Source organism: Streptomyces sp. NPDC001137 (genome assembly GCF_040298885.1).
In the GTDB taxonomy this organism is placed as follows: Bacteria; Actinomycetota; Actinomycetes; order Streptomycetales; family Streptomycetaceae; genus Streptomyces.
In genome coordinates, this window is the sequence record NZ_JBEPBA010000002.1 from 115,101 (window position 1) to 170,339 (window position 55,239).

Genomic DNA, 55,239 nt, shown 5'->3' on the forward strand with positions numbered 1-55,239 from the left:
GAGCCCTGTCCAAGCTGCTGGCCGAACAGAAGCCGAAGGCACGGGTCTCGGACGAGGAGACGTCGGCCGAGCCGCGCCTCGTCGACGCCGCCAAGCTCACGCCGGGTGATGTGATCGAGCTCCGGGCCGACGACGTCGTACCCGCCGATGCGCGCCTCCTGTGGGCGGACGGCCTGGAGGTGGACGAGTCCGCGCTCACGGGAGAGTCACTGCCGGCCGACAAGGGCACCGACCCGACACCGCACGCCGCTGTGCCGGACCGGCACTGCATGGTGTTCGAGGGCACCACCCTGGTGGCCGGGCGGGCCCGTGCCGTCGTGGTGGACACCGGCGACCGTACCGAGGCCGCCCGGGCCGTCCACCTCGCCGCCCGCACGCCGCCGGCCGCCGGGATGCAGGCCAGGCTGCGGGAACTCACCAACAAGGAACTGCCGTTGACGCTGGCGGGCGGGGCCGCGGTGACCGCACTATCGCTGCTGCGCGGCACCCCCGTCCGGCGTGCGGTGAGCGGCGGCGTGGCGGTGGCCGTGGCCGCCGTCCCCGAAGGACTGCCGCTGGTCGCCACCGTGGCGCAGATGGCGGCCGCCCGGCGCCTCAGCAGCCGCGGCGTCCTCGTCCGCACCCCGCGCACCCTGGAGGCGCTGGGGCGGATGGACACCATCTGTTTCGACAAGACGGGCACCCTCACCGAGAACCGGCTGCGCCTGGTGCGGGTGAGCGACGCGGGCGGCACCGCCCACGCGCCGGACGACGAGGCGGTCGACACGACGCTGCGGACCGCGGCCCGCGCGTGCCCCCGGCTGAACGGCGGCACGGAACGGCCCGTGCACGCCACCGACGAGGCCGTCCTGGACGCGGCGCCCCCCGACGAGCAGTGGACCCAGACCGTGGGACTCCCCTTCGAGGCCGGCCGCGGATATGCCGCCGCCGTCGGCAGGGCGGAGGACGGCGCCCCCCAATTCGTCGTCAAGGGTGCCCCGGAGACCGTGCTCCTCGCCTGCCCTGGCCTGTCCCCGGAAGCCTCGGACGCGGCGCAGGCCCTCGCCCGCGACGGACTGCGCGTACTGGCCGTGGCCCGGCGCCGCCTCGACAGCGCGGACCAGGCGTCGGAGATCATCGAACAGCCCCTGGAGGACCTGGAGTTCACCGGGCTGCTCGCGTTCGCCGACGTACCGCGTGACACCTCCACCGCCCTGGTCCAGGGCTTGCGGGCAGCAGGCGTACGCCCCATCGTGCTGACCGGCGACCACCCGCAGACCGCCCGGGCCATCGCCGCCGACCTGGGCTGGCCGGAGGACACCGGCGTGGTCACGGGTGACGAACTGGCGTCCGCGGACCGGGAGGCGCGCGCCCGGATGCTGCGCGACATGGGCGTCGTGGCCCGGGTGGCGCCCGAGCAGAAGCTCCAGGTGGTCGAGGCGCTGCGGGACGCCGGCCGGGTGGTCGGGATGGTCGGCGACGGCGCCAACGACGCCGCGGCCATCCGCGCCGCCGACATCGGCGTGGGCATCAGCGCCCGCGGCTCGGCGGCCGCCCGCAACGCGGCCGACCTCGTCCTCACCGTCGACGACCTCACGGTCCTCATCGAGGCGGTCGCCGAGGGGCGGGCCCTGTGGCACAGCGTCGCCGACGCCACCACCATCCTGATCGGCGGCAACGCGGGCGAGGTGGGTTTCGGCATCCTGGGCACGCTGCTGGCGGGCGCGGCCCCCCTGTCCACCCGTCAGATGCTGCTGGTGAACCTGCTCACGGACCTGTTCCCGGCGATGGCGGTGTCGGTGACCCCGCAGGCGGCGGAGCGGCACCCCGACTCGCCGGACGGCGGGAACGGCGCCGAAGGGACCGAGCCACTGGGTACCTCACTCCTCGGCGCCCCCCTGATGCGCAAGATCCGCCACCGTGCCCTCACCACCACCCTGGGCGCGACCACGGCCTGGCTGTTCGGCCGCTTCACACCGGGCACCGGCCGCCGCTCCGCCACGATGGCGCTGTGTGCCCTCGTCGGCACTCAGCTCGCCCAGACACTGGCCGACCGCCGAGGCAGCCCGCTGGTGGCGGCCACCGCTCTCGGCTCGGCGGCCGCCCTGTTCGCCGTTGTGGAGACCCCGGGCGTCAGCCGGCTCTTCGGCTGCACCCCGCTCGGCCCGCTCGCCTGGACCGGCGTCGCCGCGGCGATCGCTGTCGCGGTGGCCGGCCAGCGAGCGGTGCCGCATGTGGAGCGGGCCGTGCTCCGCCATGTGCCGGCCGGGATGCGGTGAGGGTGGATCAGACGGACCGGTGGTACTGGTCGGGCACGTGCACATCCCCGCCGAGCTCCCGCGCGGCGTGCCGCGCCCACGACGGGTTGCGCAGCAGTTCCCGACCGAGCAGCACCGCGTCCGCCTCCCCGTTGGCGAGGATCTTCTCGGCCTGCTCGGCATCGGTGATGAGCCCCACCGCGGCGACCGGCATCGTCGTCTCGGCCTTCACCCGGGCGGCGAAGGGAACCTGGTAGCCGGGGCCGACGGGAATGCGGACGCCCGACGCGTTGCCGCCGGTGGACACGTCGACGAGGTCGATGCCGTGGGTCTTGAGGTCGGCGGCGAAGCGCACGGTGTCGTCGGCCGTCCAGCCTCCCTCCTCCAGCCAGTCGGTGGCCGAGATGCGGAAGAACAGCGGCTTGTCGTCGGGCCACACCTCCCGTACGGCGTCCACGACTTCAAGGGCGAAGCGGGTGCGGTTCTCGTACGAGCCGCCGTAGGCGTCGGTGCGGTGGTTGGAGTGCGGGGAGAGGAACTCGTTGATCAGATAGCCGTGGGCGCCGTGGATCTCGGCGACCTCGAAACCGGCGGCCAGGGCCCGACCGGCCGCGTCCGCGAACTGACCGACGACCTCCTGGATCTGTTCGGTCGTCAATTCGGTCGGCACGGCGTGACGTTCGTCGAACGCGACCGCGCTGGGCGCGAGCGCCTGCCACCCGTGTGCGTCCGCACCGACGGGCGCGCCGCCCTTCCACGGGCGGTCGGTCGAGGCCTTGCGGCCGGCGTGCGCGAGCTGGATTCCCGGCACCGTGCCCTGTGAGACGAGGAAACGCGTGATGCGGCGGAAGGCCTCGACCTGGGTGTCGTTCCAGATGCCGAGGTCGTAGGGCGAGATGCGGCCCTCGGGCGAGACGCCGGTGGCCTCGACGACGATCAGCCCGGTGCCGCCGGCCGCGCGCGCCGCGTAGTGCGCGAAGTGCCAGTCGTTCGGCGCGCCGGTCTCCGGGCCCTCGGGGGCGGCCGAGTACTGGCACATCGGGGGCATCCAGACCCGGTTCGGGATGGTCACGTCGCGCAGGGTGAAGGGCTGGAAAAGGGCGCTCATGGGGAGCTGCTCCGTTCTCGCGGGACCGAAGGACGGCTCGTACGATAGGCATCGTAGTACGGGAGATGTCAAACTACGATGCCTCTCGTACAATGGGCGGCGTGAGTACCCCTGCCCCCGCCCCCGCCGCCGGCCGTGATCTGCCGCACCCCGCGCGTGCCGAGATCCGGCTGGAGGCCGTGCTGCACGCGCTCTCCGACCCCATGCGGCTGCAGATCGTGCGGGAGCTCGCCGCCGAGCGCGACGAGCTCACGTGTTCGCACTTCGACCTGCCGGTCACCAAGTCCACGTCGACGCACCACTTCCGGGTGCTGCGCGAGGCGGGGGTGGTCCGGCAGTGCTACCGGGGCACGGCCAAGATGAACGGCCTGCGCCGGGAGGACCTAGACGATCTCTTCCCGGGGCTGCTCGACAGCCTGCTCGCCGCCGCCGCTCGGCAGGCCGTCCGCCTCGGCGGCTGAAGTCCCCTTCGAGGGAAGGTGGTTGAAGAGCAGGTTCAGCAGGATCGCCGTCAGGCAGCCCGCGCTGATCCCGCTGTTCATCACCGTCTGGAACCAGTCCGGGAACTTCGCGTAGGCCGTCGGGACGCCGACCGGCAGCATGCCCACGGCCACCGACACCGCCACGACCGTGAGGTTGTGGTTGTCCTTGAAGTCCACCCGGGCGAGGGTCCTGAGGCCGCTCGCGGCCACCGTCCCGAACATCACCAGACCCGCCCCGCCCAGCACCGGTGCGGGTATCGCGGCGACCACCGCGCCCAGCTTGGGCAGCAGGCCGAGCAGGACGAGGATGCCGCCCGCGGTGGCCACCACCCAGCGGCTGCGCACCCGGGTCATTCCGACGAGGCCCACGTTCTGCGCGTACGCCGTGTACGGGAAGGTGTTGAAGACGCCGCCCAGCACGGTCGACAGACCGTCGGCGCGCAGACCGTCCGCCAGTGAACGCGGCTCGACCCCGCGTCCGGTCATCTCCCCGACCGCGATCAGGTCGCCGGTCGTCTCGGTCATCGTCACCAGCGCCACGACCAGCATCGAAACGATGGCCGACGCGTGGAACGTGGGCGCCCCGAAGTGGAACGGCGTGCTGATGCCCAGCCAGTGGGCGTCGCCGACCCCGCTGAAGTCCGTGAACCCGAAGGGGACCGCCACCGCCAGGCCCACCGCGATGCCGATCAGCACCGCGATCCGGCTGAGAAAGGCCGGCGCGAACCTTTGCACACCCAGCACCACCAGCAGCACGAAGAGGGCGAGACCCAGGTTCTTCGGCTCCCCGAAGTCCTTGGCACCGACGCCGCCCGCGGCCCAGTTGCCCGCGACCGGCAGCAGCGACACCCCGATGATCAGGATGACGGTGCCGGTGACCAGCGGCGGGAAGAAGCGCAGCAGCCTGCCGAAGACCGGAGCGAGCAGCACGATCGCAAGCCCGGCGACGATCACCGACCCGTAGATCGCGGGCAGCCCGCCGCCCGTCGTCCCGATCAGCACCATCGGCGACACGGCGGCGAAGGTACAGCCCTGCATGATCGGCAGCCGCACCCCGAAGCGCCAGAAGCCCACGCACTGGATGAGCGTGGCGATGCCGCACACCAGCAGATCAGCCGTGATCAGGTACGCCAGGTCCGCGGGCGACAGCTTCATCGCACCGCCCACGATCAGCGGCACCGCCACCGCGCCCGCGTACATCGCGAGCACGTGCTGCAGACCGAAGGCGGCCAACTGCCGTACGGGTGGGACCTCGTCGACGGGATGGACGGGGGTGGGCGTGGCCATGGGCACTCCAGAGCGGCGGCGGGGGAGGGGGACATCCGAACAGCACGAGACCGTAAGGGGCTTGAACAGTTTGTTGATTTCCGGGTTGTTGCCGATCTGTGTCCTGCCCACTGGGCGCCGTACGACTCTGCTACGACGCCTGCTGCGAGCCCGCCGCCCGCGCCGCCGCCAGCAGCGACTCCCAGTCCGCCAGCTTGACGACACCGCGCCCGAGCGAGGCCCCGAGGCTCGCCTCGGCCCGCTCGATGGCCTGCCAGCCCGCCCACGAGACCGGATCGATCCCCTCGGCGCGCAGCGCCGCGAGCGGATCCTCCGGGAGCTCCTTGCGTACGAGGACGGGGGCGTCCTCGAGCAGCGACAGCACCGTCTCCTTGGCGCACGGACGGTTGGTGCCGATGACGCCCGTCGGGCCGCGCTTGATCCAGCCGGCCACGTACTCGCCCGGCGCGACCACGCCCGCGCGCAGGACGCGTCCGGCCAGATGCGGCACGGTGCCGCTCGCCGCGTCGAAGGGCAGTCCCTCCAGCGGCACCCCGCGATAGCCCACCGAACGCAGCACAAGCTGCGCCTCGATGTCCTCGTAGCGTCCCGTGCCCGTCACTCCGCCCTGCCCGTCGGGCTCCGTCCGCTCGAAACGCACGGCGCCCACCCGGCCGCCGTCGGCGAGCAGTTCGACGGGGCGCAGGAAGAACCGCAGCCGGATGCGGCGCGGGGTGTCCTGGGGCGGTACCTGGGCCCAGCCGCGCAGCACGTCCACGTTGCGGCGCTGGACCGCGGGCAGCGCGGCGGGGTCCACGTACCCCGGATCGAGCTCCAACTCCGCCGGATCCACGGCGAGTCCGGTCTCCGGGAGACCGCCCAGCTCGCGCAGTTCCTTGGTCGTGAAGCGGGCCTGGGAGGGGCCGCGGCGGCCCACCATGTGGATGTCGCGCACCCGGCTCGCGGCCAGCGCGCCGAGCGCCGCCTGCGGCATGTCGGTCGGGCTCAGCTCCGCCGGGCCGCGGGCCAGCATCCGCGTGACGTCCACCGCGACGTTCCCCACACCGATGACCACGGCGGACCGGGCGTCGCGTACGAAACCGTCGTCGGCGGAGTCCGGATGGGCGCTGTACCAGGACACGAACTGCGTCGCCGACCAGCTGCCCGGCAGGTCCTCGCCCGGGATCCCCAGGTGGCGGTCGGTGGCGGCACCCACGCAGTACACGACCGCGTGGTACAGCTCGCGCAGCCGGGCGGCCGGCAGCCCGCCGGGGCCGATCCGGACGCCGCCGAGGAACCGCACCCGCTCGTGCTCCAGCACCGTACGCAGGTTGTTCTGCAACGACTTGATCTTCTCGTGGTCCGGCGCGACGCCATAGCGCACCAGGCCGTAGGGGCACGGCAGCCGGTCCAGTACGTCGACGAGCACCCCGGGGTCCAGCTGGACGAGGTTCTGGGCGGTGTAGACCCCGCTCGGCCCGGAACCGACGACGGCGACACGCAGCACGGCGGAACTCCTTACGACAGGAGATCGCTGACGGCTCCAGCATCGCACCGCCGGTGCTGCGCTGACAGGGTGCAGGCGCGGTATCGGCGTGCGTGTCCACCCTTGCTGAATGTGATCAAGTGGTTACGTTCCGCGTGTGCTAGACGCATCCTTTCTTAATCTTTCTGATCGTTGTCCGACGGACGGCACGGTGTCCGTATGGCCCGCGTGGGAAGTGCGGGAGGACGAGCGCGCCACCTCGTGGTTCACCGTCCGGCTTGCGTTCACCGACGGTGCCCGGATCGACGCGCTCGCCGTGGTCTGTGAGGGCTGTGCCTCGCTGGAGGAGGTCCGCTCCCAGCCGGCCCTGTCCCTGCACGACCTCGCGGAACTCGCCGAGTGGATCGAGGAGCCGCTCTTCGAGGCGTGCGGCCCCGGGGCGGATCCGGCCGCGGGTGACGGATCCGCCGTGCCCCGGCGGGCCCGGCCCGCGTGGCCCGCGGGCGTCGAGGGCCGCTGGCTCGTCGCGCAGGAGTACCGCGCGGCGCAGGAAGGGGGTTTCGATCCCGTTCTCGCGGTGATGTGCGCGACCGGCCACAGTCGCCGCAAGTCACTCAGGCTGATCTCGCAGGCGCGTGACTCGGGGTTTCTGTCGCCTCGTCACGCGCGGCGCTGACCGGTCTTGGGCCCGGGCTCCTCGCCGGTCGCGAAGAACCGTGAGAGATCCGTCTCGCACGTCGCGCCGGAGACCGCCTCGGCGTCCGGCGGCATGCCCATCTCCCAGTCGAGCCGGTAGCGCTCGAACAGCTCGGCCCGCAGGGTCGTGATCGGCATCGGCACGTTCGGCAGCACCATCGCGTAGACGGCACCCATCAGCAGGGAACGCAGCAACGGGTAGTCCACGTCGACGTCCCGCGCCCCGTTGCGGGCGACGACGTCCCGCAGCACCTCGGCGAGCCGCTGCTGCTCCGGGCACTGCACGAAGCCCTCCGCCTGCAGCAGTCCCGCCATGTGCTGGCGCATCAGCACGGGCCGGTCCCGGGCCAGCCCCAGAATCGCGTCGATGGCCCGCGCCATCCGCTCCCGGCCGTCCTCGGTGCGCGGCTCGCGCTCCACCGCCTCCTCCAGCGTGCGGTGCATCAGCCGGTGCACCGCGGACTGCACGAGCTGGCGTTTTCCCGGGAAGTAGTACGACACGAGGCCGCGTGCCGAGCCCGCTCTGTCGGCGATGTCGCCGAGGGTCGTCGCCTCGTAGCCGCGCTCGCCCACGAGTTCGACGGCGGCCTGCAGGAGCCGCTCCCGGGAACGTCTCCGCAACTCTTCATTGACCGAGGCGCTGCGCGGGGACATGCTGTAACTCCTGCGTTGACTGGCTGCCAGCCAACTATACTCGGAACGTCCTGGTCGGAGCTCCGTAGGGGCTGGTCAGGGCTGCCGTCTGCTTCGGGCGACGCGGGGGATCGTCCGAGGCGGGCGGCCTCATCGCCCTGAAGGTGTCCTCAGGCTACTTTCCGGGCCGCTTTCGTGTGTGTCTGGAGGGCCGGAACATGGAACAGGACCAGCAGATCCTGGCCAGGATCACGGAGATGGTCGAGGACGAGCGCAAGCTGCGTGAGTCCCTCGCTTCCGGCGAGATCGACAGCGCGACGGAACACCGGCGACTCGGCGTGCTGGAACGCGAACTCGACCAGTGCTGGGACCTGTTGCGCCAGCGGCGCGCGAAGGCCGAGTTCGGGGAGAACCCGGACGACGCGCAGGTACGGCCCTCCTCGCAGGTCGAGGGCTATCGGGGCTGACCGGGCGGCCCGGCGGTCAGCCCGCCAGCTCCAGCACCGGACGCAGCCCGTCCGGCCGCTGAGCCGCCGGCAGATGGTCCACCAGGTGCACCCGGCACCCCAGGGCCGCCGCACCGCCGTCCGCCCGCCGGTCGTCGCCGACCATCACGGTCTCGCGCGGATCGGCCCCGAGCGCCTCGCAGGCCACCGCGAACAGCCGCGGGTCGGGCTTCTGGATGCCGTGCTCGTACGACAGGACGTAGGCGTCCACATACCGGTCGAGGCCGTGCTCGCGGAAGACCGGGCGCAGATCCCAGCCGATGTTGCTGACCACCCCGATACCGACCCCGCGCTCGCACAGCGCCTGGAGCACCTCGGCGGCGTCGGGGTACGGCGTCCATGCGGCCGGCGTCCTGTGCCGGTCGTACAGCGCGTCGTGCAATGCCGGGTCGGGGAGCGCCACTTGGCGGGACAGCCCCGTGTAGGCGGCCCGGTGCAGTTCGGCGCTCTGGTCCCGGATCCGCCACACCTCGGCGAGTTCCTCGGGCAGTTGCTCCGGATTCGCCCCGCCGGGCAGGGCTCCCGCCACCTGGAGTGCCTTCGCCGCCTGCGCCAACTCCGGCTCCGGCAGCGTGATGCCGGCGTCGTCCAGCACGGCACGCAGCCAGGACGCGGTGGACTCGATGCGGAAGAGGGTGCCGGAGAAGTCGAACAGGACGGCCGTCATGAGTGGATCTTACGTTGGTGGACCGCCACGGCCAGCGCCACCAGCATCGCTCCCAGCAGCCAGCCGCCCAGCACGTCGGAGGGCCAGTGCACGCCCAGCCAGACGCGGGTGAGGCCCACCCCGAGCACGGAGACGACCCCCACGGCCAGCGCTGTACGCCATACGGCGCGGTCGGGTCCGTAGCGGTGCAGGAGCCACAGCAGGAGGCCGCAGACGACCGTGGCGGTCATCGCGTGACCCGAGGGGAAGGCCGCGTAACTCGCCGAGTCGACGGGGTCGTGCCAGACGGGGCGCGGGCGGTCGACCGCGGCCTTGAGTGCCTGTTGCAGCAGACTGCCCAGGGCGCAGGTGGCCGCCAGCCACAGTGCCGTCCACCAGGCCGAGCGACGCCATGCCAGCCACACCGCGACGGCCGCGCACACCAGACGCATCGTCCAGGGGTCCCAGACCCAGTCCGTCAGGATGCGGAAGGCGTGGGTGAGGCCGGATGCGTCGACGGCCCAGCGGTGGGTGGTGCGGGCGATGTCGCCGTCCACGCCGATCAACGGGTGCCACTTGACGGCGACCAGGGTGAGCAGCAGCGCGGAGCACAAGGTGAGCGCGGCCGCGGCGCGGGTGGTGGTGCGGTGGTCCGGCGGGCGGGGCGGTGAGTCGACGGGCGGGGAATGCATGCATCGATCCTCGCCGACCGGCGGGGCGCGAGGCCAATGCCCGGGTCGGCGCAGCCCGCCTCAGAGCGTGACCAGCATCGCCACCATCGCGATCCCCATCGACAGCCGGCACGCCCGCGCCAGCTCCGGACGATCGCCCCAGCCCACGCGTCCGCCGCCGGTGGTGGCCACGACCGGCATCAGCCGGACACCGGACAGCAGCACGAATCCCGTGAAGTAGAGCAGCAGCACCCCGGTCACCAGGGGGACTCCGCCCGACCCCGCGTGCCCGGCATGGTGTCCCGGAGTGGCCGCCATCACGACCGCCATGTAGACCATGGCCGAGGCCCCCACCAGGTGGTGCAGATGGTGCACGTTCGTCCGCGCCGCCCACAGGGCGCGCAGCGCCGCGGCGCCGAAGAGGGCCGCGTAGCCGGGCCAGGCCCATGCCGGCGGGCTGAAGGCCGCCGCCGGTACGGCCATGGCGGCCATGCCGAAACCCATCAGAGCCTCGCCGCCCGCGGACCGGCGCTGCTCCTCGACCGCGCTGCGCATCCGCAGCAGGCAGTAGGCCCCGGTCGCCGCGCACAGCGCGACCAGCAGCCAGCCGGGCGAAGCCGGTCCGTGCACGCGCACCTCCCCGCTCGACGGTGTCGACAGTCGGTGGTTGCCCGCAGCATGCGGCGCGCACGCAAGCGCAAGGATGTACACGGGGAGCATTCGCCGGAGCACAGCAGGTGACCGCGCCCTTCCCGAAATCATTTACGAGTAAAACACCTGCTAAGCTCATGAACCGTGAACCGTGTGACCCCCGCCCCGCCACCACGTGTCCGCCCTCTCCCGCTGGCCGGCGTGCTGCGTGTGGGCCGTCCCGCGGACATCTGGTTCAAGCCCGCGCTGAGCGTGGTCGCCTCGGCGGCGCCGCCCAATCTGGCCCTGCTGGCCCTCGGCCGGCTCGACCTGGCGATGTACACGATGGCCGGGTCGCTGTGCGCGCTGTACGCCCACCACCGCCCCTACGCCGCCCGGGCCCGCGCCCTGGCCTGGGTCGTCCTCGGCATGGTCGGCGGTCTCGCCGTCTCCCTGGTCGCCGCCTCGCTCACCGGCAGCGCCCTCGTGCTGGTCACCATCGGCGCGCTGCTGGCCGCCCTGCAGAAGGCGCTGTGCGACGCGACCCGCATCGGCCCGCCCGGCAATGTCGTGCCGACCTTCATCACCTCAGCGTCCCTCTTCGCCCCGCAGACCCTCGGCCAGGTCCCCGCCCATCTCGCGCCGGCGCTCGCCGCGGGCGGCTGGGCCTGGGTGGTCGGCATGGCACCCGGGCTGCTGCGCCCGCACGGACCCGAGCGCCGGGCCACCGCGGCCGCCCTGAGGGCCGCTGCCGCCTACGCCGTCACCCGCGGCGCCGGCGCCGGCCACGCCCGGGCCCGTGCCGCGGCGGCCGCCGCCGTCCAGGCCGCCTGGCAGTCGCTCCTGTCCACCCGTGACACCCGCACCCGGCGCGCCCTCGAACGCCTCGTCGTCCGCGCCGAAGTGGCCCTCGCCGCCCCCGCCGACACCGACCCCGAGCAGCTGCGCGCCTGGGCCCGCGAGCTGACCGGGACCGGACCCGTCCCGGAGGTCCACGACCCGGCGGCCACCGCCGAACTCCTCGGCGTGGACGCCGAACTCGCCGTCCCGCGCCGCCCGTTGTGGCAGCGGCTCGGCCCGCTCGCCCCGATCGCCGTACGCACCGCCCTGGGCTGCGCCCTCGCCGGCTACACCGCCCTCGCCCTCGGGATCGGCCGCCCCTACTGGGCCCTGGTCACCGCCGCCTCCCTCTACCAGGCCAATCTCACCCTCACCTGGAGCCGTGGCGTCCAGCGCGTCGTCGGCAACCTCGTCGGCGTGCTGCTCTACGCCGCCGTCGTCCCGCTCGCCCACCTCGGCCCGGCGGCTCTCGTGCTGTGCTGCCTCGCCTTCAACTTCGGCGCCGAGGCCCTGATGGGCCGCAACTACTGGCTCGGCAGCGTCTGTGTGACCCCGATGGCCCTGCTCATCACCGAGTTCACCCGCTTCCAGGAGCCCGGGCGGCTGATCACCGAGCGGGTCGTCGACACCCTCGTCGGCGCCCTGGTCGGCCTCCTCGCCGCCGTGGCCGTCACCAACCGCCGCGCGGGCGACCGCGTCGAGCAGGCACTGGCCGCCGCCGAGCGCGCCCGCGAGCACACCGCCCGCCTGCTGGCCGAGCCCGCCCCCGCACCCGCCGCGCTGGAGGCCGCCCGGCGCTCCCTCGCCGCCGCCCTGGCCGACCTGCGCGCCACCGTCGACGCCGCATCCGGCGAGTGGTGGCAGCGCGCCCTGCCCCAGGAGCGGGTCGTGCGCGCCGAGCAGGCCGGACACCGTACGCTCGCGGCGACGGCAAGAGCCTGTGGCTGAACCCCGGCCGGGGGCCGGCCACAGGCTCTGGGACACCAGGGACTGCACCGGAGCGCGAGAGCGGAGGGCGTACGGCCATGACGGCAGCGAACGGACGGCAGGCGGGGACGACCAGGGGCGAGGACACCGTCTCCGCGGTCGTCCGGCAGTGGCAGGCCGTCCACCCCGACCTCGACACCGGCCCCATGGAGATCATCGGCCGTATCAACCGCTGCGCCGCCCTCCTCCAGCAGGCCGAGGACGCCCCCCTGCGCCGGGCCGGCCTCAGCCGCCCCGAGTTCGACCTGCTCGGCGCGCTGCGCCGCACCGGCCACGAGCTGACCCCCGGCGAACTCGCCCGCGAGACCTTCTCCTCGGGTGCCGCCGTCACCAAACGCCTCAAGCAGCTCACCGAGCGCGGCCTGGTCGAGCGCCGCGGTGACACCCGCGACCGGCGCGTCGCCCACCTCCGCCTCACGGACGCCGGCCGCGATCTCGTCGACGGCATCCTCCCCGAGCAGCTGGCCTACGAGACCTCCGTGCTGGCCGCCCTCGATCCTTCGGAGCAGGGCGAACTGGCCGGGCTGCTGGGCGAGTTGCTTCTCCGGCTCGAGGGCCGCCTGGGCGCGCTTCGCGTCTGAACGGCCGCCTCCGGAACTTTCGGGATCCGTGTGCCCGTTGACGTGATCGACAACGACTCCCTACGTCGACCAGGCCGGTTCGGATCGCCGACTGGCATACGACATGCCGAACGAAAGACCGATGCTGTGACAGCCGAAACGCTCACTGTCGATCTGGGCACGGAGACCGGCCCCTTCCACGGCGGCGCGAGCGGCACGCTCTACGGCCTCTACGGCGACGGCGTGCCCAGCCGGGCCGTCGTCGAGGGCATGTACGTCCGCACGGTCACCACCAAGGCGCAGGACGGCGTCCAGCACCCCGGCGCCGACGCCCTGGAGATCCTGCCGCCCTTCGTCGCGGCGGGCGGCCAGGACCTCTACGTCTACCTGACCGACATCCACCGCGGCTTCCCCTACGAGTGGCCGGGCGCCACCGGCGAGGAACGGCTCACCGCCTACCTGGCGAACATCCGCCGCCAGGTCGCGCAGGTGCGGACGATGGGCGCGCTCAAGTCCCATGTCGTGTACGTGCCGTTCAACGAGCCCGAGGGCAACATGTTCGGCACGGGGGAGTGGAGCTACGACCGGGTCTCCTGGCACACCGAGCCGGGCCCCTACTTCACGGCCTGGCAGCAGGCGTACCACCTCATCAAGGGCCTGGACCCCCAGGCGCGCATCGCCGGCCCGAACACCTGCGTCCTCTATCCGGAGGTGCGCGGCTTCCTGGAGTTCGCGCGGGAGCACGACGTGCTCCCCGACGTGATCACCTGGCACGAGCTGTCCTCTCCGGACGAGGTCCGCAGAAACGTCGCCAAGTACCGGGAGATGGAGCGGGAGTTGGGCATCGGGCCCCTGCCCGTCAATCTCAACGAGTACGCACACAACTACCATCTGTCCGTCCCCGGGCAGATGGTCCAGTGGATCGCAGCGATCGAGGAGTCCAAGGTCGACGCCGACATGGCGTACTGGAACATCGCAGGAAACCTCAACGACTCGGCGGTCGAGGCCAACAAGGGGAACGGCCAGTGGTGGCTGTTCAACGCCTACGGGCAGCTGTCCGGCCACACCGTCCGGGTCACCGCACCGCACCCCGACGTCCAGTACACGCTGCAGGGCGTCGCCACCCTCGACCGGCTGAAACGGCAGGCCCGCGTGCTGTTCGGCGGCGCGAGCGGAGCCGCGAACCTGGTCCTCGAAGGCGTGGACGCCGACCTGTTCGGCGCGACCGTCCACGTACGCCTCCAGGAGATCGCCTGGAGCGGCCAGGTCGGCGCGAGCGCCCAGCCCTTGCGACTGCTCGACGCCGAACTGCCCGTGAGGGACGGTCGGGTGACGCTGACGCTCACCGATCTCGACGAGATGTCCGCCTACCAGCTGCTCGTGGCCCCCGGCGGCCACGGCGCCGCGCTGCTGCCGCCCGCGGCGGGCCGGCGGCTGACCTACGAGGCCGAGGACGCCACGTACACCGGGGGCGGCTACGTCAAGCACGGCCCCGAGGGATCCCCCTCCGACGTCGACAAGTTCGCGACGTCCGGCGGCCACCACATCGGCGGCCTGCGCACCGGCTCCGACGGCGTGCTCGCCTTCGACGTCGTGGTCCCGCGGGACGGGACGTACGACCTGCGGGTCTTCGCCAATTCCCACAACCTGGCCGATCTGGTCCGCGAGCACGGCCCGACCAACGTCTTCCTGCGCGTCGACGGCAAGGACGCGCGTGAACTGCGGCTGCCGCTCGGCTACAAGTGGGCGGTGTGGGGCCACACCGACACCGAGGTCGAGCTGACCGCCGGCCCGCACCGGATCACCCTCGCCGCGCGGGACCCCGACCTCGGCACGACCAAGGGGGACGCGGTCGTCGACAAACTGGACCTCACCCTGCGCGACGACCAGGAGGACCTGTACGACGCCGAGTTCACCGCCCTCGATGCGGGCGCGCAGGTGAGTTACGCCAACCTCGGGGCCTCCGGTCCCGGCACCGCCGTCCTGCCCCGAGGCGGCACCGTCACCTTCTGGGTGCATGCGGCCGACGACGGCGAGGCGACGGTCACCGTCGACCTGCTCGGCCCCGGGGAGGGCCTGCTCACGGTCAACGGCGAGGAGCTCGGACGCGTGCAGCGAGGTCCCGTCCCGCTCTTCCTGGCCGGCGGCATCAACAAGGTCACCGTCACCGGGACTTCGGACCGCCTGGTCGTGGACCGGCTGCGCGTCGGCCCCTCCCGCGGGCTGCTGCCCACGGGGGTGTTCGCCGCCGAGGAAGGCATCCTGACCGGCACCGCAAGGGTGACGGGACACTCGTACGCCACCGGCGGCAAGGCCGTCGACGGCATCGGCGCCGGCCCGGGCAACGCGCTCACCCTGACGGTGACCGCCGAGCGCGCCGGGGGCCACGCGCTCACCATCCGCTACTCCAACGGCGAGCAGGCGCCCGCCACCCACTACAACCCCGACCCGGTCTGCCGCCACGCGGACATCTCCGTCAACGGCGCCGCCCCGCGCCGCGTCCTGTTCCCCACCACCTTCCACTTCAACAACTTCTGGAACCTCTCGGTCCCCGTGACCCTCCATCAGGGCAGCAACACGCTCACGTTCACCGCCGACGAACTCCCCGACTTCGACGGCCGCACCAAGAACGCATACGGCCAGCGCTCGGCGTACGCCCCGGTCATCGACCAGGTGACGGTGACCCCGCTTGCCGAGGCGCTCTATCGTGACGGGCACGAGGAAGGGGCCTGATGCTGGAGTTCACCTTCGTCGGCCGGGTGATCGAGTGGCGCGGCCCGGCGCCCTACTACTACCTGCCCGTGCCCGACGAGGAGTCCGCGGACATCCGTGAGGTCGCGGCGCAGGCCAGCTACGGCTGGGGCGTGATCCCCGTGGCAGCACGGATCGGCGAGGTCGACTTCGAGACCTCGCTGTTCCCCAAGGACGGCGGCTACCTGCTGCCCCTGAAGGCCGCTGTCCGGAGGCCCCGGCAGATCACCGTCGGCGACGAGATCACCGTGGAGATGACCGTCCGGCTCCCGCACTGATCAGTGCTCGTCGCCCGCCCGGTACACGCCGAACACCGCGGCCTGCGGATCCCGCAACACCGCGATCCGCGGCCCGTCCGGCACCGAGGTGGGCTCCATGAGGACGGTGCCGCCCGCCTGCGTCGCCGTGGCCGCGCAGGCGTCCACGTCGGCCACCGCGAAGTACGGCAGCCAGTGCGGCGGCACCTCGGGCGGGAACTTCTCGTCCATGCGCACCATGCCGCCGAAGTCCGCGCCGTCGATGCCCCATTGCGGGTAGTGCTCGCAAGCGCCGACACTCCAGCCGAACACGGTTGTGTAGAAGCTCTCGGCCCGCTCGGGCGCGCGGGTCAGCAGTTCGACCCAGCCCAGTGAGCCGGGTGCGTTGAACAGTCCGGCACCCGGGAAGGCCCGCGCCTGCCACAACTGGAAAGCGGCACCACCCGGATCGAGCGCCACCGCGAATCGGCCCAGGTCGAACACGTCCATCGGGCCCAGCAGAACCGTCCCGCCGGCCGCGGTCACCTCCGCGATGGCGGCATCCGCGTCCGCCACCGCGAACGACACGTTCCACGCCACGGGCTGCGACTCCTGGTACAGCGGGGTCAGCGCGGCGACCGCGGCGTCCCCGAGGTGCGCGACCGTGTATCCGCCCGCCTCCTGACGCGGATCCGTCTCGCTGCGCCAGCCGAACAGCTCCGCGTAGAACCGCTTGGCCGCCGCCAGATCGCTGGTCCCGAGCTCGGTCCAGCAGGGCCCGCCGGTCACCGGCTTGTCGAGCTTCATGGTGTCCTTCCGAAGCCATGGGCGAACAATGGCCCCTCCAGCACGCTAAGCCCGGCCCCGCCCTGTGGCCATCCGGCCGAACCCCTCGCGCCCGGCGCCGCCCCCGACGTACCCTCGGCCACGTACCGCACCGCGTGGCGGCCTCCAGCTCTCGTCCTTGTCCCGGAGGTTTCCGCATGCCCGCGCTCACGGTGCGCCCCTTCCGCCGCGACGACCGCGACCAGCTCACCGACCTGATCAACGCACACGTCGCCGCCGTCGTCCCCGGTGTCTCCGTCTCGGTGAACACCGTCCTCAGTGACCTGGAGCGACAGCCCGGCGAGTTCATCACCGACCCCTGGGTCGCCGAGCGCGTCACCCTCGTCGCCGAGCAGCGCCGCCACGTGGTGGCCGCCGCCCACCTGCTGCGCTACCGCTCCGGCGCGGAGGTCGGCGACCACTACCGCGACGCCGGTGAGATCGACTGGTTCGTGTGCCGGCCACCGGCCTCCTTCTGGCCCGACGCCGAGGTGGCCGCGGACCGGCTGATGGCCGCGTGCCTGGCCCAGTTCGCCCGCTGGGACGTCCGCGCCCGGTACGCCGACGGCGCTCTCCCGGCCCCGATCGTCTACGGCCTGCCCCGCAACTGGCCGCACATCCGCGCCGTCTACGAACGCTCGGGCTTCCGCCACGTCGGAGACACCGAGGTGGTCCTGATCGCGCGGGTGGCCGACCTGCCGGCCCTCGAACCCCTGCCGGGCGTGAGGTTCGAGCGGTCGCTGGGGGAGTGCGGCACCCGTCTCACCGCCTGCGCCGACGCACGCGCCGCGGGCTTCATCGAGGTCGACACCGCCCTGTCCCGCCCCGAACGGCACGCCCGCGCGGCAGGCCGCGCCGACATCGGCAACCTGCACATCGATCCGGCCTTCCACGGCGAGGGACTGGAGCGACAGCTGCTCGCCCAGGCCGCGGACTGGCTGCGCCTGTGCGGCACGGACCGTCTCTTCGCCTACGAGCCGGCCGACGACAAGGAAGCCGTCGACCTCCTGCTCGCCGCGGGTTTCCGGGAGCTGACCCGTACCGACCGGCGCTGGGAACACCGCCCGCGCGGGACTGGTCGGGCCGCGGGACGACCGAACTGAAATTCCGGACACAAGGGTCGATAATTTTCTTCAGGTCTGCGGAGGGTGGACGACATTGATCCGCGTGCTTCTCGTCGAGAACACCCGCCTCGTGCGGGGAGCCTTCGCCGCCCTGCTCTCCCGCGAGGACGACATCGAGGTCGTCGCGGAGGCCTCGGGCGACGGCGAGGTGCTGGCGCGGGCACTGCTGTGCCGCCCCGACGTGGCCGTGATCGACGTCGACTCCAAGGAGGGCGAGGAACTCGCCGCGCGGGGCGAGCTGAAGCGGCGGCTGCCCGAGTGCCGAGTGCTGCTGATGATGGCCTCGCCCACACCGGCGCGGCTGCGGCGCATGCTCGATCTGCGGGCCGCCGGGGTGATCAGTACGAACGCTCCGGCGGACCGGTTGGTCCACGGCATCCGCAAGCTGGTCAGGGGGCAGCGGTTCATCGACCCCGAGTTCGCGCTGGCCGCGCTGGAGGCGGGAGCGAACCCGCTGACCCCGCGGGACGTGGAGATCCTGCGGCTGACCGCCGACGGCGTCCCCACCCGGGAGGTCGCCGAGCGGCTGTCCTTGTCCGTGGCCACGGTCCGCAACCACCTGTCGGCGATCACCAGGAAGATCGGGGGGCGTACCCGGATCGACGCCATCCGGATCGCGAGGGAGTCGGGCTGGATGTGACCACCGCGCCGAGCGGTGCCACGGTGTCCAGGCTCGCCGCGACATCGAGCACGGGCACCCGCCGGGCCTGGAAGAACGCGCGGGCCGGCCCGATCCGCTGCGCCTTGCCGCCGGAGACCGGGGTCTCGGCGACGCCGCTGGCGCAGCCCGCCGGCATGTGGCGGATGAACACGTCGGCCCGGGCCGCCCGGCCCCGCGCCCCGAAGGCGCTGGCGTCGGCGACGGTCTCACCGAGCAGCACCGGGCGTTCGAAGCCGTACGCCGTCGCCTGCCTGAGCTCGTCACGGCGAAGGCGGCACAGCGGGACGCCGGCGAACAGCACCTCGCCCCCGTCCGGGTCGAGGTAGGCGCCCGGCCGGCGCGGCCAGCAGCGACTCACCGGCCCCGGAGCGCCCCACGACGGCGACGAGAGCGCCGCCGGGGACGACCAGACCGAGGTCCCTGAGCAGGGGACCGCCCGTCCCCAGCATGGTCACCTGCCGGGACTCCAGCCTTCCGGGGCCTTCAGGGGGGCTTTCGTGGCCATGGGCCACGGGGGGGTAGGGCCGGCACTTCAGCGATCCGCCCCATCGTGACGCATGTCCACGGGGTTGCTCCTGTGCTTCGTAGAGCACTCTGGCGTTGTGGGGAATGTTCACCCGGGATCACTCACGAGCATTCCAGAGTCGGCCGCCGTGGCATACCAACTTTCGTCACGCGTACGGCGTGAAGTTGTCTCCCCGGACCGTGAACCCCTCCCTTGGGACCGGGAGAAACGGCGGTACCGGGGCCGACTGGTTCCGGGTGCTCAGATCCCCGGCCGATAGCGCATCGGATGGTCCGCCGGCACCTCCACCAGCACGATCCGTGTCCCGTCCGGGTCCGCGATCCACATCTCGACCAGCCCCCACGGCTCCTTCACCGGCGCCCGCACGATCTCGACACCCTTGGCCCGCAGCTCCTCGTGCGCCGCGGCCACGTCCTCGACCTGCAGCCACAACCGTACGGCGGGGGAGGCCGGGGTCTCGGAGCGGCCCGAGACCTCCAGGAAGCCGCCGCCGAGGAAGTAGACGGTGCCGCGCTGCGGCCCCGTGCCGAACTCGCGGTAGACGGCGAGGCCCAACTGCTCGCCGTAGAACGTGCGGGAGCGCTCGGGATCGCTCGGCTGGAGAAGGGTCCGGCTGCTGAGAACGTGCACCATGCATACGGAGCCTAGTGGCAGGGTTACCCTCGTCCCTGCCTGTGCCGAGCCGGAAACCGGAGTGACACCCATGGAGACCACCGCCGACGGACTGACCTTCCGCGACGCCACCGACGCAGACGTCGACGTGCTCGTCGCGCTGATCGAGTCGGCGTACCGCGGGGACTCCAGCCGGGCCGGGTGGACCACCGAGGCGGACATCCTGCAAGGGCAGCGCACCGACCCCGAGGGCGTGCTCGCCGTGATCAAGTCGCCCGACAGCCGACTGCTGACGGTCGAGCGGGACGGCACCGTCGTCGCCTGCTGCCAGCTCGAACACCGCGGGGAGCACGCCTACTTCGGGATGTTCGCGGTCAGCCCGCAACTGCAGGGCGCGGGCCTCGGCAAGGTGATCATCACGGAGGCGGAGCGCACGGCGCGCGAGAGCTGGGGTGTGCGCGAGATGCACATGACCGTGATCTCCGTGCGTGGCGACCTCATCGCCTGGTACGAGCGCCGCGGATACCGCCGTACGGGAAGGATGACCCCGTTCCCGTACGGCGACGAGCGCTTCGGCATTCCGCTCCGCGACGACCTGCAGTTCGAGCTACTGGTCAAGGAGCTGGTCTGATCAAGGAGTTGGTCTGAGGCTCAGGCTGTGAAGCGGCCGGTGCGCTTGATCTCCGGGTAGTCGGTGGTCGCGCCGTCCAGCTGGAGCGCCCGGACGAGCCGCAGATGGTCCTGGGTGTTCACCACCCACCCGATGATCCTCAGGTCCGCCTTGCGGGCCTGCTCCACGATCTCAAGGGTGAGGCGGCGGATGTTGAGGCAGACGGTCGCGGCACCGGCTTCTACGGCGCGCTCCACGATGTCGGTGCCGTAGCGGCTGCCGATCAGCGCGGTCCGTACGCCCGGCACCAGACGCGAGACCTCGGCGATCGCCTCGTCGTGGAACGAGGACACCTCGACCCGGGCGACGAGGTCCCGTTTGAGCATGACCTCGGCCAGCGCCCGTGCCGCCGCGATGTCCTTGATCTCGGCCTGCAGCGGGGCCCGCACCGCTTCGAGGACCTCCTCGAAGACCGGGACGCGCTCGCCGCGGCCCGCGTCCAGGGCGCGCAGCTCGGCAAGGGTCTTCTCGGCGATCGGGCCGGTGCCGTCGGTCGTACGGTCCACGTCGGTGTCGTGCATGACGACGAGGGCGCCGTCCTTGCTCAGATGCAGATCGAGTTCGATCACGTCGAGCCCGGCGTGCTGGGCGGCGACGAAGGAACGGAGGGTGTTCTCGGGCTCGGTACCCATGACTCCGCGATGACCGATGGTAAGGAAGTTCAAGGTTCAACTCGCTTCCGTCGACGGCGGCTCGGCTCCGCGCGCGGACCGGAGCGGACGGCCGCGCGGGCAGAGCCGCAGCCTAACGGCCCGGCCCGGCGATGAACCCGGTCGTACACGGGGGATCGGCGTGCCGCCGGGGGCGGGCCTGGCCTGTACCCGTCGGGGATCACCCGGGCGTGGGCGAGTCCTTCCGGTATTGACCGGTGGCCGGTTTCGACGCTCCGCCGCCGGGTAGCCGCGCGATACCCAAATGTCTGCCGGATGGGTTTCCGGCAGGAAAAAGTTCGGTGACCAAGGAGAAGCGCAGGATAATCTCCCGAGGCTCCTCTTGCTGAGAGGAAGTCCGTATGTATACGGTCTCCATACGCGAGCTTCTCCCGTGGAGGATGGGACATGACGGAAATTCTTGTGCAGGCGGCTTCGGGGGAACAGGTTCCTCCCGTGACCAGGGTGGTCGAGCACCCGGCCTGGCCCGTGCTCAAGAATGCCGTGGAGCAGATCCGGCCATGGCAGTCCAAGGACGGATCGATCGACCTCGGGGCCGACGGTGCCCCCGGGCGCCCGGAGGCCGAGGCGGCCGTACGGCGTCTCGTGGCGGCCGTCGAGGAGCTCTCCCCGCTGCTCCCGCACGACGCCGACTATCACGAGGCGCTGGCCAAGGACCTGCTCCGGTGGGCCGAGGGCGGCTTCGAGGTGCCCGACTTCCTGGACTCGCTGCTGGCCTTCCAGCCCGCCGCGAACCGCGTGGACGGCCTGCAGCACCTGGTCGTCTTCCCGATGTACACGCAGAACGGCAACCCGGACCGCAACCTGGAGGCGGTCGTGCTGCGCATGGTCTGGCCCGACTGGCTGGCCGAGCTGGAGCGCACCCGCTACGACAACCCGCTGTTCTGCGGCATCAAGTTCGAGGACTTCACGGCCGGCTACGACACCAACTCCGCCGTCCTCTTCCCGGAGACCATAGCCGTGCGCGAGGCGCCGGAACGTTTCTCCTGGGGTGGCATCTTCTGCGACCGCGAGGCCGCACGCTTCCGCCGCGTGACCGACGCCGCCGTCGACATCCTGGGCCTCGACCTGCCCGAGGACATCGCCGCGATGGTCCACGACCAGAAGCGCTGCGAGGAGGCCTTCGTGCTGTGGGACATGGTCCACGACCGCACCCACAGTCGCGGCGACCTGCCCTTCGACCCGTTCATGATCAAGCAGCGGCAGCCGTTCTGGATGTACGGCCTCGAAGAGCTGCGCTGCGACCTCACCGCCTTCAAGGAGGCCGTGAAGCTGCAGGCCGGCGGCGTCCCGCAGGCCCGTGACGTGCAGTACGCAGTGCTGTTCGACCGCATGTTCCGCTTCCCCGTCACCGGCGAGCGCGTGCGCAACTACGACGGTCTCGGCGGCCAGCTCCTCTTCGCCTATCTGCACAAGCACGACGTGATCCGCTGGACCGACAACAAGCTGCACATCGACTGGGACCGGGCCCCGCAGGTCACCAACCAGCTGTGCGCCGAGATCGAGGACCTCTACCGGGCCGGCATCGACCGTCCGAAGCTGGTCCACTGGTTCGCCGCGTACGACCTGGTGTCGCAGTACCTCGCCCCGCACCCCGGCTCCCGCTGGGCCAAGGGCCCGGACGCCCTCGACCTGAGTCAGCCGCCGCGAAAGCTCGTCGATGACGTGCTTCCGGACGAGTTTCCCCTGAGCATGTTCTATGAGGCCCTCTCCAAGAAGCTGAAGAACGTGATCGCCTCCACCAAGGGCATCACGGCAAAGAGCGCCGAGCGGGTCGCAGCGTGAGCGACCGCAACACCAGAACCACTGCTCAGGAGGCGAAGACCATGGCGGGGAACGGAGCTCTCAGCGGTGCGGTGATCGCGGTGGCCGGAGCGGGCGGACCCGCCGGGCGCGCGGCACTGATCCGGCTCGCGGAGGCGGGCGCGACCGTCGTCGCCGCGGACAACGACCCGGAGCGGCTCGCGGAGGCCGTGGACGCGGCCCGTTACGCGTCCGGTGGCGCCACCGTGACCGGTGAGCCCGTCGACCTGCTGGACCTGGAGTCCACGCGGGAGTGGGCCATGCACATCGAGAAGGAGTTCGGCCGTGTCGACGGCCTGGTCCACCTCGTGGGCGGCTGGCGCGGCGGCGAGACCTTCATCAAGACCAGCCTCGACGACTGGGACTTTCTGGAGCTGCTGCTCATCCGCACCGTGCAGCACACCTCCCTCGCCTTCTCCGAGGCGCTGCAGCGCAGCGAGCGCGGCCGCTACGTCCTGATCAGCGCGGCCGGCGCGACGAACCCCACCGCGGGCAACGCCGCGTACGCCGCCGCCAAGGCCGCCGCCGAGGCGTGGACCCTGGCCATGGCCGACTTCTTCCGCAAGGCGGGAGGCGCCGAGGGTCCGACGTCGGCGGCTGCGATCCTGGTGGTCAAGGCGTTGGTGCACGACGCGATGCGCGCCGAGCGACCCAATGCGAAGTTCGCGGGCTTCACGGACGTCAAGGAGCTGGCCGAGGCCATCGCCGACGTCTGGAACAAGCCCGCCGCCGAAGTGAACGGAAAGCGTCTGTGGCTGACCGAGAAGCCGTGAACCCCCCGAGGACCGACGCGCGGCGCCATCACGACCCGCAGGTCCGCGGCTTCGCCAGCGACAACTACGCCGGGGCCCACCCGGAGGTGCTCGCCGCCCTGGCCCTGGCCAACGGCGGGCATCAGGTCGCGTACGGCGAGGACGACTACACCGAGAACCTCCAGGCCATCATCCGCAGCCACTTCGGGGCCACGGCCGAGGCCTTCCCGGTCTTCAACGGCACGGGCGCGAACGTCGTCGCGCTCCAGGCGGTCACCGACCGCTGGGGCGCGGTGATCTGCGCCGAGAGCGCGCACATCAACGTCGACGAGGGCGGCGCGCCGGAGCGCATGGGCGGCCTCAAGCTGCTGACGGTCCCGACTCCGGACGGCAAGCTCACTCCCGAACTGATCGACCGGCAGGCGTACGGCTGGGACGACGAGCACCGTGCGATGCCGCAGGTCGTCTCGATCACCCAGAGCACGGAGCTCGGCACGCTCTACACGCCGGAGGAGATCCGCGCGATCTGCGAGCACGCCCACGCGCACGGCATGAAGGTGCACCTGGACGGCTCCCGGATAGCCAACGCGGCCGCGTCCCTGGACGTGCCGATGCGGACGTTCACCAACGCGGTCGGCGTCGACATCCTCTCCCTGGGCGGGACGAAGAACGGCGCGCTGTTCGGCGAGGCGGTCGTCGTCATCAACCAGGACGCCGTCCGGCACATGAAGCACCTGCGCAAGCTGTCCATGCAGCTCGCCTCCAAGATGCGCTTCGTCTCGGTGCAGTTGGAGGCCCTGCTCGCCAAGGACCTGTGGCTGCGCAACGCCCGCCACTCCAACGAGATGGCCCAGCGCCTGGCCGAGGGTGTGCGCGCCGTGCACGGGGTGGAGATCCTCTACCCGGTCCAGGCCAACGGGGTGTTCGCCAAGCTCCCGCACGATGTGAGCGAACGGCTGCAGAAGCGGTTCCGCTTCTACTTCTGGGACGAGGCCGCGGGCGTGGTGCGCTGGATGTGCGCCTTCGACACCACCGAGGAGGACGTGGACGCGTTCCTCGCGGCGCTCAAGGAGGAAATGGCGCGTTAGGTCTGCGTCAAGCCTCCGCGGCGGCGGTGTCGTCCCGGGAATTCCGGCGGTATGCCATGAGGCATGGACAGGACCATCCGCAACCCGTGGACGAACGGGCTGAGCTGCGTCGGGATCCTGATGCTCGGCGCAGTGGTCCTCAGCCTCGTCACCGAGGCCCCGGAGTCGGTGCAGCCCTTTCTTCTCCCCGCGCCGGCGGTGGCTGTGACATGGCTGGCCTGGCGCGCCCTCTCCAGCCGGCTGCGGGTGTCCTCGGAGGGCATCCGCAGCCGTGGTCTGTGGCGGACCCGGTTCGTGGCGTGGGACGACATGGTGGTGGTCGAGAGCAGGATCGACTGGTCGACGAGGGGCGCCCTGTGGGAGCTTCCGGTGGCCATCCTCCTCGACGGCAGTGTCGTGAGCCTCACGGGCGTGTACGGGCTGCGCAGCGAGGGCGAGTCACGAGTCGATCGGATCGCGAAGGAGCTGAACAGGATGTGCGACGAGAGCTGAGTGATGCATGGGTATGCAGAGCTCTGCAAATTGATTGACGGGCGGTGATCGCATTCCTATGCTCTGCAGGCATGGAGCTGATCCAGAACACCCCTGACCTGTCCGCCTACTTGGCTGCTGACGAGGTCGTCGACCATGACCATCCAATGGTACGGGAGACGGCCGCCCGGCTCGCCCGGGACGTATCGGACTCGTATGCCTATGCGCGGTCCGCCTTCGAGTTCGTGCGCGACACCATCCCGCACTCCCAGGACTCGGGCGACCTGCGCGTCACCTGGCGGGCCTCCGACGTACTTCGGCATGGCACCGGCATCTGCCACGCCAAGGCCCACGCCCTCGCCGCCCTGCTGCGGGCCGAGGACATCCCCACGGCACTCTGCTACCAGAGGCTGGCGCACGACGACGGTGACGGCCATGCCGTGCACGGCCTGATCGCCGTCCGCTTCAACGGCGCCTGGCACCGGCAGGACCCCCGCGGCAACAAACCGGGCGTCGACGCCCAGTTCTCCCTCGAGGGCGAGCGACTGGCCTGGATCCCCGATCCGCAGTCCCATGAGGTGGACTATCCGCACCTGTACGCCGAACCGCATCCGGCGGTCATCGGCGCCCTCAAGGCCGCCCCCGACCGGCCCGGTCTCTGGAAGACGCTCCCCACCGCACTCTGAGGCGGACCGTGACGCCGGCGCACGGCCAGGTCAACGGGCCCAGCGCCGGGGGGAGTTCGGCCCGCCTTAACGGTCGCGCCCCGCACGAGGACCCGCACATGGTCGCCTGCGCGAGATCTGCACGCTGTTCGGCTCCAAGCCCTCGCGCACCGCGACTCGGGCGAGGCGTCGGCGAAACGGGCCCCGTCGGACGCTGGACTGCCCGGACTTGGTGACGCCGGCCGGTGGCGAGGGGGCCGTCGAACACCCCGACGCGGGCGAGGTCGTCCGGCCCTGCTGGAAAGACAGGCCCCGACGCCGGTCGCCGAAGCCGAGAAGGCGGCAACGGAACTCGTCGGCCTGCCGGGAAAGCCCGGCCCCCGAGGCGCGGATCACCGTCCACGCCCCGGCGTGACGATTCAGCGGGCCTCGGCCGCCTTCACCTCTTCGGGGGTCGGCGCCGTGCCGCCGAGATGGGCGGGCATCCACCAGGTGTCGTCCGGACCCTTGGGCCGTACGGGGTAGGCGCGCTGTGCCGCCTCCAGCAGCTCCTGGACGCGCTCGCGCAGCCGCCGCGTGATGGCGCCCGCGTACTGGTCCTGAGGGGCCTCCACCGGCTCGCCCACCCGGATGGTGATCGGCGTGTGGCTGCGCTTGAAGTTGCGCGGGTGCCCCTTGGTCCACAGCCGCTGGGTGCCCCAAAGTGCCATCGGGATGAGCGGCACGCCGGCCTCCTGGGCCATGCGCGCGGCACCCGACTTGAAGCTCTTCAGGGTGAAGGACTGCGAGATGGTCGCCTCGGGGAAGACGCCGACGATCTCGCCGGAGCGCAGCGACTGCAACGCGTGCTGGTACGCCGTCTCGCCCTGCTTGCGGTCCACCGGGATGTGCTTCATACCGCGCATCAGCGGACCGGAGATCCGGTGCCGGAACACCGACTCCTTCGCCATGAAGCGCACCAGACGCTTCTGCGGCAGGGCGGCGAGACCGTCGAAGATGAAGTCCAGGTAGCTGATGTGATTGCTCACCAGCACGGCGCCGCCCGAGCGCGGAATGTTCTCCGATCCCTTGAGGTCGATCTTGAGGTCCCAGACCTTGAACAACGTTTGGGCGAGACCGACGACGGGACGGTAGACAAGCTCAGCCATGGACGGGGTGGACCCTTCTCTCTGCCTGGATGGGTGCTCCCGGCGGGAAGTTACGCAGCCGTAGGTTTACGGCATTGCGCAGATCGTGCCCCAAGAACGAACGGGGGGCCAGTCCTGGCGCCGCAGAACGGCGAGATCCTCGTCACGTCCCACAACTGATCCACCTCGGTTTTTTAAGGCGCCTTTACTCCGTACGGACCGTCACCCGCCGTACGAGCAGGTACATCTCGCAGCCCAGGCAGTACCCGAAGGCGGCATTGAGGAACGCCGCGGCGAGCGCGGCGGCGGTCGCCGCGAGCCCCAGCCAGGTCGGTCCGAGTCCGAAACCGACCAGCCCCACGCCGGCGAAGACCAGCCCCACCGCCTGCGCGAACCGCGGCGGCTCCGGCGACTCGAACTCGGTCGGCGGCCCGAGGCGGGGGCGCACCACCTTGCGGAACAGCCAGCCGTACGGCGAACGGCCCACCCCGCCCGCGGCGCCCAGCGCGAACGCCAGCGTCTGCCAGGCCAGCAGCCAGGCGCTCCCGGTGATCAGCACCACCGCCAGGACGACGGTCGTCACGGCCGCCCCGAAGCGGGGGCCCCTCACATCAATGTCCATGAAGCAAGCATTCCGCATGGGAAAAGATCCGGGGAGTCGGGAATCTTTGCAGTCTCGTGAATGCTTGTGCAGGTGATGACCGGACTTGTGGTGTGCGCAGCGGTGCTCCTGGTGGCGAGCGCCTACGGAGTGATTCATCGGCAGCGGAACGGGAGGGTACGCGTGCGTGGGCGCGACGGCGGGAAGCGGCTAGGGGCGGCCGAGTTGGGCGGGGAACTCGGTGAGCGCGCCACGCTCGTGCAGTTCTCCAGCGCCTTCTGCGCGCCCTGCCGGGCCACCCGACGCGTCCTCGGTGAGGTCGCCGACATGGTCCCCGGTGTGACCCACGTCGAGATCGACGCCGAGGACCATCTGGAGCTGGTGCGCGAACTCGACATCCTCAAGACGCCGACCGTGCTGGTCCTTGACGCCGACGGCAGGGTCGTACGGCGTGCCACCGGCCAGCCGCGCAAGGCCGACGTCATCGCCGCACTGGGGGAGGCGGTTTGACGGCTGTGCTGCGGACGGTGAGGCATCTCCCATATGCCGGAACGTACTTGACTGCGCACACCACCTATCGTCAGCCTGACCGTATGCCTACGGAACTCCTTCTCTACGGGCGGGTGCACGTCGACCTCGCCCGCACTGCGAGCGCGCGCTGTCCGAGCTGTTGAGCAGCCACGACGCCCGCCCCTCCGCGTAGAAGGACAACTCCATGACGGCCACGCCCGACCTCGGCACCCGTACCCCTCAGCTCGCCTCCCCCGACCTGCTGCGCTCCGTCTTCCGGCGGCACGCGGCGGGAGTCGCCGTGATCACCGCGCGAGGTGACTCCGGCCCGGTCGGCTTCACCGCCACCTCGCTCACCTCCGTCTCCGCCGAACCGCCGCTGCTGTCCTTCGGCATCAGCACCGGCGCCTCCAGCTGGCCGGCGATATCGGCGACCGACCACATCGGCGTCCACATACTCGGCGAGCATCAGCAGGACCTGGCGGCCACCTTCGCCAGGAGTGGCGCCGACCGCTTCGGCGCGCCCACCGCCTGGCGTACGGGCCCCCAAGGCGTTCCCGTGCTCGACGACGTCCTCGCCTGGCTGGTGTGCCGGATCGTGGGCCGGGTCCCCGCGGGGGACCACCGCATCGTGCTGGCCGAGGTCGTGCTCGGCGACCCCACGGGCCCCGGACGCCCCCTCCTCTATCACCAGGGGCATTTCAGCGGCCTGCGTGACTGACCGCCGGCCGGCTCCTCCTGCGAATCGGTCGAGTTCCGATTACGCTGCGTTGCAAAGGTCACAGTTCAAAGCGCTTGCTTAGCGGGAACGAACTGGGTGTACTGACGAGTAATATTTCGCTCGGAGCGCGGGTCGCCCCGATCGGGATCGGCCGCTTGAGGCGCCTATGCTGCCTGAAAGAAGGCAGCACCGAAATGACGATTGCAGTAGGAGAGCCGGCGTGAGCTTGAGGATCGTTGTCACTGTGAAGTACGTGCCCGACGCCACTGGCGACCGGCACTTCGCCGATGACCTGACCGTCGACCGGGACGACGTGGACGGTCTGCTCTCCGAGCTGGACGAGTACGCGGTCGAGCAGGCGCTGCAGATCTCCGAGAACTCCGACGACGACGTGGAGATCACCGTCCTGACTGTGGGCCCCGAGGACGCCAAGGACGCGCTGCGCAAGGCGCTGTCCATGGGCGCCGACAAGGCCATCCACGTGGAGGACGACGACCTGCACGGCACGGACGCGATCGGCACCTCGCTGGTGCTGGCCAAGGCGATCGAGAAGGCCGGCTACGACCTCGTGGTCTCCGGCATGGCCTCCACCGACGGCACCATGGGCGTCGTACCCGCGCTGCTCGCGGAGCGCCTGGGCGTCCCGCAGGTCACCCTGCTGTCCGAGGTCTCCGTCGAGGACGGCACGGTCAAGGGCCGCCGTGACGGCGATGCCGCCTCCGAGCAGCTGGAGGCTTCGCTTCCGGCTGTCGTGTCGGTGACCGACCAGTCGGGTGAGGCGCGCTACCCCTCCTTCAAGGGGATCATGGCGGCGAAGAAGAAGCCGGTCGAGTCGTGGGACCTGTCGGACCTGGAGATCGACGCCGAGGAGGTCGGTCTCGGGGGTGCCTACACCGTCGTGGACGCCGCGGCCCAGCGCCCGGCCCGTACCGCCGGCACGATCGTCAAGGACGAGGGCGAGGGCGGCAAGCAGCTCGCTGAGTTCCTCGCGAGCCAGAAGTTCATCTAAGGGTCACTGGCCGCTCGAGGCTCACCACCCCTTCCGCCCCTCAGACTTCGTATTCCGCAGGAGAGCAATCCCATGGCTGAAGTTCTCGTCTACGTCGACCACGTGGACGGTGCCGTCCGCAAGCCCACCCTGGAGCTGCTGACCCTCGCGCGCCGCGTCGGCGAGCCGGTCGCCGTCGCGCTGGGCAACGGCGCCGGTGACACCGCCGCCGCGCTCGCCGAGCACGGCGCCGTCAAGGTGCTGACCCACGAGGCGTCCGAGTACGCCGACTACCTGGTCGTCCCCAAGGTGGACGCGCTGCAGGCCGCCGTCGAGGCCGTCTCCCCGGCCGCGGTGCTGGTGCCGTCCTCCGCCGAGGGCAAGGAGATCGCCGCGCGTCTGGCGCTGCGCATCGGCTCCGGCATCATCACCGACGCCGTCGACCTGGAGGCCGGCGACGAGGGCCCGGTGGCCACCCAGTCGGTGTTCGCCGCGTCCTTCACCACCAAGTCCCGTGTCTCCAAGGGCACGCCGGTCATCACGGTCAAGCCGAACTCGGCCGCCGTGGAGGCCGCCCCGGCCGCGGGCAGCGTCGAGGCCCTGAATGTCACCTTCTCGGAGAAGGCGACCGGCACCAAGGTCACCGGCCGCACCCCGCGCGAGTCGACCGGGCGTCCGGAGCTGACCGAGGCCGCGATCGTGGTCTCCGGCGGCCGCGGCGTCAACGGCGCCGAGAACTTCCCGCTCATCGAGGCCCTCGCCGACTCCCTCGGCGCGGCCGTGGGTGCCTCCCGTGCCGCGGTGGACGCGGGCTGGTACCCGCACACCAACCAGGTGGGCCAGACCGGCAAGAGCGTGTCGCCGCAGCTGTACATCGCCAACGGCATCTCCGGCGCCATCCAGCACCGGGCCGGCATGCAGACCTCGAAGACGATCGTGGCGGTCAACAAGGACCCCGAGGCCCCGATCTTCGACCTGGTCGACTACGGCGTGGTCGGCGACCTCTTCGACGTCGTCCCCCAGCTCACCGAGGAGATCAACGCCCGCAAGGGCTGATCACCCGAAGGCCGGCCGAGGCCCCCGCGACTGCACGAACAGTCGCGGGGGCCTCGGCTCATTCCAGACCGAGCGAGACCTGTACGGGCAGATGGTCGCTCGGGAACTGGCCGTCGACGGAGAAGGTGTCCACCGACGCGCGGTGTGTCGTCACCCATGGCGAGGTGAGGATCCAGTCGATGCGGTCGCCGTTCGGGGTGAGCCCCTTGTAGCCGTGGAAGGTCCCGTACGGGGCACCGCGGTGCGCCGCCGCGTCCCAGGTGTCGAGGAGCCCCGAGCCCACCAGCGTGTCGTAGACCGGGTTGCGGTGCGCGGCGACGTTGAAGTCGCCCGTCACCACGGCCGGGAGCGAGCGGTCGAGCTGGGCGATGCGCTGCGCCATCAGCGAGGCGCTGCGCTCGCGGGCGTACTGGCTCGCGTGGTCGAAGTGGGTGTTGAGGACATAGAACTGCCGTCCGCCGTCGGCGAGATCGCGGAAGCGGACCCAGGTGACGATGCGGGGGAAGGCGGCGCCCCAGGTGTTCGAGCGGATGACTTCCGGGGTGTCGGAGAGCCAGAAGGTGTAGTGCTCGACGGGGGCCAGACGCCGGTTGTCGTAGAAGACCGCCGTGGACTCGTCGCGGCTGCCGCCCTCGCGGCCGGTGCCGATCCAGTCGTAGGACGGACCGAGGTCGGAGTCGATGTCACGCAGCTGCTGGTAGAGGCCCTCCTGGGTGCCGATGACGTGAGGGTGCGCGCGACGCAGCAGCTCGCGCATCACCGGTCTGCGGTCGCTCCAGCTGTTGGGTTCCTTCGTGCTCGCGAAACGTAAGTTGAAGGTCATGACCTCGAGACCGGGTGCCCGGCGAGCCCGCGTCGCGGGGGACGGCGCGGGCGAGGCGGACGAGGCGGGGATCGCGGCGCTGGAGAGCGGCACGGTGACCGCCGCGGCCAAGGCGGCCTTGAAGCCCAGACGGCGGGTGACTCGGCGGTGGTTCGGCACTCAGGCTCCTTCGGTGGCGGCAGCCGGACGAGTCGTGCGACGGGCGAGTCGTGCGTAGGGAAGTGTCATACCCGGGTGTGAGATGGGCGTGAACATGCCGAGATCACGGCCTTACTCCCCGTGGACATGGTGTTGACCACCGGAAGGTGCCCGGATAACTTCATTCTACGGATTGTTGATTCCGCACAGTGGAAAACAGGAGGGTGTCGGATGGGTCAGGGCCAGCAGGAGAAGGTGGCGACGAGCCTCGCAGGCGCGATCAGCGAGGAGATCAGCGCCTCCCTCGCCCCGGTCGACGCCGAACTGGAGCGCCGCTACCCGGGGGACCCCGGCACCCGCCAGCCCGTCCACACCGTCTACGTCCCCGGTGACGTCTTCGCCGCCGACACCATCCGTTCCTGGGGCGACCAGGCCCTGGCGGCCCTTGACGAACACGCCCCGGACGCCGCTTCCTTCGCCGCCGTCCTCGGCCTGTCCGACGAACTCGCCGAACCTGTCCACGCCCGCGTGCGCGCCAAGCTGGAGCGCGAGCCCATCGAGGACCTGCGCGTCGACTTCGAGGACGGCTACGGCCCCCGCCCGGACGCCGAGGAGGACGAGGCGGCGGCCCGCGCGGCCCGCCTGATCGCGGAGGCGTACGCGAAGGGGACGGCGGCCCCGTACATGGGCATCCGCATGAAGTGCATGGAGGCACCGGTACGCGACCGGGGCATCCGCACCCTCGACATCTTCCTCAGCGGCCTGATGGAGGCCGGTGGGCTGCCCGACGGGCTGGTGCTGACGCTGCCCAAGGTGACGTACGCCGAGCAGGTCACCGCCATGGTGCGGCTCCTCGAGGCCTTCGAGAAGGCGCGCGGGCTCGAGCCGGGCCGGATCGGCTTCGAGATCCAGATCGAGACCAGCCAGTCCATCCTCGCCACCGACGGCACCGCCACCGTCGCCCGCATGATCCAGGCCGCCGAGGGCCGCGCCACCGGACTGCACTACGGCACCTTCGACTACAGCGCCTGCCTCGGCGTCTCCGCCGCCCACCAGGCCAGCGACCACCCGGCCGCCGACCACGCCAAGGCGATCATGCAGGTCGCGGCGGCGGGGACGGGCGTACGCGTCTCGGACGGCTCCACCAACGTGCTGCCGGTCGGCCCGACGGAGAAGGTCCACGACGCCTGGCGCCTGCACTACGGCCTCACCCGCCGCGCGCTCGCCCGCGCCTACTACCAGGGCTGGGACATGCACCCCGGCCACATCCCCACCCGCTACGCGGCCGTCTTCGCCTTCTACCGCGAGGGCTTCGAGCAGGCCGCCGCCCGCCTCGCGCGCTACGCCAACCGGGCCGGCGGTGACGTCATGGACGAGCCCGCCACCGCCAAGGCACTCAGCGGCTATCTGCTGCGCGGACTGGACTGCGGCGCGCTGGACATCGCCGAGGTCGCCCGGGCGACCGGTCTGACCCGGGCCGATCTGGAGGGCTTCGCGGCACCCCGGCGGGGCGACCTGACCGCGTCCGCCAAGTAGCAGACCCGTCACAGCAGTCACCACCGGTCGGCGTCGTCACCCCCGCCCCTTAGTCTGTACGGCACGCATTGACATGTCACAGGAACGGGGCGGGCGGTGTCTTCGGGGGAGACCTCAGGCGGGAACAACCGGGCTGACGGGACCGGTCGGCTGCTGGCGGGGCGCTATCGCGTCGTGTCCCAACTCGGCCGCGGCGGCATGGGCATCGTCTGGAGAGCCGTCGACGAGGTGCTGGGCCGCGAGGTCGCCGTCAAGGAACTGCGCACCTACACCGACGCCGACGGGCCCGAACTCGCCGACCTGCGGCTGCGGATGCAGCGCGAGGCCCGCGCGGCGGCCCGGGTGCGCCACCCCGGAGTCGTCGCCGTCCACGACGTGACCGAGGTCGACGGCCGCCCGCTCATCGTCATGGAGCTGGTCGACGGGCCGTCCCTGGAACAGGTGTTGCGCGAGCGCGGCTCCCTCGACCCGGTCGAGGCCGCCGGCATCGGCGCCAAGGTGATGGACGCGCTGGCGGCCGCCCACCGGGCCGGCGTCCTGCACCGTGATGTGAAGCCCGGAAACATCCTGCTCGAGGGGTCCGGCCGGGTCGTCCTGACGGACTTCGGCATCGCGGCCATGGAGGACCCGGGCGACGGCGCGACCGCCCACCTGACCCGCAGTGGAGCGCTCGTCGGCTCCCTGGACTACCTGGCGCCCGAGCGTGCCCAGGGCGCCGAGGCGAGCCCGGCCTCGGACGTCTGGGCCCTGGGAGCCACGCTCTACGCGGCCGTCGAGGGCTCCTCGCCCTTCCGCCGCACCTCCACGTACTCCACGCTCACCGCGATCGTCACCGAGCCCCTTCCGGAGCCGGAGCGAGCCGGCCCGATCACCCCCGTACTCCAGCAACTGCTCGACAAGCGGCCCGAGACCCGCCCGGAGGCCGAACAGGGACGCGCCCTGCTGCAGGCGGTGGCGGACGCGGGCGGCACGGACACACCGACGACGACCCTGCGCGATCACGCGCCGCCGCGCACGGAGACGGCGCCCGACGTCCCCTCGCTCCCTCCCCGGTTCCTGATGCCGGGGGCCGCGCAGGGGACGGCACCAGTGACGCAGGGTTCCGCTCCCACCGAGCAGCGCGGGCCGATGGCGCCCGCTCCCGACCCGGCCGGACGGCACGACACCCCCGCGCCGCACGCCGCACACGCGACGCCGGGCTTCGGCCCGCCCGCGCCGCACGACCCGGCACCGGACCCGGCGACGGCGCCCACCGGGCCCATATCCTCCTCTTCCTCCCCGCGCCACAAGGGCCGCGCCCTGCTCGCCGCCGCGGCCGTCGCCGTCGTCCTCGCGGCGGCCGGCGGCACCGTCGCCCTGCTGAACGCGCGGAACACGGAAGCGAACACGCGCCCCTCCGCGTCCCGTTCGGATGCCCAGGCGTCCGCCTCCGACCGCACCGACGCCGACCACTCGGACGGCCCCGAGCCGACGGAACAGGGCGACAAGAAGACCCCGGCACCGACCAAGACCGCCGGCCGGAAGGACGGGGCCGCACCCACGAGCCGGGCCTCCTCCTCGTCCACGGCGAAGTCGGCGGGCGGCACCACCACCGGGGGCGGTACCACGGGCGGCACTTCGTCAGGTGGCACCACCGGGGGCGGCAGCGGCGGTACGACGGGCGGCGGGGGCGCGACCACGGCGGCACCGGCCTGCACCTCCATAGGCAGTGGCAAGTACAACTGCACGGTCTGGCGCACCGCCAAGTCCTACACCGCCTCCGGCACCGAGGTCGGCGTCCTCGGCGCGGGCACCAACTACTTCTACTGCCAGCAGAACCTGGGCCGGCGCGAGACCTACGGCCAGTGGACCAACGTCTGGTGGGCGAAGACGGACGACGACAGCGGCAACACGAACGTCTACGTCAGCGACGTCTACGTCAAGGGCGGCGACAACGACCAGCCGATCCCCGGACTCCCGGTCTGCTGACGCCCGCCACGCTCACCCGCCCGTCACGTACCGTTCGAGCCCCGACTCCGTCACCAGCTTCTCCTCGGCGAACACCCGGGAGCCCCGCTCGCACAGCCCGGCGTCGGCACGCGCCCGGGTGCAGAACTCCTCGGGTGTGACCCCGAACAGCTCCCTCAACCGGGCCGAACCGACGAGGAGTTCGCTGAGCAGCACCCGCTGAGCGACCGTCCTGCGCGGCGCCCCCGAGCCGTTGCGCAGGACCCCGCGGCGGTTGACGTAGATGTACGCACCGGGCAGCCGCGTCCCGTCCTCCAACTCGATCCGGACCTGCGGCTCCTGCAGCCAGGCGCGCCGGAAGTTGCCGTACCGCAGCGGTACGCCCTCGCTCGCGTCGATCATCGCGAGTTGCCCGGCATCCAGCCAGGTCACGAACAACTCGCGCAGGGTGCCGGGTGAATCGACCGGTGAAGCGGACACATAGCCCAGGCGGCTGACGTGCGCGGAGACGCCCACGTCGATGCCGGTGACCCGGGCGCGCACCATCGGGACGGGCGAGGTGATCCCGGACTCGTCCATTTTGTGGCGCAGTTGGCCCGGGCAGGCGTTGGAGCCGACCGCCAACACGGGGACGCGGTCCTCGTGCACCAGGCGGTCGAGGGGCAGGAACCGGTCGCCGTCGAGGAGCCCGGACCGTGTGGGCCAGGCCCCCGGGTAGAGCAGCGGTTGGTCGCGCGGGGCCACTGCGAGGCCGAGCGCTTCGAGGCGGTGGTCCGCTTCGCCGTCCATGGCGGCTCAGTCCGCCGGCGGCAGCTCGCCCGAACCGCGGGTGATCAGCCGGGTCGGCAGTTCGATGCGCTCCGGGGTGAGCAGCGTGCCGTCCAGCTGGCGGAAGAGGCGGTCGGCGGCGGTGCGCCCGAGGGCCGCCGCGTCCTGGGCGACGACGGTGACGCCCGGCTGCAGCAGATCGGCGAGCTCGAAGTCGTCGAAGCCGACCAGCGCGACGCGGCGGGGCTGTTCGGCGAGGACCCGGACCACGGTGACCGTCACGCGGTTGTTGCCCGCGAAGACCGCGGTGACCGGGGCGGGGCCGGAGAGCATGTCCTCGGCGGCCCGGCGCACCCGCTGCGGGTCCGTGACGCCCAGGGACATCCAGGAGTCCTCGACCGGGATGCCCGCGTCCTCCATGGCGGCCCGGTAGCCCCGCAGGCGCTCGGCGGCCGTGTGGATGCGGGGCATGTCGCCGATGAAGCCGATCCGGCGGTGTCCGTGGGCGATGAGGTGGGCGACGCCGTCGCGGGCGCCGCCGTAGTTGTCGGACAGGACGACATCGGCGTCGATCTTCCCGGCGGGCCTGTCGACGAACACCGTGGCGACGCCCGCCCTGATCTCGGGCTCCAGATAACGGTGGTCGTCACCGGCCGGAATGATCACCAGGCCGTCCACCCGTCGCGCGCACAGGGCCAGCGCCAGCTCCTGCTCGCGATCGGGGTCCTCGGCGCTGGAGCCGTTGATCAGCAGGGCGCCGTGCGCGCGGGCCACCTCCTCCACCGCGCGGCTGAGGGGGCCGTAGAACGGGTCGGCGAGGTCCTCCAGGACCAGGCCGATGCTGGCGGTGCGGCCCTTGCGCAGCACACGCGCGCTGTCGTTGCGGCGGAAGCCGAGCGCGTCGATGGCCTCCTGGACGCGGCGCTCGGTCTCGGGGGTGACGCCGGGCTCGCCGTTGACCACGCGGGAGACGGTCTTCAGGCCGACTCCGGCACGCGCCGCCACGTCCTTCATGGTGGGACGGTTGCCGTAACGCGTAGTGGAGAGGGGGGCTGTTCGGCGAGCGGTCTCGGGCACGATGCGCTGTCCTGTCCTGTCTCGTCCACGGGTCTCGTCCACGGGTCTCGTCCGCGGGTCTCGTCCACGGGGATGCGTCAGACCATGAGTTTGTATGAGGATGTGGCGTCGAGCATAGAGCCTGGACAACGTTGTCATATGCACGAGAGACTGTCCATCGCAATCTCCGGCCTGCGCCCCCACCGTCAGACCGGCCCGCCCGTCTCCGTAGTTGAAGGGGGAACTTCCCCTGTTCGACGGGGATCCGATGGTTTTCGGGGAGATCCGACACTGATGCACACCGACCTCGTGGCAGCGCTCGACATCGGCGGTACCAAGATCGCCGGGGCGCTGGTGGACGGCCACGGCCAGATCGTGGTGCGCGCGCAGCGTGCGACGCCCGCGCAGCAGGACGGCGAGACCGTGATGGGTGCCGTGCGGGAGGTCCTCGACGAGCTGACCGCCGCGCCCCTGTGGGGCCGCGCCACGGCGCTCGGTATCGGCAGCGCCGGCCCGGTGGACGCCTCCGCGGGCACGGTGAGCCCGGTGAACGTGCCGGGCTGGCGCGACTTCCCGCTCGTGCGGCGGGTCCAGGACGCGGCAGGGGGGCTGCCGGTCGAGCTGATCGGTGACGGCGTGGCGATCACTGCGGCCGAGCACTGGCAGGGCGCCGCCCGCGGCCACGACAACGCGCTGTGCATGGTGGTCTCCACGGGGGTGGGCGGCGGCCTTGTCCTGAACAGTCAGCTGCACCCCGGCCCCACCGGCAACGCGGGCCACATCGGCCACATCAGCGTCGATCTCGACGGCGACCCCTGCCCCTGCGGCTCGCGTGGCTGCGTCGAACGCATCGCGAGCGGCCCCAACATCGCCCGCCGCGCCCTGGAGAACGGCTGGCGGCCCGGCCCCGACGGCGACACCTCCGCGGCCGCGGTGGCCGCCGCCGCCCGCGTCGGCGACCCGGTCGCTCTCGCTTCCTTCGAGCGCGCGGCCCAGGCACTGGCGGCGGGCATCGCGGCCACGGCCACGCTCGTCGAGATCGACATCGCGGTGATCGGCGGGGGAGTGGGCAAGGCGGGCGACGTGCTGTTCACCCCCCTGCGCAAGGCCCTCGGCGACTACGCGACCCTGTCCTTCGTACGGCGCCTGGAGATCACGCCGGCTCAGATGGGCACGGACGCCGGGCTGGTCGGGGCGGCCGCGGCCGCGCTCGCCAAGCGGGCGGACGCGGCCGCGGTCTGAGGGGCGGATGGCCAACGGGCTGCCGGGCCCTGCGGAGCGGGCTCAGCAGGTCAACTGCGCGTCGGCCCAGTCCGCATGGTCCGAGTCGATGCCGTCGCCGCCGTCGGTGACGACCAGGCGGACCACCTGGGCGCCTGTCACATCGGCGGTGAGCGGCTGGGCGGGCATCGCGTTGGTCAGGACACCGGTCGAGGCGACCTTGGTGCCGTCGGCCCAGACCTCGAAGGCGACGGTGCCGTTCGCGCCCTTCTCGTCGTCGACGCCCACATCGGCGGTGACCGTCCTGCACGCCTTCCCGGTGTAGTACTCGACGGCGCTCTCCGCGTGGACGCCGAGTCCCTTGCCGTACACCACTCCGCCGATGGTGAGGGGGTGGCCGTCGCCCGCGGCGCTCTCCCCGTTGCTGGTGTTGCGCTCGACCGGCCCATAGCCGTTCGTCGCCGACAGCCAGGGCAGGTCGCCCAGTCCGGACGTCCCCGAGGGCGGCGGCACGACGACGGACGCGGTCAGCGGGACCTTGCTCTCGACGCGGTCACCGCTCGCCGAACGGTAACTCGCCTTGAGGGTCAGGTCGTACGACCCCGTCGGCGTCCCCGCCGGGGCGGTGAGCGACCACGTGGTGCGCAGGGAGCGGCCCGACGGCAGCGAGGCGGCCGTGGTCCGTGAGGTCGCCTCGACCGCCCAGCCCTGGGGCCCGGTCAGCGAGACGGACACGCGCTGGGCGGGCGTACGGCCCAGGTCGGTGACGGTCGACGTCAGCGCGGCCGCCCTGCCCGCCTCGACCAACGGGCTGCCGTCCGGGCCGAGGTCGACGGCGGGCGGGTGCGCTGCCCACTTGGGGTCGGCAAAGACCCTTACCAGGACCGTGCCGTGCGCCGGAACGGTCGCCGAGATGGTGCCCGCGGTGTTGTAGCTCCTGTGCTGCCACAGGTCGCGCAGGGTGTAGGCGTCGGCGGCGGGCAGGCCCACGGCCGTGGCGGTCGTGCCGATGCGCTGGGCGGTGCCGGACTCGTTGAAGAGGGCCACCGCGCGGCTGCCGTCCTTCATCTCCTTGGCGACGACCCAGCGCCTGCCCTGGGAGGAGACGACCGTGCCCTGCTTGCCCAGCGGGTCCTGGTCGACGGCGACGACCTCCTTGTTGTCGAGGATGTCGAAGGTCGCCCGGGAGGCCCTGCGCAGATCGGAGCCGATGAGGAGCGGGGCGGCCATGATCGACCACATCGAGAAGTGCGAGCGGTACTCGGTGTCCGTCATGCCGCCGTTGCCGACCTCCAGCATGTCGGGGTCGTTCCAGTGCCCGGGGCCCGCGTACGGCGCGAGTGGCAGGTTCTGCTTCAGGATGGACAGCATCGAACCCCAGTTGTCGCTGATGTCGCCCGTCGTACGCCACAAGTGGCCCACGTCGGCCGCCCATTCCCAGGGTTTGTTCTGGCCCCATTCGCAGATGCTGTAGACGATCGGCCGACCGGTCGCCTCGAGGGCGTCGCGCATGGTCGTGTAGCGCAACTTGGCGTCCACACCTTGGTTGTTGCAGTTGTCGTACTTGACGTAGTCCACGCCCCAGTCCGCGAACTGCCGGGCGTCGCTGTACTCATGACCGAGCGCGCCCGGGAATCCGACGCTGTCGCAGGTCTTCGTGCCCGCGCTGGTGTAGATGCCGAGTTTGAGCCCCTTGGAGTGCACATAGTCGGCAACTGCCTTGATTCCGTTGGGGAAGCGGACCGGGTCCGGTACGAGCTTGCCGTTCGTGTCCCGGGCCGGCAGGGCCCAGCAGTCATCGAGGTTGACGTACTGGTACCCGGCGTCCTTGAGGCCTTTCTCGACGAAGATGTCCGCGATGCCCTTGACCATGGACTCGTTGAACTCGGCACGGCAGTGCGTGGAGTTCCAGTTGTTGAAGCCCATCGGCGGGGTGAGGGCGAGGCCGTCGGCCAGGGCGGGGGCGGCGGGCGCGGCGGTGGCCGCCGCCATGGCGGGCGCGGAGAGCCCGGCGGCGCCCAGCAGTCCTGCGGCGAGCGCTCCGACCACTCTTCGGCGGGTTGTGCGGGTGGGAAGGTGACGCATCGTTACGTTCCTCCGAGCACACGAAAGGTGGGATGACGTCATGTCCGCGTCATCGCTGCGCGTTTACGGTAGAACGTGTTGAACTCTGTTGGAAGGGGTCGGGTAGCGGTTGTTCGATATTTCGTCGGAACTCTTGCGGGGTGAGGCGGGCCATCGGATGTCCCGTAGGGGGAAAGAGATTTTGAACGCGTTCAAGTTTTTCGGTTAGGCTTCCTTCATACGAAGGGGGGAAGCCTGATGAAGATCGTCATTCCTGGCGGCTCAGGGCAGGTCGGCACGATCCTGAGGCGTGCGCTGACGGGTGCCGGTCACGAGGTCGTGATCCTCACCCGGCGGCCGGTGCGCGAGGGCGAGGTCCGCTGGGACGGCGAGCACCTGGGCCCCTGGGCCGAGGAGATCAACGGCAGCGACGTCGTGATCAACCTGGCGGGGCGCAGCGTCAGCTGCCGGTACACCCCGGCCAACCTGAAGGCCATGATGGACTCCCGGGTGAACTCGGCCCGGGTCGTCGGCGAGGCGATCGCGGCCGCCGCGCAGCCGCCCCGCGTCTGGCTCCAGATGAGTACGGCCACGGTCTACGCCCACCGCTTCGACGCGCCCAACGACGAGACGACCGGCGAGATCGGCGGCAGCGAGCCGGACGTCCCCGGCTACTGGGCCTACAGCGTGGAGATCGCCAGGAACTGGGAGCGGGCACAGGAGGACGCCGACACGCCCGGCACCCGCAAGGTCGCCCTGCGCTCCGCCATGGTGATGAGCCCGGATCACGGCGGAGTCTTCGACGTCCTGCTGCGGCTTGCGCGGCTCGGCCTCGGCGGCCCGGTCGCGCGCGGTGCCCAGTACGTCTCCTGGATCCACGAGCGCGACTTCGTCCACGCGGTGGAGTTCCTCGTCGACCGGGACGACCTCGCCGGGCCGGTCAACCTCGCCGCTCCCGCACCGCTGCCGCACCGCGCCTTCATGCGGGCCCTGCGCACTGCCTGGGGCATGCCGGTCGGGCTGCCCGCCACGCGCTGGATGGCGGAGCTCGGCGCCTTCGCCCTGCGCTCGGACACCGAACTCCTGCTGAAGAGCCGCCGGGTCGTCCCCGGCCGCCTGCTCGACGCCGGCTTCGCCTTCGAGTACGCCCGGTGGCCCGAGGCCGCCGCCGACCTGGTGCGCCAGGTGCGCGACGGACGAGGGCGTGACCCGCGGGCGGTTTCACAGTTGAACCGGGCATGAAGAAACGCAGCATGCTCGCCATCGCCTCCCTCGCCACCGGGTTCGTGGTCGCCGCCATCAGCCCCTCGCAACACGCCGACCACCAAGTGGTCGGTGATCACCAGACGCTCGGCGACCTGGGCGTCGAGGACACCGTCGGCACGGTCACCCACACCACCGGCGACGAGGGCCTCGCCGGCCCCGGCAAGACCCTCGGCCAGTAGCACCGACGCGATCGAGGCCGGATCGCGGCGCCGGGGCCCCTGCGGCAGGGGCCCCGGCGCCCCCTTTTGTGCGCCCTCAACTGGGGCTGGTTTCCGTGGCAGGGTGGAACGGGCAAGCCTCAGGGGGCCAATAGAAGAGGGGGACCTGTGACCGTCGTCTGGATCAACGGCGCGTTCGGTGCGGGGAAGACCACCACCGCACGGGAACTGATCGAGCTGATCCCGAACAGCACGCTCTTCGACCCCGAGGTGATCGGCGCGGCGCTTACGCACCTGCTGCCGCCCAAACACCTCGCCGAGGTCGGCGACTACCAGGACCTGCCGATCTGGCGACGTCTCGTGATCGACACGGCGGCCGCGATGCTCGCCGAACTGGGCGGAACCCTGGTGGTTCCGATGACCCTGCTGCGTCAGGAGTACCGCGACGAGATCTTCGGCGGCCTCGCGGCACGCCGTATCTCCGTCCGGCATGTCCTCCTCGCCCCGGCGGAAACGATCCTGCGGGAGCGAATAGCCGGCCGGGAGGTGCCGCCCGACCTGCCGGACGGCGAGATGCGGGTACGGCAGTGGTCGTACGACCACATCGAGCCGTACCGTGCCGCGCTCGCCTCCTGGCTCACCACCGATGCCTTTCCCGTCGACACCGGGGCCCTCACTCCGTACGAGACCGCGGTCCGCGTCGCCGAGGCCGTCGGCAGCGGCGAGGTGCCGGTCTGCGCCATCGTGCAGACGCCCGAGCCCACCGCCGAGACCCTCGCCGCCGGTGTCCTCCTCTTCGACGAGCGGGACCGGGTGCTGCTCGTCGACCCCACCTACAAGGCCGGCTGGGAGTTCCCCGGCGGGGTGGTCGAACCCGGCGAGGCACCCGCCCGCGCGGGTATGCGCGAGGTCGCCGAGGAGACCGGCATCCACCTTGCCGACGTACCGCGCCTGCTGGTCATCGACTGGGAGGCCCCGGCACCCCCGGCCTTCGGCGGTCTGCGCCTCCTCTTCGACGGCGGCCGCCTCGGTTCCGCGGAGGCGGGCCGGGTGCTGCTGCCCGGACCCGAATTGCGCGAGTGGCGCTTCGTCAGCGAGGAGGAGGCCGCCGAACTGCTGCCCCCCGTGCGCTACGAGCGGCTGCGGTGGGCGCTTCGGGCGCGCGAGCGCGGGGCGGCGCTCTATCTGGAGGCGGGCGTCCCGGTCGGCTGACCTTTGCCGAATCCCCGCCCTGTTCGCCCCCCACCGCCATCCCGCTCCCGGACCCGCGCAAGGAGCGCGCCCGCACCCGCATCCTCGTCCAGGGGACGTGCCGAGCCCGGTCCGCCCGCCGAGCGGCTGCCGCTTCCGCACCCGCTGCCCCAAGTTCGCGAACCGGCTGACGGAGAGCGAACGGACGGCCTGCGTGGAGGAGGTGCCCGCGCTGATCGACCGGGGCGGCGGCAACCCGGTCGCCTGTTACTACGCGGAGAGCGTGGAGCTGTTGTAGGCGAGCCGCAGTTCCTCGAACGGGTAGGGGGTCAGCCTGCTCTCCGTGCGCAGCCGGCCGAGGAAGCCGTTGACTACGGCGGTCAGGGTCGCATCACGCTCGATGATCGCGGCGGCGGCCTCGGGGACGCCGTCGGCGTGCGCGCCGATCGCGCAGGCCCGCACGAAGGCCTCCCGCTCCTGCCGGTCGTATCCGTACAGGGCGGTGACGAGCCAGTTCACCAGGTGGGCGCGGCTGTAGACGAGGTCGTAGTCGCGATGCCGCTCGAAGAAGGCGCGCTCCTGCCGGGAGAGCCGGAACCGCGAACTGAAGGCGAGCCCGTAGTCCGCCAGGAAGAACTCCTTGCCGTCGGTGAGGACGTTCTGGAAGTGGACGTCGAAATGCAGGAGTTGGCCTTCGCGCAGGAAGCCGGTGAGCGCGCCCAGCCACCCGTCCACCCGCGCGCAGATCCGGTCCGAGTCGTCGGTGCGCACCTGTGTGTCGAGCCAGTCGTGGAGGGTGTACGGGAAGTACTCCAGGAACAGGGTGAGACTCGCGGACGCCGTCCGCAGGGCCTCAAGGCGCTCGCGGACCTGCGGGGAGCCGCCGCAGTAGGCCACCGTCCCTTCCACGTCGGCCAGTTCCTCGGGCAGCGGCTGGACGGTGTCCGGCAGCACCCGCCAGTGGTGCATCAGGGGGAAGCCCGTGAAGCGGTCGGAGAGCACCCAGTTCGTCGTCATCGCGTGCACGGCCAGCTCGCGCCAGGCGCCGAAGCCGGGGCTGCGGCCGGTGCCGTAGTGGCAGAAGGCCGGCAGCTCGAACAGGTTCGCCGTGGACCGCGCGTTCTCGGGACGCAACTCGACGTCCGTGAGCGGCACCCGCTTCACGAAGACCCGCCTGCCGTCCACCTCGACCAGCCGATAGCGCCCGCCGATGCCGACGCCCGCGGGAGTTCCCGAGTCCAGGAGGTCCGTCAGTTCGCGGTCGCTGAGCAGGGCCAGGGAGGTGGCGAGGTCGGTGTGGGCGGCGCGACGCGCGGCGGCAGACATGACCTCCATGGTCAGGGCGACGGCGGCGTCTGTCTGCCGATCGGCGAAGTGCCGTCCTCGCGTGTGCGACCGTGACCGCCCGACTTGCGGACGGGGGTTGAGCGAGTGTCAGGTCCATCATGCCTGGTCGGAGAGGCTTTCGGTAGGACGTAGCGCACGCCCGTTCGGCCTTGTGGCGGGTGGTGCCGTACCCGCAGACTCGTCGTCATCCACTCTCCGGCCCACGTGCCGGCAACCGTCATCGGCTGCCGGTGCGTTCGCCGTGCTGTCTCGCCGTGTGACACGCACCGGTCGGAGAGGGACGGACGAAGGGGATCGATGGACCGGGACATGGTTGAGCTGGCAAAAGTCCGGCTGCTCAGTGCCAACCGGCGGGTGGTGCGGGGTGCAGAGGGGCTGTGGATCTACCGACTGCTGACGCAGGTCGAGCCGGAGGTGTACGGATCGAAGCTGGTGTACGTCCTGGTGGAGGAGAGCGGCTCACCCCTGGTGCGGGAGTTGCCCGAGCGACGGCTGGCCCTGCTGGACGAGGCCGTGGACGTGGCGAAGGCCCTCGGCACCGACAACCCCTACCGGGCGAAGATGCTGGCGAGGGCACTGGCCGCCAGGCAGCGCGAACTCGACGCTGGTACGGCGAAGCCGCGAGAACTCGAGTGACCGGGTAGGCGACTGGCGCCGCCTGGAACGTGGGGTCCCGGCCGAGGTCGGGGCCCCATGCGCCAGGTGCCTGGTGCGTGCGGCGCAAGTGGCGCTCAGGGGCTTGCCTATCCTGGTGCCGGGCCAGGTGATCGGTGCCGGCGTGGCCGCCGACGCGGCTCCTGGACGAGGAGGAGTGCGAGATGACGGTGCGCGTTCTGAGAGCGGACGAGCGCCCGGCCGTGCCGTGGAAGAACGGAGGCGGACTGACCCGCGAGATCGCCTCTTCCCCCAGCCGGGCAGGGATGTCGGACTTCGCGTGGCGGGTGAGTCTCGCCGACGTGGCCGAGCCGGGACCGTTCTCCCGCTTCGAAGATGTCGACCGGATCATCACTCTGGTCGAGGGCCCCGGCATGGTGCTGACCGTCGACGGCACCCCGCACACCGTGGCCGAGCAGTACGTCCCCTTCGCCTTCCCCGGGGAGGCCGCCACCGACTGCCGGCTGCTGGGCGGCCCGCTCGTCGATTTCAATGTGATGGTCCGGCGCGGACGGGCCACCGCGCAGGTCGAGATCGTACGGGACCGGGTGGCGCTCCCCGCTCTCGCCGGGACGACGCTGCTCGCGGTCGTACTGGACGGCTCCGCGGTGTTCGAGGCGTCCGGCCTGGTCCTCGACCGTTTCGACGGGGCCCTGATCACCGGCGCCTGCGACGAGGCCCTCAAGGTGACCGGCATCGCGGCGCTTGTCACCCTCACCGTCACAGCCGCACAGGGGTAGTTCAGGGGGCGCGACCCGGCGGCCGGGGTCCGGAGCACGGGAACAGTGCAGTCGGCAGTCGGCGGACGCGGAAAGGGCCCCCGTCGGCAGGCGAGGGCCCTTTCCGTGTTGCAGAAGGCGTCAGTTCGCCGCGTAGTTGCGCAGGAACAGGGCCTCCGCCACCGACAGCCGTTCCAGTTCCTCGGGCGAGACGCTCTCGTTCACCGCGTGGATCTGGGCCTCCGGCTCGCTCAGGCCGATCAGGAGGATCTCCGCCTGCGGGTAGAGGGCGGCGAGAGTGTTGCACAGCGGGATCGAACCGCCCTGGCCGGCGTACTGCATCTCCTGGCCGGGGAAGGCGACCGCCATCGCCTCGGCCATCGCCGCGTACGCCGGGCTGCTGGTGTCGGCGCTGAACGGCTGGCCCTGGCCGACCTGTTCGGTGCGCACCCGGGCGCCCCAGGGGGTGTGCGCCTCCAGGTGGGCCTGCAGCAGCTTCGTGGCCTCGGCCGCGTCGACGCCCGGCGGCACCCGCAGGCTGACCAGCGCGCGGGCGCCCGCCTGCACCGACGGGGTGGCTCCGACCACGGGCGGGCAGTCGATGCCGAGGACCGTGACGGCCGGGCGCGCCCAGATGCGGTCGGCGACCGAGCCGGAGCCGATGAGCTGCACACCGTCCAGCACCTTGGCGTCCTGGCGGAACTGCTCCTCGTCGTACTCCAGGCCGTCCCAGCGGGTTTCGGGGGCCAGCCCGTCGACGGTGGTCGAACCGTCCTCCGCGCGCAGCGAGTCCAGGACGCGGATCAGCGCGGCCAGGGCGTCGGGGGCGGCGCCGCCGAACTGGCCGGAGTGAAGGTTGCCCCGGAGGGTGTCGATCTGGATGCGGACCAGGGTCATACCGCGCAGCGTGGAGGTGACGGTCGGCAGGCCCACACGGAAGTTGCCCGCGTCGCCGATGACGATCGTGTCGGCGGCCAGCAGGTCGGGGTGGGCCTCGGCATACCGCTCCAGACCGCCCGTGCCCATCTCCTCCGAGCCCTCGGCGATGACCTTGATGTGTACCGGCACGCCGCCGTTGGCCTTCAGAGCGCGCAGCGCGAGCAGGTGCATGATCACGCCGCCCTTGCAGTCGGCGGCGCCGCGCCCGTACCAGCGGCCGTCGCGCTCGGTCAGCTCGAAGGGCGGGGTGGTCCAGGCGGCTTCGTCCAGCGGCGGCTGGACGTCGTAGTGGGCGTAGAGCAGGACGGTCCTGGCGCCCTCGGGGCCGGGCAGGTAGCCGTACACGGACTGAGTGCCGTCGGGGGTGTCGAGGAGGGCGACGTCCTGGAACCCCTCGGCGGTCAGCGCGTCGGCGATCCAGTTCGCGGCGCCCTCGCTCTCGCTCCTGGGGAACTGGTCGAAGTCCGCCACCGACTTGAACGCCACCAGTTCGGCGAGCTCCGTCTGCGCCCTCGGTATCAGCGAGGCGACGGTCTCGGCGACCGGATTCGACGACATGGGCACGCTCCTTGTGGGTGCGACGTTGTACGTGTGGATATCGGGATCCTCCCACAGCGGCCTGCGGTGATGTCCGCCGTAGGATGCGGGGGACAGGTGCGGCAGCGGCTTGATCGGGAGCAGTAGACCATCGTGAGCAGCGAGAACTCTTCGGCGGACGACGTGCAGCGGGTGTGGGACGTCGTCGTGGTGGGCGCGGGGCCCGCGGGGGCCTCGGCCGCCTATGCGGCGGCGGTCGCGGGACGCAGCGTCCTGCTGCTGGAGAAGGCGGAGCTGCCGCGCTACAAGACGTGCGGCGGCGGGATCATCGGCCCCTCGCGCGACGCTCTGCCGCCCGGCTTCGAGCTGCCCTTCCGGGACCGGGTGCACGCGGTGACGTTCTCGAACAACGGGCGCTTCACCCGCACCCGGCGCTCCAAGCAGATGCTGTTCGGGCTGATCAACCGGCCCGAGTTCGACCAGCAGCTCGTCGATCACGCCCAGAAGGCCGGCGCCGAGCTGCGCACCGGGGTCACGGTGCAGCGCGTGGAGCAGCACGGCTCGGCGGTGCCGGACCGGCGGACGGTCGCGGTGTTCCTGCAGAGCGGCGAGACGCTGCTCGCGCGGGCCGTGGTGGGTGCGGACGGCAGCGCCAGCCGGATAGGGGCGCACGTCGGGGTGAAGCTGGACCAGGTGGATCTCGGCCTGGAGGCGGAGATCCCGGTGCCTGAGACCGTCGCGGAGGACTGGAAGGGGCGGGTGCTCATCGACTGGGGCCCGATGCCCGGCAGTTACGGATGGGTGTTCCCCAAGGGGGACACGCTCACGGTCGGGGTGATCTCGGCGCGCGGTGAAGGAGCGGCCACCAAGCGGTACTTGGAGGAGTTCGTCGGACGGCTCGGTCTCGCCGGGTTCGAGCCGAGCATCTCCTCGGGCCACCTGACCCGGTGCCGGGCCGACGACTCGCCGCTGTCCCGCGGGCGGGTGCTGGTGTGCGGGGACGCGGCGGGGCTGCTGGAGCCTTGGACCCGCGAGGGCATCTCGTTCGCGCTGCGCTCGGGGCGGCTGGCGGGGGAGTGGGCGGTGCGGATCGCCGAGGCGCACGACGCGGTGGACACCCGGCGCCAGGCCCTGAACTACGCGTTCGCGATCAAGGCGGGGCTCGGCGTCGAGATGAGCGTCGGCAAGCGTCTGATGACGGCGTTCGAGCGCCGGCCGGGCCTGTTCCACGCGGCGCTGACCGGATTCCGGCCCGCGTGGAACGCGTTCCGGGACATCACGCGCGGCTCGACGTCCCTCGCCGAGATCGTGCGCACCCATCCGATGGCCCAGCGGGCGCTGACCGCGCTCGACCGTCGCCAGGTGGCCGGCGGCGAGGTCAGCTCCTGACCGTGATCAGGAAGACCGGGTGGTCCGGGGCGATACGGCGCAGATCGGCGTCGGGGGAGTCGGGGCCGACCCCGTTGAAGAAGACCCCGACCTCGGCCTTCCAGCGCTTGAGGTAGGCGCGCAGCAGCGGGACCTTGTCGTCGTCGGCGACCTCGGTCGCGGTGAACACGTCCACGTTCTTGCCGAGGCGCAGCTCGCCGCCGCCCGCCGCCCGCATGTTGTGCGTCCACTGGACGTGACCGCGCGGGGCGAGCAGATACTGCTGCCCCTCCACCGTCAGCAGGTTCACGGGGGTGGTGCGCCACTCGCCGCTCTTGCGTCCACGGACCGCCAGGACCCGTGAGCCCCAGATGCTGATGCCGCGGCGGGTCATCCACGCCACGGCGCGGTTGAAGACGTTGACGGTGAACCAGCCGGGCTTCTTGACGTGTGTGGACATGGGGACCCCCATCGGTAACGGTGAGATCGCCGCTCACTTTTGTGAGCACTGCTCTCGCTCGATGAACAGTCTGCATGGGATCGGCGATCGAAAGCAAGAGCAGTGCTCTCTTTTTTGTTCGCTGCTCTCGGTTGTGTGCACTGCTCTCGTTTCATGGGAGACTGCTCCCCATGAGCACCGCACACGGCGCCCGCGCCCGGGCAAGGATCGAGGTCACCGCCGCCATCAAGGAGGAGGCGCGCAGACAGCTCGCGTCCGAGGGCGCCGCCAAGCTCTCGCTGCGCGCCGTGGCGCGCGAGCTCGGCATGGCCTCCTCCGCGCTCTACCGCTACTTCCCGAGCCGCGACGACCTGCTGACCGCCCTCATCATCGACGCGTACGACTCCGTGGGCGAGGCGGCCGAGGCGGCGCACACCGCCGCGGCCGAGGCCGGACCCGTGCAGCGCTGGACCACCGTCTGCGAGGCCGTACGCGAGTGGGCCCTCGCGCATCCCCACGAGTACGCGCTGATCTACGGCTCCCCGGTGCCCGGCTACAAGGCGCCCGACACCACCGTCCCGGCCGCCGCCCGCGTCGCTCTCGTCCTGATCGGCATCGTCCGCGACGCCCGGCTGGGCCCCGGCCTGGCCCTGCCCGCTCTCCCCGCCGACCTGCATCCCGAGGCAGAGCGCATGGCGGCCGACTTCGCCTCCGACCTGCCGCCCGCCGTCGCCCCGGCCCTCGTCGCGGCCTGGGCCCAGCTCTTCGGGCTGATCGGGTTCGAGCTGTTCGGTCAGTTCCACCGGGTCGTGGAGGAACGGGCGGCTTTCTTCCGGCATGCCGCGGGGCAGCTCGCCCTCGGTGTCGGGCTGAGGTGAGCGCAGGAGGGGTGTCGTACTTCCCGGGGAGTACCGCTGATCACCACGCCCGGTGGACGCCCCGCGCGCCCACTCACGTCTAGCGTGGCCGTCATGGACGAGCAGCGTGGGCACGGCGGCGGGCCGCCCCAGTGGTGGCGGCACGGGCCGCCGTGGCTGAACCGCTGGGGCGAGGAGCACCATCAGGCCCGTCGGCCGTGGCTGTCCACCGTCCTGCTCACCGCCTTCGTGCTCGCCGGCTCCCACTACGCGGCGCACCAGCAGGAGGGCAAGCGGGCCTCCCTCGACGTCTTCGCGAGCGTGCTGCTGCTGGTGGGCTCGGGACTGCTGCTGTGGCGCCGTCGCCATCCGGTGCTCGTCGTGTACGGCACGGCGGCCGCCGCGACGGTCTACCTCGGGGCCGGGTACGCCTACGGGCCGGTCTTCTTCACCGTGGTGGTGGCCTGCTTCAGTGCGATCGTCTCGGGGCATCGGCGGGCCGCCTGGGGCGCGGTGGCGATGCTGTGGGCCGGGCACATGCTGGTGGCCCACTGGCTCTACCGCTGGCTGCCGCCGTCGCACGACTCGGCGGCCCCCTGGGCGCAGGAGGCCGTGATCGCCGCGTGGGTGGCGGCGATCGTGGCGGTGGCGGAACTGGCCCGGATCCGGCGCGAGCAGTGGGCCAGGGAGCGGGCCGAGCGGGCGCAGGCGGCACGGCGGCGGGCCGACGAGGAACGGCTGCGGATCGCCCGGGAGCTCCACGACGTCCTCGCCCACAGCATCTCGGTGATCAATGTGCAGGCGGGTGTCGGCCTCGCCCTCCTCGACACCGACCCCGAACAGGCGCGCACCGCGCTCACCACCATCAAGGCCGCCAGCAAGGAGGCGCTCGGCGAGGTCCGCCAGGTCCTCGACACGCTGCGCACACCGGGAGACGCCCCACGCGCTCCGGCACCCGACCTCGACCGGCTGCCCGAGCTGGTGGAACAGGCGGCGAGCGCAGGCCTCACGGTCGACGTCGAAGGCGAACCTCCCCTCCTCCCGCCCGGCACCGACCTCGCCGCCTTCCGCATCGTCCAGGAGGCCCTCACCAACGTCGTACGGCACTCGGGCTCACGCCACGCGCGCGTGCACCTCGACCACGACGAGCGGACGCTACGGCTGTGCATCGACGACGACGGGCCCGCGACCGGTGCCGACGCGGGCGGCAGCGGCAACGGTCTGGCCGGAATGCGGGAGCGTGCCGCGGCGCTGGGTGGCACGATCGAGGCGGGCCCGCGCCCGGACGGCGGCTTCCGGGTGCTCGCCGTACTGCCGCTCAAGGTCGGGGCGGAGTCGAAGGAGGAGGACGACCGGTGATCCGCGTACTGCTCGCCGACGACCAGTCACTGGTGCGGGCCGGCTTCAAGGCGCTGCTCGACGCGCAGCCGGACATCGAGGTCGCCGGGGAGGCCGCCGACGGTGAGGAGGCGCTGCGCAAGGTGCGCGAACTGCGCCCGGACGTCGTCCTGATGGACATCCGCATGCCGCGGCTGGACGGTCTGGCGGCGACCCGCCGGATCACCGAGGAGGAGGCCCTGCAGGGCGTCAAGGTGGTCATGCTCACCACCTTCGAGCTCGACGAGTACGTCTTCGAGGCGATCCGCTCCGGAGCCTCCGGCTTCCTGGTCAAGGACACCGAACCGGAGGAACTCCTGCGTGCCGTAAGGGCGGTGGTCGAGGGTGACGCACTGCTCTCACCCGGCGTGACCCGCCGTCTGATCGCCGAGTTCGCGGCCCGCTCCAAGGAACCCGCGGCCGCAGGGACCCTCGCCGAACTCACCGAGCGGGAACGGGAGGTGATGGCCCTGGTCGGCATCGGCCTGTCCAACGAGGAGATCGCCCGCCGCCTGGTCGTCAGCCCCCTCACCGCGAAGACCCACGTCAGCCGCACCATGGTCAAGCTGGGCGCCCGGGACCGGGCCCAACTGGTCGTCCTGGCCTACGAGTCGGGACTGGTGCGGCCGGGCTGGCTGGGCTGAGCGCCCCGCCTGAAGCGCACCACCACGCTCACGACCCGGACCACGAACACGAGGGGGGCGAGCGTCAGGCCGACCCGCAGCAGCAACCTGGACAGCAGGTCCGGCAGGTCGAAGAGGAACGCCGGTCCGGCGACCGCCCCGAAGACCACTGCCGCCGCGAACACCGCACTGACCAGCGCGTAACCGATCTCGACGGTCATCGCGTCCTGCTCGGCCTTGTGACGCCGGCCCCCGTATCCGTCCATGCGTCCAGTCTCACGGCGGTGCGCCCGGCGGGGCAAGCAGGCCCCGCCGGGCGCACAGGGGAGGCGCCCCCTAGTCGCGTACGGGTACGCGATCCGCCTCCAGGGAAGTGGACTTGGCGACCACCACGGACTGCTGCGTACGGCGTGTCCGCAGGCCCGTGAGGGTGATCAGCAGGCCAGCGACGGCGATGCCCGTCACCACCACCAGCCCGGGCCGGTAGCTGTCCAGCACGGCCTGCGGGGTGGCGTGTTCGGGGGCCCCGGCGGTCACCACCGCGGTCACCACGGCCAGGAAGATCGCGCCGCCCACCTGCACCGAGGTGTTCAGCAGCCCGGAGACCATGCCCTGCTCGTGGTCCTCGACGCCGTTGGTGGCCTGGATGTTGAGCGAGGGGAAGACCAGCGCGCAGGCCGCGCCGATCAGCAGCATCGACGGCAGGATGACGGCCGCGTACACCGGGTCGAGGTTCACGCGCAGGAACAGCGCGTATCCGACGACCATCAGCGCGAAGCCCGCCGCGATCAGCCGCTGGGTGCCGAACCGGTCGACGATCGAGCCGACCTTCGTCGAGGACACCGCCACCAGCGCGCCGGCCGGCAGGAAGGCGAGCGCGGTGTGCAGCGCCGACCAGCCGAGCAGCGACTGCATGTACAGGGTGACCAAAAACTGGAAGCCGACGTAGGACCCGAAGAAGGCCATCGCGCCGAGCTGGGCGCGGATCTGGCTGCCGGAGCGCAGCACACCGAGCCGGATCAGCGGACCGGCCGAGCGCCGCTCGACGAGCACGAACACGGTCAGCAGTGCGGCGACCGCCAGGAAGGACAGCAGCGTGCGGGCGGAGGCCCAGCCGACCTGCGGTGCCTGTACGACGGTGAAGACGAGCAGCAGCATCGACGCGGTGCCGATGACGGCGCCGGGGACGTCGTAGCCGTTGTGGTCCTTCTCGCGTTCGCTGCGCGGCAGCAGCTTCAGGCCCGCCACCAGGGCGATCAGGGCGATGGGCGCGGGCAGCAGCATGGTCAGGCGCCAGCTGGCCTCGGTGAGCAGGCCGGAGAGCACCAGACCCATCGAGAAGCCGGTGGCCGCGCAGGTGGTGTAGATGGACAGGGCCCGGTTGCGCAGCGGGCCCTCGGCGAAGGTCGTGGTGATGATGGACAGGCCGGCGGGCGCGGTGAAGGCCGCGCTCAGGCCCTTGATGAAGCGGCTGGCGATCAGCAGCGGACCCGAGTCGACGAGCCCGCCGAGCAGGGAGGCGAGCGCGAACACGCCCAGGGCGATCAGGAAGACCTGGCGCCTGCCGAGCAGGTCGGCGGTGCGGCCGCCGAGCAGCAGCAGACCGCCGTAGCCCAGGATGTAGCCGCTGACGATCCATTGCAGCGCCGAGGTGGACAGATCGAGGTCGGAGCCGATGGACGGCAGCGCGACGCCGACCATGGACACGTCGAGCGCGTCCAGGAACATCGCGGCGCAGAGCACCAGCAGGGTGCCCCACAGCCGGGGGGTCCAGCGAGCCGCCGAGGACGGTACCGCAGGGGTGGAGAGCGGAGAGGTCATGGACACAGACACTACATGCGCATGCATCGAATGCAAATGCATTTAATTCCGATGCAATAATTCTTCTTCTCTGCTACGGTGCGCGGATGGTGGCGAAGAAGGCCGAACAGGCGCTCGTGGACCAGTGGCGGGACATCCTCGCGCTGCATGCCCGCACTCAGTGCGAACTCGACCGCGCACTGCATCCGCACGGCCTGTGCGCCAGCGACTTCGAGGTGCTGGACGTGCTGTCGGGCGACTCGTGCAACTACCGAGTGCAGGAGATCTCCGAGCAGGTCCATCTCAGCCAGAGCGCGCTGTCGCGGCTGATCGCCCGGCTGGAGAAGGACGGCCTCGTCGAGCGTGCCATGTGCTCGGAGGACCGCCGGGGCGTGCGCGTCGCCCTCACGGCGAAGGGGCGCACGCTGCACGGCGAGGTGCTGCCGGTGCAGCGCGCGGTGCTGACACGGATGCTGGCGGGCGACGTCAGCTCCAGGTGACGGCCGACCTCTCGCTCCACAGTGCGGCGACCGCGGTGTCCCCGGTCACGGCCGGGAACGGCAGCCGGTTCCACAGCGCCAGGTACAACTGCGCGGCGGGCCCCGCCACTTCGCAGTCGGCATCACCCGCCGCCTCCCGCACGGCCACCGGCGCCTCCTGGGACAGCCGTACGGTCCACACCGCGTCGCCCGTGTCCGTCGCCCGGACCCGCAGCACCCGGGGCTCGTCGCTGCGTACCTTGCTCTTCGGGCGGGCGTGGAAGCCGCGCAGCAGCTCGTCGATGCCGTCCACCGCGAAGCCGGGCTCGATCGTGCTCGTCCCTCCGCCCCGCGCCGACTCCGCGTCGACCCGGTGCACCGTGGTCTCGTGCGCCTGCCGGCGCGCCCAGAACGCGAGCGGTGACGGCGCGGGCAGGAAGTGCCAGCACCGCATGTCCGGGGCGGCCGAGGTCAGGGTGTCGACGAGATACCGGTGCCCCGCGCGGAACCAGGCCAGCAGTTCGTCGCCGTCGAGGTCGGGCAGGCCGCCGTCGGGGTGGTAGGAGGCGTGCCCCTCGGCGACGAAGGCGGCCGCCCACCGGTGCACCATCCCGGTGTGCCGCAGCAGGTCCTTCACCTGCCATTCCGGGCAGGTCGGCACCTTGGCGCCGGTCCCGGCCTCCTCGGCCGCCGCGGCCAGCAGCCGGCCCTCCCGCTCCAGGATCTCCACGAACTCGGCTGTCTCCATGGGGCGAGTGTGCCGGATGGAGCCCGGTCGAAGGGAAGAGGGCGCGGCTACCCACCCGGCTGCCGCGGCGAGCGGGCCTGAACAGGACCCGGGGCCGGCTCCGATCCGCTCAGGGGCGGCCGAAGGCGCAGCCGCCCCTGAGTGCTCATCAACTGCCTTACCGCTGGGTGTAGATGAAGCCCACCTTGTCGACTTCGTCGCCCGAGCGTCCGTGGAAGCCCGCGATCTGCCAGCCCGAGGGGGCGGTGCGGGTCACGCAGTCGGAGGTCGTGGTGCCGCCGGCGAGGGTGCGGCCCAGGTTGGTCGTGAACCTGGCATAGAAGATCCGCGTGTGGTCGTCCTTCGCGCCCTGGCAGAGGTAGGCGGTCGTGACGTACTCGCCGCTGCCGAGGGTGAGGGAGGAGGCGGTGCCGCCCGTCCCGCCGTGCGCGAGCGTGGTGCCGTTCGCCAGGGTGAGGCTCATCTGGTCGACCCGGGAGCCGGAGCGCAGCGCGACGGTGGTGGCGCGGGCGCCGGCGGGCACGCTGTCGATGTCGTTGTAGTAGTCGCCGTGCGGGCCGCCGAACTGGTCGCTGAGC

The 55,239-nt window shown here is 71.6% G+C and carries 58 protein-coding genes (2 of these 58 running past the window's edge); 34 read left to right on the forward strand and 24 right to left on the reverse strand.

The features are described from left to right. Positions 1-2,258, forward strand: the 3' portion of a protein-coding gene (locus ABT254_RS03515; protein ID WP_351463052.1) for a cation-translocating P-type ATPase. The gene continues 2,062 nt to the left of window position 1, outside the view; only the last 2,258 of its 4,320 coding nucleotides appear in the window; its start codon lies off the left edge, out of view; the stop codon is at positions 2,256-2,258. Positions 2,259-2,265: 7 nt separating this feature from the next. Here ABT254_RS03515 and ABT254_RS03520 read toward each other — a convergent pair whose 3' ends face one another. Continuing rightward, positions 2,266-3,345 (reverse strand): NADH:flavin oxidoreductase/NADH oxidase, encoded by a 1,080-nt coding sequence (locus tag ABT254_RS03520; protein WP_351463054.1) that lies wholly within the window; start codon positions 3,343-3,345, stop codon positions 2,266-2,268. Positions 3,346-3,446: 101 nt separating this feature from the next. Between ABT254_RS03520 and ABT254_RS03525 the strand changes: the two genes are divergently transcribed. Next, complete coding sequence (locus ABT254_RS03525) at positions 3,447-3,806, forward strand: ArsR/SmtB family transcription factor (RefSeq protein ID WP_351463056.1); 360 nt, start codon at positions 3,447-3,449, stop codon at positions 3,804-3,806. On the opposite strand, the gene ABT254_RS03530 is transcribed toward ABT254_RS03525, so the two are convergent. Both ABT254_RS03530 and ABT254_RS03535 read right to left on the reverse strand, forming a co-directional pair. Beyond that, positions 3,729-5,114 carry a nucleobase:cation symporter-2 family protein gene (locus tag ABT254_RS03530; protein WP_351463058.1) on the reverse strand — a complete coding sequence of 462 codons (1,386 nt, stop codon included), beginning with the start codon at positions 5,112-5,114 and terminating at the stop codon, positions 3,729-3,731. The two genes, ABT254_RS03525 and ABT254_RS03530, sit on opposite strands and share 78 nt — an antisense overlap. A gap of 130 nt (positions 5,115-5,244) precedes the next feature. Next, positions 5,245-6,600: an FAD-dependent oxidoreductase gene (locus tag ABT254_RS03535; RefSeq protein ID WP_351463060.1), complete on the reverse strand. Its 1,356-nt coding sequence runs from the start codon at positions 6,598-6,600 to the stop codon at positions 5,245-5,247. A 190-nt stretch (positions 6,601-6,790) separates the two neighbouring features. Between ABT254_RS03535 and ABT254_RS03540 the strand changes: the two genes are divergently transcribed. Further along, positions 6,791-7,255 (forward strand): DUF6214 family protein, encoded by a 465-nt coding sequence (locus ABT254_RS03540; RefSeq protein WP_351463062.1) that lies wholly within the window; start codon positions 6,791-6,793, stop codon positions 7,253-7,255. On the opposite strand, the gene ABT254_RS03545 is transcribed toward ABT254_RS03540, so the two are convergent. Continuing rightward, the gene (locus ABT254_RS03545) at positions 7,240-7,929 is read right to left on the reverse strand and encodes a TetR/AcrR family transcriptional regulator (RefSeq protein WP_351463066.1); all 690 of its coding nucleotides are present in this window, start codon (positions 7,927-7,929) and stop codon (positions 7,240-7,242) included. The two genes, ABT254_RS03540 and ABT254_RS03545, sit on opposite strands and share 16 nt — an antisense overlap. Positions 7,930-8,126: 197 nt before the next feature. On the opposite strand from ABT254_RS03545, the gene ABT254_RS03550 reads away from it, so the two are divergent. Continuing rightward, positions 8,127-8,375 carry a DUF2630 family protein gene (locus ABT254_RS03550; protein WP_351463068.1) on the forward strand — a complete coding sequence of 83 codons (249 nt, stop codon included), beginning with the start codon at positions 8,127-8,129 and terminating at the stop codon, positions 8,373-8,375. A gap of 16 nt (positions 8,376-8,391) precedes the next feature. On the opposite strand, the gene ABT254_RS03555 is transcribed toward ABT254_RS03550, so the two are convergent. From ABT254_RS03555 to ABT254_RS03565, 3 genes are read right to left on the reverse strand one after another with little or no spacing between them, the layout of a single operon-like run. Beyond that, complete coding sequence (locus ABT254_RS03555) at positions 8,392-9,081, reverse strand: HAD family hydrolase (RefSeq protein WP_351463070.1); 690 nt, start codon at positions 9,079-9,081, stop codon at positions 8,392-8,394. Continuing rightward, entirely contained in the window at positions 9,078-9,752 is a 675-nt protein-coding gene (locus tag ABT254_RS03560; protein ID WP_351463072.1) for a phosphatase PAP2 family protein, read from the reverse strand. Before ABT254_RS03560 ends, ABT254_RS03555 begins: the two co-directional genes overlap by 4 nt. Positions 9,753-9,812: 60 nt before the next feature. Then, a complete protein-coding gene (locus tag ABT254_RS03565) occupies positions 9,813-10,361 on the reverse strand; it encodes a DUF5134 domain-containing protein (protein ID WP_351463074.1) in 549 nt (182 codons plus the stop codon). Between the two features lie 165 nt (positions 10,362-10,526). Here ABT254_RS03565 and ABT254_RS03570 point away from each other — a divergent pair, with 165 nt between their 5' ends. From ABT254_RS03570 to ABT254_RS03585, 4 genes are all read left to right on the forward strand, one after another. Beyond that, complete coding sequence (locus ABT254_RS03570; protein ID WP_351463076.1) at positions 10,527-12,149, forward strand: FUSC family protein; 1,623 nt, start codon at positions 10,527-10,529, stop codon at positions 12,147-12,149. 77 nt (positions 12,150-12,226) lie between these two features. Then, positions 12,227-12,769: a MarR family winged helix-turn-helix transcriptional regulator gene (locus tag ABT254_RS03575; RefSeq protein WP_351463078.1), complete on the forward strand. Its 543-nt coding sequence runs from the start codon at positions 12,227-12,229 to the stop codon at positions 12,767-12,769. Positions 12,770-12,865: 96 nt separating this feature from the next. Continuing rightward, complete coding sequence (locus ABT254_RS03580) at positions 12,866-15,481, forward strand: cellulosome protein (protein WP_502971923.1); 2,616 nt, start codon at positions 12,866-12,868, stop codon at positions 15,479-15,481. Positions 15,482-15,483: 2 nt separating this feature from the next. Next, entirely contained in the window at positions 15,484-15,777 is a 294-nt protein-coding gene (locus tag ABT254_RS03585; RefSeq protein ID WP_351464052.1) for a DUF1905 domain-containing protein, read from the forward strand. Here the strand turns inward: ABT254_RS03585 and ABT254_RS03590 are convergent, their stop codons facing one another. Further along, positions 15,778-16,542: a VOC family protein gene (locus tag ABT254_RS03590; protein ID WP_351463082.1), complete on the reverse strand. Its 765-nt coding sequence runs from the start codon at positions 16,540-16,542 to the stop codon at positions 15,778-15,780. A 176-nt stretch (positions 16,543-16,718) separates the two neighbouring features. On the opposite strand from ABT254_RS03590, the gene ABT254_RS03595 reads away from it, so the two are divergent. Continuing rightward, a complete protein-coding gene (locus ABT254_RS03595) occupies positions 16,719-17,663 on the forward strand; it encodes a GNAT family N-acetyltransferase (RefSeq protein WP_351463083.1) in 945 nt (314 codons plus the stop codon). Positions 17,664-17,727: 64 nt separating this feature from the next. Further along, positions 17,728-18,324: a response regulator transcription factor gene (locus tag ABT254_RS03600; protein ID WP_351463085.1), complete on the forward strand. Its 597-nt coding sequence runs from the start codon at positions 17,728-17,730 to the stop codon at positions 18,322-18,324. Here ABT254_RS03600 and ABT254_RS03605 read toward each other — a convergent pair. Both ABT254_RS03605 and ABT254_RS03610 read right to left on the reverse strand, forming a co-directional pair. Beyond that, positions 18,254-18,703 carry a hypothetical protein gene (locus ABT254_RS03605; protein WP_351463087.1) on the reverse strand — a complete coding sequence of 150 codons (450 nt, stop codon included), beginning with the start codon at positions 18,701-18,703 and terminating at the stop codon, positions 18,254-18,256. The two genes, ABT254_RS03600 and ABT254_RS03605, sit on opposite strands and share 71 nt — an antisense overlap. Before the next feature lie 408 nt (positions 18,704-19,111). After that, a complete protein-coding gene (locus ABT254_RS03610; RefSeq protein WP_351463089.1) occupies positions 19,112-19,504 on the reverse strand; it encodes a VOC family protein in 393 nt (130 codons plus the stop codon). Between the two features lie 70 nt (positions 19,505-19,574). Here ABT254_RS03610 and ABT254_RS03615 point away from each other — a divergent pair, with 70 nt between their 5' ends. Further along, positions 19,575-20,114, forward strand: a complete 540-nt coding sequence (locus ABT254_RS03615; protein ID WP_351463091.1) for a GNAT family N-acetyltransferase — start codon at positions 19,575-19,577, stop codon at positions 20,112-20,114. Between the two features lie 20 nt (positions 20,115-20,134). On the opposite strand, the gene ABT254_RS03620 is transcribed toward ABT254_RS03615, so the two are convergent. Then, the gene (locus tag ABT254_RS03620) at positions 20,135-20,818 is read right to left on the reverse strand and encodes a glycerophosphodiester phosphodiesterase (RefSeq protein ID WP_351463093.1); all 684 of its coding nucleotides are present in this window, start codon (positions 20,816-20,818) and stop codon (positions 20,135-20,137) included. Positions 20,819-21,211: 393 nt separating this feature from the next. Between ABT254_RS03620 and ABT254_RS03625 the strand changes: the two genes are divergently transcribed. The 5 genes from ABT254_RS03625 (at position 21,212) to ABT254_RS03645 (ending at position 25,624) form a co-directional block, all read left to right on the forward strand. Further along, a complete protein-coding gene (locus ABT254_RS03625; protein WP_351463095.1) occupies positions 21,212-22,609 on the forward strand; it encodes a DUF6421 family protein in 1,398 nt (465 codons plus the stop codon). 41 nt (positions 22,610-22,650) lie between these two features. Then, complete coding sequence (locus ABT254_RS03630; protein WP_351464055.1) at positions 22,651-23,400, forward strand: SDR family NAD(P)-dependent oxidoreductase; 750 nt, start codon at positions 22,651-22,653, stop codon at positions 23,398-23,400. Next, entirely contained in the window at positions 23,397-24,467 is a 1,071-nt protein-coding gene (locus ABT254_RS03635; protein WP_351463097.1) for a threonine aldolase family protein, read from the forward strand. Before ABT254_RS03630 ends, ABT254_RS03635 begins: the two co-directional genes overlap by 4 nt. Positions 24,468-24,530: 63 nt before the next feature. Next, positions 24,531-24,959 carry a hypothetical protein gene (locus tag ABT254_RS03640; protein ID WP_351463099.1) on the forward strand — a complete coding sequence of 143 codons (429 nt, stop codon included), beginning with the start codon at positions 24,531-24,533 and terminating at the stop codon, positions 24,957-24,959. A 71-nt stretch (positions 24,960-25,030) separates the two neighbouring features. After that, entirely contained in the window at positions 25,031-25,624 is a 594-nt protein-coding gene (locus ABT254_RS03645; protein ID WP_351463101.1) for a transglutaminase domain-containing protein, read from the forward strand. Between the two features lie 398 nt (positions 25,625-26,022). Here the strand turns inward: ABT254_RS03645 and ABT254_RS03650 are convergent, their stop codons facing one another. Both ABT254_RS03650 and ABT254_RS03655 read right to left on the reverse strand, forming a co-directional pair. Beyond that, the gene (locus tag ABT254_RS03650) at positions 26,023-26,751 is read right to left on the reverse strand and encodes a lysophospholipid acyltransferase family protein (RefSeq protein WP_351463103.1); all 729 of its coding nucleotides are present in this window, start codon (positions 26,749-26,751) and stop codon (positions 26,023-26,025) included. 184 nt (positions 26,752-26,935) lie between these two features. After that, complete coding sequence (locus ABT254_RS03655) at positions 26,936-27,352, reverse strand: DUF4395 domain-containing protein (RefSeq protein WP_266963553.1); 417 nt, start codon at positions 27,350-27,352, stop codon at positions 26,936-26,938. A gap of 75 nt (positions 27,353-27,427) precedes the next feature. Here ABT254_RS03655 and ABT254_RS03660 point away from each other — a divergent pair, with 75 nt between their 5' ends. The 4 genes from ABT254_RS03660 (at position 27,428) to ABT254_RS03675 (ending at position 30,606) form a co-directional block, all read left to right on the forward strand. Beyond that, a complete protein-coding gene (locus ABT254_RS03660) occupies positions 27,428-27,841 on the forward strand; it encodes a TlpA family protein disulfide reductase (RefSeq protein ID WP_351464057.1) in 414 nt (137 codons plus the stop codon). Between the two features lie 205 nt (positions 27,842-28,046). Next, complete coding sequence (locus tag ABT254_RS03665) at positions 28,047-28,562, forward strand: flavin reductase family protein (RefSeq protein ID WP_351463105.1); 516 nt, start codon at positions 28,047-28,049, stop codon at positions 28,560-28,562. Positions 28,563-28,782: 220 nt separating this feature from the next. Beyond that, positions 28,783-29,571, forward strand: a complete 789-nt coding sequence (locus ABT254_RS03670; protein WP_351463107.1) for an electron transfer flavoprotein subunit beta/FixA family protein — start codon at positions 28,783-28,785, stop codon at positions 29,569-29,571. Between the two features lie 72 nt (positions 29,572-29,643). Further along, complete coding sequence (locus tag ABT254_RS03675; RefSeq protein WP_351463108.1) at positions 29,644-30,606, forward strand: electron transfer flavoprotein subunit alpha/FixB family protein; 963 nt, start codon at positions 29,644-29,646, stop codon at positions 30,604-30,606. 58 nt (positions 30,607-30,664) lie between these two features. Here the strand turns inward: ABT254_RS03675 and ABT254_RS03680 are convergent, their stop codons facing one another. Next, positions 30,665-31,588: an endonuclease/exonuclease/phosphatase family protein gene (locus ABT254_RS03680; protein ID WP_351463110.1), complete on the reverse strand. Its 924-nt coding sequence runs from the start codon at positions 31,586-31,588 to the stop codon at positions 30,665-30,667. Positions 31,589-31,798: 210 nt separating this feature from the next. Here ABT254_RS03680 and ABT254_RS03685 point away from each other — a divergent pair, with 210 nt between their 5' ends. Together ABT254_RS03685 and ABT254_RS03690 are read left to right on the forward strand one after the other, a co-directional pair. Beyond that, the gene (locus ABT254_RS03685) at positions 31,799-33,103 is read left to right on the forward strand and encodes a DUF6986 family protein (protein ID WP_351463112.1); all 1,305 of its coding nucleotides are present in this window, start codon (positions 31,799-31,801) and stop codon (positions 33,101-33,103) included. 96 nt (positions 33,104-33,199) lie between these two features. Further along, on the forward strand, positions 33,200-35,071 hold the full coding sequence (locus ABT254_RS03690; RefSeq protein WP_351463114.1) for a protein kinase domain-containing protein: 1,872 nt from the start codon (positions 33,200-33,202) through the stop codon (positions 35,069-35,071). 12 nt (positions 35,072-35,083) lie between these two features. Here the strand turns inward: ABT254_RS03690 and ABT254_RS03695 are convergent, their stop codons facing one another. Then, positions 35,084-35,839 carry a hypothetical protein gene (locus tag ABT254_RS03695; RefSeq protein ID WP_351463116.1) on the reverse strand — a complete coding sequence of 252 codons (756 nt, stop codon included), beginning with the start codon at positions 35,837-35,839 and terminating at the stop codon, positions 35,084-35,086. A gap of 6 nt (positions 35,840-35,845) precedes the next feature. After that, on the reverse strand, positions 35,846-36,895 hold the full coding sequence (locus ABT254_RS03700; protein WP_450750754.1) for a LacI family DNA-binding transcriptional regulator: 1,050 nt from the start codon (positions 36,893-36,895) through the stop codon (positions 35,846-35,848). Positions 36,896-37,168: 273 nt separating this feature from the next. Here ABT254_RS03700 and ABT254_RS03705 point away from each other — a divergent pair, with 273 nt between their 5' ends. Continuing rightward, positions 37,169-38,116 carry an ROK family protein gene (locus tag ABT254_RS03705; protein WP_351463120.1) on the forward strand — a complete coding sequence of 316 codons (948 nt, stop codon included), beginning with the start codon at positions 37,169-37,171 and terminating at the stop codon, positions 38,114-38,116. 42 nt (positions 38,117-38,158) lie between these two features. On the opposite strand, the gene ABT254_RS03710 is transcribed toward ABT254_RS03705, so the two are convergent. After that, positions 38,159-40,180, reverse strand: a complete 2,022-nt coding sequence (locus ABT254_RS03710) for an NPCBM/NEW2 domain-containing protein (protein ID WP_351463122.1) — start codon at positions 40,178-40,180, stop codon at positions 38,159-38,161. A gap of 237 nt (positions 40,181-40,417) precedes the next feature. Between ABT254_RS03710 and ABT254_RS03715 the strand changes: the two genes are divergently transcribed. The 4 genes from ABT254_RS03715 (at position 40,418) to ABT254_RS03730 (ending at position 43,072) form a co-directional block, all read left to right on the forward strand. After that, entirely contained in the window at positions 40,418-41,401 is a 984-nt protein-coding gene (locus tag ABT254_RS03715; RefSeq protein WP_351463124.1) for a TIGR01777 family oxidoreductase, read from the forward strand. Then, positions 41,398-41,604 carry a hypothetical protein gene (locus ABT254_RS03720; protein ID WP_351463126.1) on the forward strand — a complete coding sequence of 69 codons (207 nt, stop codon included), beginning with the start codon at positions 41,398-41,400 and terminating at the stop codon, positions 41,602-41,604. Before ABT254_RS03715 ends, ABT254_RS03720 begins: the two co-directional genes overlap by 4 nt. Positions 41,605-41,751: 147 nt before the next feature. Continuing rightward, positions 41,752-42,795: an NUDIX hydrolase gene (locus ABT254_RS03725; protein WP_351463128.1), complete on the forward strand. Its 1,044-nt coding sequence runs from the start codon at positions 41,752-41,754 to the stop codon at positions 42,793-42,795. A gap of 97 nt (positions 42,796-42,892) precedes the next feature. Beyond that, entirely contained in the window at positions 42,893-43,072 is a 180-nt protein-coding gene (locus ABT254_RS03730; RefSeq protein ID WP_351463130.1) for a hypothetical protein, read from the forward strand. Here the strand turns inward: ABT254_RS03730 and ABT254_RS03735 are convergent. After that, the gene (locus ABT254_RS03735; protein ID WP_351463132.1) at positions 43,045-44,100 is read right to left on the reverse strand and encodes a protein kinase family protein; all 1,056 of its coding nucleotides are present in this window, start codon (positions 44,098-44,100) and stop codon (positions 43,045-43,047) included. The genes ABT254_RS03730 and ABT254_RS03735 overlap by 28 nt on opposite strands. A gap of 330 nt (positions 44,101-44,430) precedes the next feature. Here ABT254_RS03735 and ABT254_RS03740 point away from each other — a divergent pair, with 330 nt between their 5' ends. Next, positions 44,431-44,757: a hypothetical protein gene (locus ABT254_RS03740; protein WP_351463134.1), complete on the forward strand. Its 327-nt coding sequence runs from the start codon at positions 44,431-44,433 to the stop codon at positions 44,755-44,757. Positions 44,758-44,939: 182 nt separating this feature from the next. Next, a complete protein-coding gene (locus ABT254_RS03745) occupies positions 44,940-45,515 on the forward strand; it encodes a HutD/Ves family protein (protein ID WP_351463136.1) in 576 nt (191 codons plus the stop codon). 120 nt (positions 45,516-45,635) lie between these two features. Here the strand turns inward: ABT254_RS03745 and ABT254_RS03750 are convergent, their stop codons facing one another. Continuing rightward, positions 45,636-46,991, reverse strand: a complete 1,356-nt coding sequence (locus ABT254_RS03750) for a dipeptidase (RefSeq protein ID WP_351463138.1) — start codon at positions 46,989-46,991, stop codon at positions 45,636-45,638. A gap of 132 nt (positions 46,992-47,123) precedes the next feature. On the opposite strand from ABT254_RS03750, the gene ABT254_RS03755 reads away from it, so the two are divergent. Next, positions 47,124-48,359, forward strand: a complete 1,236-nt coding sequence (locus ABT254_RS03755) for a geranylgeranyl reductase family protein (protein ID WP_351463140.1) — start codon at positions 47,124-47,126, stop codon at positions 48,357-48,359. Here ABT254_RS03755 and ABT254_RS03760 read toward each other — a convergent pair. Further along, entirely contained in the window at positions 48,349-48,798 is a 450-nt protein-coding gene (locus tag ABT254_RS03760) for a nitroreductase family deazaflavin-dependent oxidoreductase (RefSeq protein WP_030930985.1), read from the reverse strand. The two genes, ABT254_RS03755 and ABT254_RS03760, sit on opposite strands and share 11 nt — an antisense overlap. Positions 48,799-48,968: 170 nt before the next feature. Between ABT254_RS03760 and ABT254_RS03765 the strand changes: the two genes are divergently transcribed. From ABT254_RS03765 to ABT254_RS03775, 3 genes are all read left to right on the forward strand, one after another. Next, positions 48,969-49,655 carry a TetR/AcrR family transcriptional regulator gene (locus ABT254_RS03765; protein ID WP_351463142.1) on the forward strand — a complete coding sequence of 229 codons (687 nt, stop codon included), beginning with the start codon at positions 48,969-48,971 and terminating at the stop codon, positions 49,653-49,655. Positions 49,656-49,748: 93 nt separating this feature from the next. Beyond that, positions 49,749-50,993, forward strand: coding sequence for a sensor histidine kinase (locus ABT254_RS03770; RefSeq protein WP_351463144.1), 1,245 nt, complete (start codon positions 49,749-49,751; stop codon positions 50,991-50,993). Further along, a complete protein-coding gene (locus ABT254_RS03775) occupies positions 50,990-51,655 on the forward strand; it encodes a response regulator transcription factor (RefSeq protein WP_351463146.1) in 666 nt (221 codons plus the stop codon). The genes ABT254_RS03770 and ABT254_RS03775 overlap by 4 nt, the downstream gene beginning before the upstream one ends. Here ABT254_RS03775 and ABT254_RS03780 read toward each other — a convergent pair. Both ABT254_RS03780 and ABT254_RS03785 read right to left on the reverse strand, forming a co-directional pair. Further along, on the reverse strand, positions 51,616-51,900 hold the full coding sequence (locus ABT254_RS03780; RefSeq protein ID WP_351463148.1) for a DUF6332 family protein: 285 nt from the start codon (positions 51,898-51,900) through the stop codon (positions 51,616-51,618). The genes ABT254_RS03775 and ABT254_RS03780 overlap by 40 nt on opposite strands. Before the next feature lie 70 nt (positions 51,901-51,970). Continuing rightward, positions 51,971-53,455, reverse strand: a complete 1,485-nt coding sequence (locus ABT254_RS03785) for an MFS transporter (RefSeq protein WP_351463150.1) — start codon at positions 53,453-53,455, stop codon at positions 51,971-51,973. 86 nt (positions 53,456-53,541) lie between these two features. On the opposite strand from ABT254_RS03785, the gene ABT254_RS03790 reads away from it, so the two are divergent. Further along, a complete protein-coding gene (locus tag ABT254_RS03790) occupies positions 53,542-53,934 on the forward strand; it encodes a MarR family winged helix-turn-helix transcriptional regulator (RefSeq protein ID WP_351463152.1) in 393 nt (130 codons plus the stop codon). On the opposite strand, the gene ABT254_RS03795 is transcribed toward ABT254_RS03790, so the two are convergent. Together ABT254_RS03795 and ABT254_RS03800 are read right to left on the reverse strand one after the other, a co-directional pair. Then, entirely contained in the window at positions 53,921-54,661 is a 741-nt protein-coding gene (locus ABT254_RS03795; RefSeq protein WP_351463153.1) for a maleylpyruvate isomerase family mycothiol-dependent enzyme, read from the reverse strand. The two genes, ABT254_RS03790 and ABT254_RS03795, sit on opposite strands and share 14 nt — an antisense overlap. A 157-nt stretch (positions 54,662-54,818) precedes the next feature. Then, positions 54,819-55,239, reverse strand: the 3' end of a protein-coding gene (locus ABT254_RS03800; RefSeq protein ID WP_351463155.1) for a jacalin-like lectin. It continues 920 nt past the right edge of the window; 421 of the gene's 1,341 nt are visible here — the last part of the coding sequence; its start codon lies off the right edge, out of view; it ends in the stop codon at positions 54,819-54,821.

Bases quoted from the DNA above. Each gene is read 5' to 3' on its own strand.
- ABT254_RS03520 (WP_351463054.1), bottom strand. From the start codon at position 3,345: ATGAGCGCCCTTTTCCAGCCCTTCACCCTGCGCGACGTGACCATCCCG.
- ABT254_RS03530 (WP_351463058.1), bottom strand. From the start codon at position 5,114: ATGGCCACGCCCACCCCCGTCCATCCCGTCGACGAGGTCCCACCCGTA.
- ABT254_RS03545 (WP_351463066.1), bottom strand. From the start codon at position 7,929: ATGTCCCCGCGCAGCGCCTCGGTCAATGAAGAGTTGCGGAGACGTTCC.
- ABT254_RS03550 (WP_351463068.1), top strand. From the start codon at position 8,127: ATGGAACAGGACCAGCAGATCCTGGCCAGGATCACGGAGATGGTCGAG.
- ABT254_RS03555 (WP_351463070.1), bottom strand. From the start codon at position 9,081: ATGACGGCCGTCCTGTTCGACTTCTCCGGCACCCTCTTCCGCATCGAG.
- ABT254_RS03560 (WP_351463072.1), bottom strand. From the start codon at position 9,752: ATGCATTCCCCGCCCGTCGACTCACCGCCCCGCCCGCCGGACCACCGC.
- ABT254_RS03575 (WP_351463078.1), top strand. From the start codon at position 12,227: ATGACGGCAGCGAACGGACGGCAGGCGGGGACGACCAGGGGCGAGGAC.
- ABT254_RS03590 (WP_351463082.1), bottom strand. From the start codon at position 16,542: ATGAAGCTCGACAAGCCGGTGACCGGCGGGCCCTGCTGGACCGAGCTC.
- ABT254_RS03595 (WP_351463083.1), top strand. From the start codon at position 16,719: ATGCCCGCGCTCACGGTGCGCCCCTTCCGCCGCGACGACCGCGACCAG.
- ABT254_RS03610 (WP_351463089.1), bottom strand. From the start codon at position 19,504: ATGGTGCACGTTCTCAGCAGCCGGACCCTTCTCCAGCCGAGCGATCCC.
- ABT254_RS03615 (WP_351463091.1), top strand. From the start codon at position 19,575: ATGGAGACCACCGCCGACGGACTGACCTTCCGCGACGCCACCGACGCA.
- ABT254_RS03625 (WP_351463095.1), top strand. From the start codon at position 21,212: ATGACGGAAATTCTTGTGCAGGCGGCTTCGGGGGAACAGGTTCCTCCC.
- ABT254_RS03630 (WP_351464055.1), top strand. From the start codon at position 22,651: ATGGCGGGGAACGGAGCTCTCAGCGGTGCGGTGATCGCGGTGGCCGGA.
- ABT254_RS03640 (WP_351463099.1), top strand. From the start codon at position 24,531: ATGGACAGGACCATCCGCAACCCGTGGACGAACGGGCTGAGCTGCGTC.
- ABT254_RS03645 (WP_351463101.1), top strand. From the start codon at position 25,031: ATGGAGCTGATCCAGAACACCCCTGACCTGTCCGCCTACTTGGCTGCT.
- ABT254_RS03650 (WP_351463103.1), bottom strand. From the start codon at position 26,751: ATGGCTGAGCTTGTCTACCGTCCCGTCGTCGGTCTCGCCCAAACGTTG.
- ABT254_RS03655 (WP_266963553.1), bottom strand. From the start codon at position 27,352: ATGGACATTGATGTGAGGGGCCCCCGCTTCGGGGCGGCCGTGACGACC.
- ABT254_RS03660 (WP_351464057.1), top strand. From the start codon at position 27,428: ATGACCGGACTTGTGGTGTGCGCAGCGGTGCTCCTGGTGGCGAGCGCC.
- ABT254_RS03665 (WP_351463105.1), top strand. From the start codon at position 28,047: ATGACGGCCACGCCCGACCTCGGCACCCGTACCCCTCAGCTCGCCTCC.
- ABT254_RS03675 (WP_351463108.1), top strand. From the start codon at position 29,644: ATGGCTGAAGTTCTCGTCTACGTCGACCACGTGGACGGTGCCGTCCGC.
- ABT254_RS03685 (WP_351463112.1), top strand. From the start codon at position 31,799: ATGGGTCAGGGCCAGCAGGAGAAGGTGGCGACGAGCCTCGCAGGCGCG.
- ABT254_RS03695 (WP_351463116.1), bottom strand. From the start codon at position 35,839: ATGGACGGCGAAGCGGACCACCGCCTCGAAGCGCTCGGCCTCGCAGTG.
- ABT254_RS03705 (WP_351463120.1), top strand. From the start codon at position 37,169: ATGCACACCGACCTCGTGGCAGCGCTCGACATCGGCGGTACCAAGATC.
- ABT254_RS03710 (WP_351463122.1), bottom strand. From the start codon at position 40,180: ATGCGTCACCTTCCCACCCGCACAACCCGCCGAAGAGTGGTCGGAGCG.
- ABT254_RS03715 (WP_351463124.1), top strand. From the start codon at position 40,418: ATGAAGATCGTCATTCCTGGCGGCTCAGGGCAGGTCGGCACGATCCTG.
- ABT254_RS03720 (WP_351463126.1), top strand. From the start codon at position 41,398: ATGAAGAAACGCAGCATGCTCGCCATCGCCTCCCTCGCCACCGGGTTC.
- ABT254_RS03735 (WP_351463132.1), bottom strand. From the start codon at position 44,100: ATGTCTGCCGCCGCGCGTCGCGCCGCCCACACCGACCTCGCCACCTCC.
- ABT254_RS03740 (WP_351463134.1), top strand. From the start codon at position 44,431: ATGGTTGAGCTGGCAAAAGTCCGGCTGCTCAGTGCCAACCGGCGGGTG.
- ABT254_RS03745 (WP_351463136.1), top strand. From the start codon at position 44,940: ATGACGGTGCGCGTTCTGAGAGCGGACGAGCGCCCGGCCGTGCCGTGG.
- ABT254_RS03750 (WP_351463138.1), bottom strand. From the start codon at position 46,991: ATGTCGTCGAATCCGGTCGCCGAGACCGTCGCCTCGCTGATACCGAGG.
- ABT254_RS03760 (WP_030930985.1), bottom strand. From the start codon at position 48,798: ATGTCCACACACGTCAAGAAGCCCGGCTGGTTCACCGTCAACGTCTTC.
- ABT254_RS03765 (WP_351463142.1), top strand. From the start codon at position 48,969: ATGAGCACCGCACACGGCGCCCGCGCCCGGGCAAGGATCGAGGTCACC.
- ABT254_RS03770 (WP_351463144.1), top strand. From the start codon at position 49,749: ATGGACGAGCAGCGTGGGCACGGCGGCGGGCCGCCCCAGTGGTGGCGG.
- ABT254_RS03780 (WP_351463148.1), bottom strand. From the start codon at position 51,900: ATGGACGGATACGGGGGCCGGCGTCACAAGGCCGAGCAGGACGCGATG.
- ABT254_RS03785 (WP_351463150.1), bottom strand. From the start codon at position 53,455: ATGACCTCTCCGCTCTCCACCCCTGCGGTACCGTCCTCGGCGGCTCGC.
- ABT254_RS03790 (WP_351463152.1), top strand. From the start codon at position 53,542: ATGGTGGCGAAGAAGGCCGAACAGGCGCTCGTGGACCAGTGGCGGGAC.
- ABT254_RS03795 (WP_351463153.1), bottom strand. From the start codon at position 54,661: ATGGAGACAGCCGAGTTCGTGGAGATCCTGGAGCGGGAGGGCCGGCTG.